This window comes from Streptomyces sp. NPDC001634, assembly GCF_040298185.1.
GTDB lineage: Bacteria > Actinomycetota > Actinomycetes > Streptomycetales > Streptomycetaceae > Streptomyces.
This window is the reverse complement of record NZ_JBEOZU010000085.1, coordinates 1-40,439: the sequence shown is the minus strand read 5'-3', so window position 1 is coordinate 40,439 and position 40,439 is coordinate 1. Positions and strand designations below refer to the sequence as shown.

Genomic DNA, 40,439 nt, shown 5'->3' with positions numbered 1-40,439 from the left:
GACCTCGGCCATCTCCCCAGGTGTCACACCACCACAACGACACCCGAGCCCAACAGACACGCCACTCACGAATGAAGCTGACCAAGCCCTACTAGGAGAGCGCTTGTTCGGCGGGAGGGGGCTGGGGCGGCGATGGGGTGTCACCCGCGGGTGGCGGTTACCAGCCAGGCGGCTGTGCGCAGGTGGATGCCGGTGGGGCGCTCGTACTCGACCAGGGCGGCACAGAGCGCGGCCCGTGCCCGGTCGGCGCCGCCGCCGTCACTCGCGGAGTCGAGCAGGCTCACCAGGTGTTGGCCGGGGCCGGAGCGCAGCAGGTGGTCGGCGTCGTCAGTGTCCCGTCCGAAGTTGCCGACGGCCTCGACGGGTTCGGCGTGCACGTCGTCGAAGCCTGCTGCGCCCAGGCCCTGGCGGATCACCGAGGGGTCGGAGAGGGAGAACATTCCCGGACCGTCGAAAGCGGTGGCCTCCTGCGGCGGAAGGGGCAGGGCGGCGCGGACCGCGCCGTAGACGTGCACCCACTGGCAGCGGGCCGGGTCCGACATGCAGACGAAAGCGAGACGGCCGCCGGGGCGCAGGGCTTTGCCGATGTTGCCGACCGCGGCGGCCGGATCGGCGAAGAACATGATTCCGAAGCGGCTGATCGCGACGTCGAGGGCGGCGGTCGGGAGCGGGTGGACCTGAGCGTGGCCCTGCTGGAACGCGATCCGTTCCAGGCCCTCCTCGGCGGCCAGGCTGCGGGCCCTGGCGAGTATCGGGGCAGACAGGTCCAGCCCCAGGACCGAGCCCCGGGCAGCGGCCCTGGCGGCCAGTCGGGTGGTCTGACCGGCACCACAGCCGATGTCGAGTACGCGGTCCTCGGGACCGATCGCGGCTGCCGCAAGCAGCGGCGGGTTGAAGCCCTCGTTCACCGCGTTCCAGCGGTCGTGGCGGTCGCTCCAATGACGGCCCTCGTCGCCGTTCCATGCCTCGAACTGTGCGGTGTTGACGAGCTCACGCCTTGGATCACTCCTGTCGGAGAGCTGGTATGGGCGATGGCCCATACCGGCAGGCCCCGATCCGGAGGACCCGATGTCACCGCGCGGCGTAGCGATCCCCGACGTCCGGGAGCGGCTCTTCGCCGCGGCTGAGCGGGTACTCGCCCGGGAAGGGGCAGCGGGCCTGACCAACCGCGCCGTCACCGAGGAGGCCGGCTGTGCGAAGGGGTTGCTGTACAACCACTTCACCGACCTGGACGATTTCGTCGCGCAACTCGTCCTGGACCGCTTCGAGCAGATCGCCGCCGAGGTCCGCCCGCTACCCGAGCAGGCGGGCTGGGGTGATGTACGGGAGAACCTGACCGCCGCGGCGCTCGCCCTGCTCGGCGCGAACGGCCCGGCGATCGCCGTGGCGGTGCTGTCCCGGCACGGGGTCACCGAGCAGGTACGGCGCGCATGGGCCGGCGGCGCCCCGGGGCCGGGCGCGGTTGAGGACGCGATGGCCCGCTACCTGGAGGCCGAGCAGCGGCTCGGCCGGGTGGCCGCGGACGCCGACTGCGCGATGCTCGCGCTCGCCCTCGCGGGGACGGTCCACCACCTCCTGATGCACGGCAGTGCCCAACCGGCCGACAACCACCAGCTGATCAGCCGCCTGGTCGCCGCGCTGGTGATGACACCTTCCAGGCCCGGCTCCCCGGCCTGAGCCGGACCAGGGAAGGCCCAGGCCCAAGGAGCGTTTCCGGACGCTTTCAAGCCCCCGGAGGCCGGGTTCATGCCGGCCAACACCTCTCGTCACATGACCGGAGTCAGCCTGAGTGCTCGAGCCCCGCCTTGCCAGGCCAGCCGGAAGTCGTCGCGGTCAGGCTCGCCGTCCTCCCCGAGTCGGAGGCTGTTGAACCTGGCGAAGGTCGGGTTGGTGCGCGACATGTGAGCATACGCCGGGACGACCTCGGACTCCTTGGTGGAGATCCGCACGTCGGCCCAGAGGCGCCTGCCCTTGAGCCGGATGCCGACCGGCTCGCCGCTGCGCAGGTTGCGTGCCCAGCCGGAGGAAGTCCCGATCAAGAGATCGTCGCCTCGGAGCAGGCAGGCGACCGGGATCGCATAGCGCCGGCCCGTCTTTCGGCCCACGACGTACAGGGTGACCAATCGGCTGCCGATGATCCGGCAGAAGCCGGGTGTCCGTAGCAGGGCGCGGACGAGGAGGTTGACCAGGCGCTGCCCCGGAAGCGTTCGGGCCCGGTGCCCGGGGCGTGCGCCGGGGCCGCCCTCGCTTGCCCTACTGCTGGTCATCACTGCTCGTGGTCATTTTGCGGACCTCGGGAAGCCGCTGGTCGGACGCCGAGGTCGGAACCATCCGAAGGACGGCGGCCGGCATCGCGCCGACGGTGAAGACCCGGACCACGTCGTCGACTGTGACAGCGGCGAACGATGCCTCGTAGGGCACATGGCCCGGCAGCGGGATGGCGTGGAACCCGGTCGTCAGGTCTGCGTCGAAGATCTGCACGCCGGTGCTCGTGGGTTCCGGAGGCCGGAAGGACGTGGCCCAGAAGGCCTCGACCATGACGTGGCCCGGCGCGCGGAGGGCCAGCTGCACGGACCGGTCGGCGTCGTCGTAGATGATCTCGGCGCCGTCGGGAACGTCCCCGGAGGCGACGGCCTCGACCTGCGCGGCAATGAGGCCGGCGATGCCGGCGAGTCCTTGGACGAAGGTCACCTGGGGGTTACGCCGGGAGATCTCCGCACGCAGGTACTGCTTGGTGTCGGGCGGGACCATGCCGCCGAAGACGAGTATGCCGAGGTCGGTGACGTCGTAATCGTCGAGAACCTGGTCGAACTGATTGGTGGCATCGGCGCTGTAGCCCTTGGCGCGCAGCATCTCGACGGCCTCGACGAGGACGCTGGGGCTGCGGCCGACGATCAGGACGCGCTCGGGCGGTGCGGTGGTGTTGTGGTTCATGGTGGATGCCCCTTCGTGTGGGCTCAGAAGCCGGCTGCGGCGGGCGGCTGAACCGGCTCGGTGCGAGGGTCGGGATCGGGCTCGTGGACCTCGTTGGGGTCTTCATGGGTGTTGGCGGTCGTGAGTGCGATCACCGCGGCGGCGATCGCGAAGGCTGCGCCGGCGGTCAGGGCGTAGCGAATGCCCGAGGTCGTGGCCTCGTGGGCGGCGGTGTGGACGGCGAGCAGGTGGTGCACGCGGGCGGTGCCGACGGCGGAGAAAATGGCCAGCCCGAGGGCGCCGCCGAGCTGCTGGGAGGAGTTGAGGATGGCCGCGGCAAGTCCGGCGCGGCTGGGTTCGACCCCGGCATTGGCAGCGCTCGTGACACCGACGAACACCGGCCCGACCCCGAAGGCGACCAGCAGCAGGCCGGGCAGGATGTCAGGCAGGTAGCTGCCGTCGACGGGGACCCGGCTGAGGAGTAGCAGACCGCCGGCTGCGATGACCGCGCCCGCGCAGATCACGGCCCGGCTGCCGACTTTGGTGAGCAGCTTCGCCCCGATACCGGCCGAGAAGCCGATCGCGACGGTCAGGGGCAGATAGGCCGCACCGGCGGCGATGGGGGAGTAGCCCCGCACGGTCTGCATGTACAGGGTGAGGAAGTAGAAGATCGAGAGCATGCCGGCGAACCCGATCAGTCCGGTGAGGTTGGCCGCAGCGAGCCCGGGCACTCGGAAGATGCTCAGCGGCAGGATCGGGTCGCGGGCGTAGCGTTCGACGACCACGAAGCAGGCCAGGATGATCGCCGCGCCGGCCAGCTCCAGCCAGGTACGGGTCGCTCCCCAGCCCTGGTCGGGTGCCTTGACCAGTGCGAAGACCAGCAGCAGCATCCCGCCGGTGGCCAGCACGCTGCCGAGTACGTCGAACCGGGAGGTCTGTGCGGCCGGCAGATCACGAGGCAGCAACCGCAGGACCGTGGGGATGATGAGCACGCAGGCGATGGGGTTGACGAACATGACCCACCGCCAGCCCGGACCCTCGGTCAGCACACCGCCCAGGAGGATCCCGACCGCCGAGGAGAGGCCGGCGATGGCGGCCCAGACCCCCAGAGCGGACTGCCGGTCGCGGGGGTCGGTGAAGGTGGTGGTGAGCGTGGACAGGGCGGCGGGCAGCATCAGGGCGGCGCCCAGCCCCTGGGCGAGGCGGGCCGCGATGAAGACGCCCTCGTTGCCTGCGAAACCGCCGGCCAGCGACGACAGACCGACGATCGCCGTGCCGGCGATCATGACGTTGCGTCGGCCCAGCAGGTCGGCGAGGCGACCTCCGAGGAGCATGAACCCGCCGTAGGTCAGCATGTACGCCGAGGGCACCCACTGCAGGCTCTGCGCCGTGAAGCCCAGGGCGGTCAGGATGTGGGGCAGGGCCACATTCGTGATGGACGAGTCGACGAAGTCGAGGAACGCCACCGCGCACAGCAGCAGCAGGATTTGTCGACCGCGCCGGCTTCGCAGTGTGAGCGCGGGAGGAACAGTCGTCATGGCATGAGTCCTATGTTGGCTCGGCCAATGTTGGCTCCTCCAACATAACAAGTGTTGGTGCTACCCACAATTGGTATTCTGGACACATGCCCACTCGTCACGATCAGCCCGATCGCACGCCCGATCGCGTCAAAGACCGGCCGACCTGGCTCGTCAGCCGCGTCTACGCGCGCTCGACGGCTCTGCTCACCGCCGGCTTCGAGGCCGGCGGCAAGGGCTTGCGGGGGTATCACTACCGATTGCTGGCTGCCCTCGAGCAGTGGGGGCCCGCGAGCCAGGCGGACCTCGGCCGCGACACCGGGATCGATCGAAGCGACGTCACCGCGGCACTGACCGAACTCGAAAAGCGCGATCTGGTCGAGCGGAGGGTCGACCCTGATCACAAGCGGCGGAACATCGTGACGATCACGCCGCAGGGACTGGGCGCGCTCGAGGAGCTCGACGACGTGATCGACGGGATCCAGAGCGAGCTGCTCGCACCGCTTACCGCGGCCCAGCGGCGCCAGTTCGTTGCCCTGCTGTCGCGAATCCTGGATCGGTGACGCCCGCCCGGCTCTGGATCTGGGGACGTCAGGCGACGGGATGCTCGAAAACCCTTTCCCATAGCGTCTGATCAGCTAACACTCCAGTGTGGCTTCGCGATCTAGGTGTCCGAGTGCCTGGTGAGCCGTCGTCGGTAGTGGGCGCGTCTGGCCTGTGCCTGGTGGAGCCTGCGCCAGATTGACCAGGCCGGAAGGTGGTGCGGCGGTGTGGTCGGTGGTCGGAAGAGCGTGCAGATGAGGTGGCGGATCTCCGGGATGGTCAGGTCGATCGGGTCGCAGCTGCGGACTGGGCGGTTCGGGTCGGTGCTCCGGTCTGGCTTCGCGCTGGCGGCAACGGCGGTGAGGAAGGCTGGCGCGAGCATGGCAAGGGTGATGTGGCGGTGTCAGGAGGTCCAGTGGCGGACCTGGTAGTGGTCCAGGCCGACCTGGCCTTTTGCGGCTTGGAAGCACTCTTCGATGCACCACCTGGTCCCGGTGACGCGAATTAGCGCGGCCAGGGCCACCTGGCCCGGTGACCAGCACCGGTAAAAGGCAAGTTCGCCGGTTGCGGGGTTGCGGCGGATCAGCAGGAACCGGTTCTTGTCGGCTCCGGTCTGTACCCACGCCCAGTCGTAGTAGCGCGGGCCCTTCGCTCCGGCGCCGGCGCTCTGCCGATGCCAGGTGTCCTGGGGCAGTGAGGCGGCCACGGTGGCGGCCTGGACCACCGTGCGGTTCTCGTTGATCCGCACCTTGGTGGTGCAGGCGACTGCCAGGACGTAGCCGATTCCGCGTGCCTCAAGGGCGGACCGAAGCTGTGGGTCCTGGCCGTAGACCTCGTCGCCGGTCACCCAGTTGGAGGAGCACCCGGCGTCCAGGGCCGCTTCGATCATCTGCCAGGCCAGGCGGGGCTTGGTGGCGAACTCGACCTTCTCGGGAATCCCGGAGCCCGAGCGGCGATCGGGATCCTGGCACCAGGTGTGTTCGGGGAGGTAAAGCCGACGGTCAATCAGGGCCTGGCCTCGCGAGGACGCGTAGGCAAGGAACACCCCGACCTGGGCATTTTCGATCCGACCGGCGGTGCCGGTGTACTGCCGTTGCACGCCAGCCGAACGCAGGCCCTTCTTCAGGAACCCTGTCTCGTCCACGATCAACACGCCGTCCCCGCCGAGGCGGTCCATCACGTAGGAGCGGACCTCGTCGCGCACCCCGTCGGCGTCCCAGCGTGCGCTTCGCAGCAGCCTCTGCATCGCGCCGGGACGGGCATGGCCAGCCTCTTCGGCCGGCTGCCAGCAGTTCTTGCGTTCGACGCCGGACAGCAGTCCGAGGATGAACGCCCGTGCCGTCGCCCGCGGTTCCACTTGGCGAAACCGGCTCGCGATGCGGGCCATGGCCTGGTCGAACATCGCCTGCCGGCGGGCCGCGTCTATGCTGTGGCCCGCGGCCATCGCACGATCTTCAGGAGTCCACACAACCCCTGATGATCACGCGTTGGCCGTTCTCATACTCACCCGGGCCCAGCGCACAATCGCCAGGGCCGACCGGATGGGGATGGCGCGCTCTCGCCCGAGGCGGCTGATTCACCTGTCAATCCCTTTGCGCGACCGAGCAGGTCGCCCCTAGCGTGCAAGCGCATAGAACCGTGCGCCAGGGCAGCGCGCCACACGAATGAGGAGCAACCGCCGTGGGAACCATGGTCTCGGTCAGGGGCTGGCTGCAGTGTGACGACGGACAGCTAGCCCAGATCAAGGAGATCGTGGAAGCAGACGATCCGGAGCGCACCTACAGCGGGGGCTGGGCCTTCCCCGCTCGGCAGTACAACGACGTCAGGTGGGCCTTCTACGGGGGCGACATCCGCGCGGTGTCCCTCGACTGGTTCGAGGAGAGGTTGCGTCAGATCGCCCAGATCCCGGCGTCCTACCAGGATGACGAATACGACGAGAGGCCCCGGGGGCTGTTTCTGGTCAGCCACGACGTCGACGGCATGAGCGAGTGGAGGGTCCACAACGGCGGCCTAGTGATCGGCCTCCCGGATGGGGATTACCACTACCTCGACGCCTAGCTAGAAGATCGAGCCGCATCTGCCGTTGGGCGAACGTGGGCCGATCCCTGACCTGCGCAGCTACCTACTTCAATGCGGTGATGTGGAGGTTCCGTACGGGGAGCCCTGGCGCGACGTTCCGCGCCGGTACGGATGCTGGTCGACGATCTACGACCGGTTCCGGGTTCGAGGGGATTGACCTTCACGGTTCGACATCGAGGCGGGGCGACGTCAGCTGGTTGAGGGGGACCCTGCCGTCCAGTACGTCCAACGGTGTGGTGACCACGGGCAGGCGCCGGACGATGTCGTCGTTCAGCAACTGCGTCTGCGCGAGCACCGCCGTTTGATCCCAGTAGATGCGCTCGCTCCGCACACGCGGGCCTCGGAAGTCCACGACGGCGATGACGGGTATACGGACCTGCTGCCCGGTGGGTGCCAATCCAGGCAGAATCCAGGGCACCTCGATGTCGTGGGTGAACGACACGATCATTTCGTCTACGAGGCTGTCGTCTCCCACCGTGCGGGATATCGAACGCACAGTGAAATCGTCCGGGTTCCGTCCAATGAACCAGCGTGCGTAGAAGTTCTTGACGCCGTCGTACCCACTACCGCCCATGGCGGTCGGCACATGGACGACGATGGGGTCGTCGTCCATCGTGGCCATCGTAGCCTCCACGTCCTGCGCCACGAACTCGCCGGCGGTGTGGGCTTCCCAGATACGCTCCATCGTTGCGCGATCAGCCATGCCCGCTCCTGACAGTAGGCGTCTCGGCTGTGCGGGTGTCTCGGGTCTCGGGATAGCCATACGCCGCTGCCCATTGCGCCGCATCCCCTTCTTCTGGACGCGAGGAAGACACCGCAGATTCAGGGTAGGCAGGTGTGGGTCCGCGCGCACTCTTAGGCGTTTACCGAGTTCGGATCACGAGTCTGGACGTTCTGCTGCCCTGGCTGGATCCGGGGCGGTAGACAGGCGGGATGGCTCGGGGTGATCTCACGGACGACGAGTGGGCGGCGATTGAGCCGTTGCTGCCGCTGGGCGAGCGCGGTCCGACTCCTGACCTGCGGCGACTGGTGAACGGCGTGATGTGGCGGTTCCGTACGGGCAGTCCGTGGCGGGACATGCCCCAGCAATACGGGTCCTGGTCCACCGTCTACGGGCGGTTCCACCTGTGGGCCGGTGCGGGGGTCTTCCAGGCGCTGATGGAAGCGGTGATCGCTGAGGCCGCCGCCCAGGAAGAGGCGGAGCTCGGGCTGGTGAGCATGGACTCCACGTCTGCCCGGGCCCACCACCACGCCGCCGGGATGATGCTGGACCCGGAACTGCTGGAGACACTGGAGAAGGCCGTCGCCGAGGAAAAGGGGCTTCGCTAAAGGGGCAAAACGCCTCGATAGTCGACCGGGACTAGGCGCCGGACGAGGCCCGTGAGGAGCGTCGGCGTCTGCGTCGGCGTCGCAAGGCCCGTCTCCGCGCTGCCAAACTGGGCCGTTCCCGTGGCGGGTTGACCAGCAAGGTGCACCTGTCGGCGGACTGCCGCTGCCGTCCGCTGTCCTTCGTCCTCACGCCCGGCCAGGCCGCCGACAGTCCCCGTTTCACCGCCGTTCTGGAACGCATCAAGGTGCGCGGGCCGGTGGGCCACCCCCGCACCCGCCCCGACGCGGTCGCCGCGGACAAGGCGTACTTCTCCGCCTTCTCCGCCGAACACCTGGCCTGGCTGCGCGAGCGCGGGCTCGTCGCGCGCATCGCGCGGCCCGGCATCGAGTCCGGCGAACGCCTCGGTCGGCACCGCTGGAAGATCGAACGGTTGATCGCCTGGCTCTTCGGCTACCGCCGCCTCACCGTCCGATACGAACGAAAGAGCTCGCACTTCCTAGCCTTCCTCGGCCTGGCCGCCGCCCTGACCTGCTACAAGAAGCTCGCGAAACTTGCCACGTGAGACACCCTCTGAGACGCGCGTCACGGATTACTTCAACTTTCTCGCTCTTGAATCCGGTGGACACTGTCGGCGTCACATGCAGCCGCACGCCGTGGCCCACCTTTTCAAGGCGAATCAGATGAGGAAGCGTCACATCGACGTTTGGTGACCGCTGTAGCTCGAAGAAGTTGTACATCGAAATAGCCAGCGCGACGACAGCGGCAAGCGTGGCAGACCACTTGTGCACGGCCTCGAATCGTCGCCTCCTGCGAGACCCCACTGGCCTCTTCGCAGCGTCTTCCATTCCCCCACTCTGCATGGAGGGCGCAACCTTCCGTCCGCTGCGCTACTCCGTATGGCCACCGAAGATACGCTCTGCCGGGGGGTTTACGCGCCTCCGACGGCACCAGGGCCGGCGGCTCCGTCCCGCCGCCTCCAACGCCCGCCCGTCTGCCCCGGGAAACCCTGGCACCCGGGACGCCGGCGCAGCCGAGCGGGCACCTGGCGCGCCCCGCGCGGCGCCCAGAGGGGATGGGCCGAACGCGCGATCACCACAACCCAAGCGCCCGTCCTCCACACCAGGACGGGCGCTCGAGCTCACCGCTCGCGCCTCCGCCTCGCCTGCCGCGAGGACACACGAAGGCCCTCCAGCGCGTCCGCATCCGGAAGGTCATACGGCGCAACGTGCAGCAACTGCTTCAGCTGGTCCCGCGCGACTGCGCCATCCACCTCACCCTTTGGCGTCCTGTCCAGCGCCCGCAGCGTAGCCCGAGCCTGTTCACCCGTGAGCAGCAGAGAGACGGCACCCTCGTCCTGAGCCAGCTCGTCAAACTCTTCCTTGATCGTCTTCACTGATGCGCCAACGGACGCTGAGCCGCGCAGTCACGGCCCGGCCAGCCTCCCACCCGTCCGGCCCATGATCGCCGCCCCCAGCCATCCCACGTGCAAGGTCCTCATGCGTCACCGGTCGTAGAACACTGACTTCAACAGAAGATCTCCACCTGGGAACTGAGCTTCCTTCCTGCGCATCAGCCGGACCTCCAGGTCACGGGCCCCGGCTGCCCCTGCGCCGATGGCCGCGATGGCACCCACTGCACGGCGTGGGACTACGAGCGCGACCGCGTCATCGCCCAGCCGCCCGCCCCCGACGTGACGATCGTGTCCACGGGGCGCCTGCTCGACGCCGAGGAGTCCGAGTACGCCGACATCCTGTCGCGCGCCACGATCGCGGTGGACCTCCGATTCCACTTCAAGGACCCCCATGTCAGCGCCGATCTGCGCGACTGGCTCGGGTCATCCGGCACGGGAATGCCCCAGCCGCGGGCGCGGCTGTGGGAGCGGGAGACGGAGAAGTCGTGCAGGCCACGTTTGATGAGGGCGAGGACCTCGTTGCGGCGGGCTGCGGGCTCGATGCGCAGGTCGCCGCTCGAGATCAGCTGATGGAGTCGGTCGGCGTAGCGGGACAGTCGGAAGAACCAGTTCTCTTCCGCGACGAGTTGAGGTTCCGTGCCGTGCTCGCTGCACCGTCCTTCGACCAGTTCGTCGGGGGTGTAGAACTGCTCGCAGCCGACGCAGTACAGGCCTTCGTACTCTTTGCGATAGAGGCCGCCTGACGCGGCGCACTGGCGCCACAGTCGTTCGACTCCGACGCGGTGACGTGGGTCGCTGCTGGTGCGGATGAAGTCGTCGAATGAGAGTGCCAGTGGGCCACGCAATGCGGCGAACGTGTCGGCGTTGCGGCTCGGCAAACGACTGCACGTCGAAGCCGGCCGCTTCGGCGGCCAGGACGTTCTGTACAGCCCGAGCCGCCAGGGTGCCGTGCCTGGGTGCTGCGGCGGTGTGGTGGGCGAGCCAGTAGGCAAGCGGCACGCCCTCGTGCCGAGGCCCAAGCCCTTGGGTGATGCCGGGTACCTGAAGGTGCTCGGCGACCTGCTCAAGCCACCCCTGCGGGGCAGCGCCGGGGAGGTGCCGGCGCTGCTCCCAGGTCCACATGGTCTCGGCGAGTGCCATGGTCTCGGGGTAGACGAGTACGGGGGCGGTCTTCCGGCGGCCCTTGGGCATGCCGAGGGTGTCTTCCCTTCGCCGCCAAGTTGCTCCGCCGATCTGGCGGCGGTGGACCCACCACCACAGCGCGACCTGGTGGGCGTCCGCGACGAGCGCGTCGCCTGCCGGGCCGAGCCGGTGCAGGAGAGCCCGGTGCCGCAGCAGTGCGCGGGCCAACTCGGACAGGGGCGTGGGGTCGACGAGGTAGCCGCCCCGGTCGCCGACCAGCCAGCGGCGACCGCACCCGCACGGTGTCCACCGGCGCCCGAAGGAGACCAGTCAGGCGCCTTCTTCCATGCACGGCGGGCAGCCGGGCAGCGGCGTCTGCCCGGACGACCCCGGCCACGATCGGAACCGGGCCCATCCACGACACCACCAAGGGATCGTCTTGACCCGCTCGGTGAGCGCGGCCGCGAGGACCTCCCACTGCATGGCCCGGTTGGTGAATGCCTCGATGGCCTGCCGTGGAACAGGCGTACAGTGCGCTTGTCCTATTCGATCTTCAAGGAGAATCCCAGAAGGGACCGAGGTGAAAAGACGCCTCAGACTGCTGCTGGTGGCTGCGGGGAGCATGGCGCTGGCGACAGTGCCGCTCGCCGCACCTGCACAGGCCGCCACCACGTCGGCGAGCGCTTGCCCGTCCGGATACCTGTGCGGATGGAGCGGGACGAACGAGACCGGCTCCATGATGAAGACACGCAGCAACATGCCCACGATGAGCATGTGGGACAACAAGATCCGCTCCTACTGGAACCGCACGTCCAGCATTTCCTGCCTCTACACCGACCCGAACTACAACGGCACCTACTTCCCCGACCCACCGGACAACGGCACCAGCGACTACGACTCGAGCCTCGACAAGGCGATCAGCTCCATCAAGTTCGTTCCCAACGAGCGGGAGTGCATGGGTACGCCCTACGCCGAGTGGTACGCGGAGCCCGGCCCGAGCCCCGCCGGATTCGGCGACCTGAACGGTGACGGCCGCGCGGACCTGCTGTCCCGGGACCGCAGCGGTCGGCTCTGGTTCGTCTCCGGCACCGGGGACGGCACGCTGATCGGCGGCGGCTGGAACTCCATGACCGCCCTCACCCGGCACGGCGACCTCAACGGCGACGGCACCGAAGACCTGATCGCCCGCGACTCCTCCGGCGAGCTGTGGTTCTACCCCGGCAACGGCCACGGCAGGTTCGGCACGCGCAAGGACCTCGGCGGCGGCTGGAAGTCGATGGCCACCATCACCGCCACCGGTGACCTCAACAGTGACGGACGCGGCGACCTGCTGGCTCGCGACTCCGCCGGCACCCTATGGCTCTACACAGGCACCGGCCATGGAACCTTCGGCGCCCGCAAGTCCCTGGGCAGCGGCTGGAAGTCCATGAACGCCCTGACCGCACCGGGCGACCTCAACGGCGACGGCCAGGGCGACCTCCTCGCCCGCGACACCTCGGGCAACCTGTGGCTGTGCCCCGGCAACGGACACGGCTCCTTCGGTGCCCGGAAGCTCATCGGCGGCGGTTGGGGCCAGATGTCGACCTTCCTCAGCGTCGGCGACGTCAACGGTGACGGTCACAACGACCTGGTCGCCGCTACTCAGGACGGTTACGACAACCCGACCGCCTCGTTCACGGCGAACCAGCTACGGCTCTACGCAGGCAATGGCAAGGGCTCCTTCGCCAAGTACCAACTGCTGAACCAGAGCTGGTACGACCTCAACGGCGGCTTCTGAACGCGGCCCCTCCAAGGAAGGACAGCCCTGGAGGGGTGAGGTGCCCCGAGTGGACTGCCAGACGACCCCGGTCCTGGTCGTGGTCCGGGAGCCGAGCAGGCTGCCCTGGTGGCTAATGACTCCTGCTCGGGAGCTGCCGGAAGGTCAGTACCGCGGAGTGGGCGACGAAGACATATGGCACACGATGCCCGCGGACGTGCTCGCCGTTGGAGAGCAGGTCGATTTCCCCTTGTGACGCTGCGGGCGGACCCGTTTCCGTGGCGCTGTGAAGGAGGCTTGTCCAGCTGGTCAGGGGCCTCGGCGGCGGTCGCGGGCGGCCTTCACCATGTCGAGATAGGGGCCGTACTCGGACCGGATGCGGCGTGCCTCGGAGCCGCCGCGCATCGGGCTTTCGAAGTCCCGTGGCTTCGCGTGCCGCCGACGCCAGGCGATGCGGCCCGCGGTCGCCACGTAAGCAATCCCCGCAGCGAGGAAGACCGCGGCGATGACGGTCACCCAGACCATGACCACGCACACGTACAGGAAGAGCGCGAAGAACGCGGCGATAGGGCCGCCGCTGACACGGAACGGGCCAGGAAGCCGCATGCCGACACGGATCATCGGACGCCTCCCGGTCCGGCCGAGCGTGAGCTTTCCTCTGACGGTACGCCCTCACACAGCGTGAGTCTCCGTCATGTACCGGCAACAACCGGCTGCGCTCCGTACGCGGCTGCCACTGTGTCCGCACGCAACTACCGCACCACCGAGGGGGCGTCGTGCGTCGCTACATCCCGCCCATCGCCGTTGTTTTGTTGACCGCCGCCTGCAGCAGCGGCATGCCCAAGCCAACCCTCACCGCCCGTGACCCGATCGGGAAGCCCACGAAGATCAAGCATTCCGCGACTGCCCACCCGCACCGCATCGCACGTGGCCAAGCCGAAGGCCTCGCATTCGTCGAAGAAATGCGGGCCCGAGCGGGACGCCATCGTCTGGTACAAGGTGCCCGGGGCCCCGGCAGTGCCCAGGTCATCGGGAACTGCAACCTCGTGTCCTGCGAGACCACGTTCGACGAGCTGCAGCACACGTAGCCGATCGGGGCCGGCTACTGCACGGAGGCGGCTTGGGCCAGCGACAACCCGGGCTACAACGCAGACGCCGACCGGGCCACGCGCCTGAAGAAGGTTCAGGTGTCGGTCGGCCCCGCCTGCTGACGTGGGTCGGTTGCGGTTCCGATGTCCCGCCGTTCAGGGTGCTCGGGACTTGCCGGGGCCTCCGATAGGCCCCGGCTCTCGAACAGGTAGGACCAGGGGAGATAGGGGGGCGCGTGAGCCAGTGCACGAAGACGACGACCAAGGGGACCCGCTGCCGGTATCCGCTCATGGTCTGGTACGGCATCGGCCCTCACCCGCAGGTCTGTGAGCGCCACGCCACCCCGGAGCAGAAGGCTGCGTCAACGGCGGTGCTGGACATCCGGGTCAACCTCGCTACAGCTGACCCCGCCGCGGTGTTCCCCGGCGTGTCCATCACGCCGCAGCGCCTCATCTGCGAGGCCATGAGCGGCTGGGCGGCCAAGATCCGCGGCACGAACGAGGAGTATGTGTACGCGCGCACGTTCCTCAACCGCAGCCGTGAGCAGCCTTACGGATGGCCGCTGCCCGGAAACGGCTTGTACGAGTGCCGGGAGATCGGCCCGTATGGGAAGTTCTCGTGTTTCTTCGAGGTCAAGGGAGCGTTCCGGCGCAGGGTGCAGCTGGTGACCCCTGAGCAGGCCGATCGAATGGCCCGCCGGATGGGCCCGAAGCCCTCCGAGTGACCCAGGCTCGGGGCTGCCGGGGCCTCGGATGGGCCCCGGCTCCTTTCACGCCACGCTTGTGCCTCGGCAGGTCTGGGCCCCGAGGTCCTCGCTCGGGGCCTCGACCGGAAGGTCACTACAGCCTGACGTACTTCTCCGCATCCGCGAGGCCGCGTCCGTCCGTGCCGACGGTGCAGGGGTGGCTGGCCGGCTCAGTCGGGCCGTATTCGTCGTGTCGGTTCAGCCACGAGTATCGCGGCACCTGGGGGTAACCTGCCGGGGAGTCCTCCCAGTCCTCCTGGCGTCCGAGCGCGGTGAAGTCGAGGGAGTTCAACGTCCCACCCATCAGTTCGTGTTCGCGATCGTTGATGAAGTAGGTGCGGTAGACGCTGTCGCCGTCGCGGATGAAGGCATTCGTGCCGTACCACTCGGCCACGCCGAAGTCGGCGGCGAAGCCGTCGGTGATCGTGTACCACGGTGTGACCCAGCCCATGCGCGCTCTCACCCGCTCGATATCGGGTTGCGGTGCGGGTGAGGCAAAGGCCAGCGTGGTGTCGCGGGCGTTGAGATGCGCGAGATGGGCGACCTGGTCGGCCATCAGCGAGCAGCCGACGCACGCGTGGTCGGGCCAGCCCGACACCCCCGGCTCGAAGAAGGCGCGGTAGAGCAGCAGCTGACGGCGGCCGTCGAACAGGTCGGGCAGACGGACCGTCCCGTTCGGCCCGTCGAAGACGTATTCCTGGTCGACCTTCAGCCACGGCATCCGCCTGCGGTCAGCGGCCAGGGCGTCCCGGGCGCGAGTCAGGTCCTTCTCCGCCGCCAACAGCCGCAGGCGCGCGGCCTCCCATTCCGCTGGCGTGACGACCCCGGCCTGGTGGGTGTTGTTCATCGTGACGTCCTTGTGTGGCAGGAAATTCGGCTCAACAGACGGTGATGTCGGCCATGTCGATGGCAACCAGGACGATCCGGTCGTCGCCCATGGGGGCGTAGGCCCGTCGGGTGGCTGGCACGATGATGCCGTCGATGTCGCGGTAGTCGGCGGCGTAAAGCTGTGACTCGGTGCCCGGATCGACGATGTCGATGGTGAAGTCGTGGCGGCGCAGCAGCCCGTCCGGGCCGAAGCAGAACACCTGCTTGCGGGTGTGGGTCTTGATGTGGTCGGGCAAGGTCACGTTCAGCCGCCGCCAGGTTTCACCGTCGGCCTCGATGGGCGCGATCTCTTCGCAGACGAACCCGGGCCACGTGAACAGGAACGGCGTGTTCACGTACGTCCACAGTGCTTCCCCGGTGAAGTACGCGAGATGTAGGTCGTCCCACGGCGTCTGGAACTGGTGGCCGTCGAACGACCGTTCCGGCTCGTCGCGCGCGTCGACAACCGTGCCGTCGGCCTGCCGCAGGACGACCCGGTCGGGCTGGAAGACCGACCGGCGGTTCTGACCGACGAAGTCCATGGTCAGCCGTTCCTGTGTGGTGTCCACTTCGAAGCGGACGTCCCTCAGCGCGTCAGCCTTTCCCTTGACCTGCCAGAAGGCCCCGGTGATGGCGGCGTCGACGCGGATCGACCGGATCCGGTTCCACCGGTCCAAACCACCGTGCGCGGCGACCGCGGTCGCGAGTAGATCGTTCATCGCCTTGCTCCTCTGTTGGGGTGCCCCGGCCGCCGATGGGGCGGCCGGGCGTGTTGTGCTCAGTCGACGATGAGTCCGCCGGTCAGGTTGGCGACGGTTCCGGTCATCGCGGCTGCCCGGTCGGAGGCGAGGAATACCGCGACCGAGGTGAGTTCGGCCAGTACGGTGGGGCGCTTGCGGTGGGTCATCGCGGCGGCGGCGGCGATGAGCTGGTCTTTGGGGATGCCCACCGCGTCGGCGTGCAGCCCGTACACGACGTCGATGACCGGTGTCCCGATCAAGCCCGTGGTGCGCAGGCAGATCGAGCGGACGCCGTGCTGGGCTCATTCGGCGGACAGCGCGCGGTTGAGGGCTTCCATCGCCGCCCAGCCGACGCTCATGCCGCCGACCAGGGGCAGGCTCACGCGGGCGGGTTCTGGTGTATTCATCATGATCACTCCCGAGCCCCGGGGGATCATGTGCCGTGCGGCGGATTTCGCGGTCACGAAGTGCGCCCGGGCGTAGGTCGTGATCGGTCGCATGAAATTGTCGACCGGTAGGTCGGTGAACGGGATTCCCTGCAGTCCCCTCGGTGAGATTCCGATCGCGTTGAACGACACGTCGATGCTGCCGACGTCGGCCACGACGGCATCGAGGTGTTCGGTGACGGATTTCTCGTCCAGGGCGTCGACCACAGCGGTCTTGACGGCTCCGCCCGCAGCGGCGATTTCCTTGGCGACGGTGTTGATGGTGTCGAGATTTCGCCCGGTCAGGAAGACCGTGGCACCTTCGTCGGCGAATCCGCGGGCGACCGCACCGCCGACCGCTCCGCCGCCGCCGTAGACGACCACGTTCTTGTTTTCCAGCAACATATCCTTCTCTTTCTTGTGATTCACGCCAGCGCGTGAAGTCCGCGTCCGTTGAGCTCGTATGCCCGCGGCTGGTCCCGGTTGTCGGTGTCCTCGCACAGTCGCGCGATCTCGGCACCGACGATGGCCGGCGTGAGCAGCGGATCGAGTGCTGTGGTGAATGTGGCGGTGTCGATTCCCTGACGCTGGGCGTAGGCGGCGACATCGGCGGCGCCGAGTTCGGTGGCCGGCGTGATCTGCGGCAGCACGGTGGCGAAGCGGATGCCGAGGGCGGCGCGACGGGATTCGTCCGCGGCGTACGCGGCGAGGAATCGGACCATCGCTTTCGCGCCCGCGTATCCGCCGCTCAGTGGTGAGCCGCGCACTGCGGCGCCGCTGGACATCGCCACCACCAGGCTGTCGGGCGCCAGTGGGTGTCGCTGCGCCGCGCGGATCCAGTGGAAAGCGTGTTGGGTGTCAACCTGCCAGTTGCGGCTGAACGATTCCCACGATTGTTCGTGCACGGGGCCGGCGGTGGGCGTCGCGCCCGCGTTGAGCACGAGCAGTGTGGGCTGGTGTTGCTCGATCAGGGGGCGGGCGGTCTCCGCGTCGGTCGCGTCGGCGACCACCGGGACGAACATGGCACCCAGTTCCCGGCGCAGGTCCGCCAGCGCCTCGGCGGTGCGCGCGACGCCGACGACCCGGTGACCCCGGTCGATCAGCGCGGCGGCGATCGCCGCTCCGAAACCGCGGCTGGCTCCGGTGACCACCGCCGTGGTCACCGGCTGCTGCGATGAGCTCATCATCAACTACCTCCTACCTCATACAGAGGCGATCGCAGCGCGAAACTCATCGGCGCCCATCCGGCCGCATGACCGATGAGTTTGGGCCGACACCGCCATCACTGCTGCGCGCGGCCTTCGCCGGACTTGACGTCCGAGTGCGGGAACAGCTGGTCAACGCGCTCCGCGAGCCCGTTATGTGCCCTGGTCTGGGGGACTGTCTGCCGCTGGCGGAAACTCAGGTGGCCTCAACGCATCATCCGGGTAGAGTTGGGCGGTGCCCGAGCTGAAGCGGCTGCATGCTGGCCATGCCCCGGCGGTCCTGGCCTTCGGGCTGGCGAACCGCGCCTACTTCGCTGCCTCGGTCTCCGACCGCGGTGACGAGTTCTTCGACCAGTTCGCCGACCGGTACGGCGCCTTGTTGGCTGAGCAAGAGGCCGGCATTGGCGCCTTCTACGTGCTCGTTGCCGAGGATGGCTCGGTTCTGGGCCGGTTCAACCTGTACCGCTTCGGGGACGGCACTGCTGAGCTCGGTTACCGGGTCGCACAGCACGTCGCCAGCCGCGGCGTGGCGACCGCGGCTGTCCGGGAGCTGTGTCGGCTGGCGGTGGTGCGGCACGGGCTGCGCACACTGCGGGCGGCCACCTCCCATAACAATGCCGCGTTTTAGAGGGTGCTGACCAAGGCAGGGTTCGTCCCGGTTGGCCCGGCCGACCTCGGCGGTAAGCCGGGCACCTGGTATCAGCACGACCTGGTGCTCCAGCCGTAGACCGTGATCTTGTGGGTGGACCGGCTGCGGGAAGGCTGCGGCCACCGCTGATCATCGGTATGGTTCGCGTCGCCGGCTGCAGGGGCCGGCGCCACGAACCCACGGTCAGAGAGCCTCCGAATCCCCCAACAGTACCTACAGTTCAGATTTCGATACCTTCAGAAATCGTGAACTCGCGGGGATTGACGGGAGGGGAATCGATGAGGGAAGTGAGGAAAGAAGCGGCTCGGTCAAAGGGGTCAGCCGCCGCGGCGGCCGCATACGCTCCAGTCATCGGGCTCTCGCTTTTCGAGCGTGGAATCGGTTGGCGCCTTCGACGCTAGGGACGAGAGCCCGACCCCACACCGGCGCGGCGGCGCGAAGCCTCCGTCCGGCCGTGCTCCGGCGCGTCCGCTTGCGCCGTCACCGCGGGCCGCGGCGCGAACAGTCCCGGCTCCGCCTCCGTCAGCCAGCCCCGCTCGACCAGCCGTTTCAGCTTCGACCGGAAGCCTTCCACCTTGCTCTTGTCCGTCGACAGACCCAGCGCGGCACAGATGTGATGCGCCCGCATCGGACGCACCGCGTCCGCGAGCACCTCGACGATGTCCTGATACGAACTCGGTAGCACCCCCGCGGCCAGCTCGGGCGTCCACGGCGGCACCAGCCGCACCCCAACCGGCGAACCCAGCCCGAAGGGGCCCTCTTCTCCCGCCTCCGTTCGCGACGCCTCCACCGGCCCGCTGGCCTCTGGCTCCGCCCCGGGCCCTGCCCCGGAGACCGTCTCGTCGCCGGACAGAATCGCCGTCACCGTCTCCCGGGTGATCTCCAACCGGGACAGCACCATCTCCTGCTCGGCCAGGTGCCCGGTCAACTCCTCGATCCGAGCGCGCAGTTCACCGATCTTCTCCCGCGCGGCAGCCTCTCGCCGCTCGAGCTCCTCCAGCCACGACACCATCGCCGTCACCCCCGGAATCCGGCCACCCGACACCACGACGATCGAGCAGCCAACCCCCGGTCAGCAACCCCGCAGGCCAAAGCTCCCTACAGGAGAGCCACACCCATCCTGGATGTTGTCGGCCGGCTCGTGCAGGGCGTTTCATGCACGGGTAGCCCATGAGTTCCTTGGCCTGCTGGGCACATGTGTGCGTGAGCAGCACGCCAAGCTGGGCGGCTGACGCTGGCGCCTGGCGTAGCGGCCGGGCAACGCGGCGGGGCTTGGGCTGAGAGTAGGGCCTCGCAGCTGTTGTCGGAGACCGCCCCCGTGACCTGCGGCTTCTCCCGCAGCCTCACGGCGTGTCGGACATCGGGGTCTCAGCTTCGTGTCGTTTCCCCGGCGGTCCGTCTTGACCGGAGCAGACCGCCGGGCTTGTGACCTGGGCTGTCGCGCACCTTCCGGTCGGCAGCCGGCAGGTCTCCCACCTGTGCGGTTGCCAGGTGGTTTGGGGACGGGCGCGGTGTCGGGTCGGCGGCACGGGCACGCGTCGACGCCGCCCGCTATGGCCTGTCGACCTGCTCGCGGGCTGCCCGGGCGGAACCCGCGTGGACCAGCCTCCGGGCGTGTGACACGCTCGATCGCGCCGTGCGGCCGATGGGCTTTCCGGGCCCCGGCCGGACGGGCGGATCAGCGCAGTCCGGCGAAGAGATCGTTCTCGGGTACGGCCGCACCGGTGGTGTCCTGGACACGTACGAAGGTCTCCATGCCCATCAACTCGCCGAACCTCTCCTTGCCCATCTTGAGGAAGAAGATGTTCTCGCCCTGACTGGCGTGCGCGGCCAGCGCGTCGAACTTCTGACCGCTGAATGCGGTGGTGTCCACCCAGGTGGTGATCTCATCGTGGGGGAGGCCGATCTCGGCCATCGCGGCGGCCTCGGCAGGATCCGGCTCCGGCATGTCCTCATGAAACTCGCGCATGATCTCACCGAACCGCTGCATCATCGAGCGGGGCATCGTCGTCCAGTACACCTTCGGTGTCAGCGCGGTCATCTCCAGTGCCGCCATCGTGATGCGGTGGGCCTGGATGTGGTCGGGGTGGCCGTAGAAACCATTCTCGTCGTAAGTGACGACCACATCGGGTCGGTAGTGCCGCATGAGTTCCGCGAGTCGGGCGGCGCCTTCCTCCACGGGGGTCTGCCAGAAGGATCCGGGGGTGTCGTTGCTCGGCCAGCCCGCCATCCCGGAGTCGGCATAGTCCAGCGTCTCCAGATCGCTGACCTTCAGGACGTCACAGCTCGCCTTGAGTTCTTGACCGCGCATCAAGGCGACGGCCGCCGGATCGTGCCCGGGATCGCCCGGCTTGACACCCCCCGGTCCGTCACCGCAACGGCCGTCGGTACACGTCACGAGAACCGTGCGGATGCCTTCCGCCGCGTACCGCGCGAGGATCCCTCCCGTACCGGTGGCCTCGTCGTCGGGGTGGGCGTGCACTGCCATGAGCGTCAAGGGCCGGTCAGTCATGAAACAGTCCTCCTGCAGAAATACGTCTTGGTCCGAGTGCGCGGCGGGCGTACCGCGATCCCGGGGCCCGGATCCTGTTCCCCGCCGGTGCGGCGCCGGTCCCTCGGTTGATGCAACAGCGGCGGCCGGACCGGCTGTTCCCGCCGCGGCCGCTTGACCTTCCAGGCGTCAGCGTTTCAATTCCAACGAGGCACAGGCACGACCTGCACGTCTCGGCGCCACGTCGGATCCGAATTCCATCCGGCATCAGCCGTGAGATTCCGGCACCAAATGTGAGCCCCTACGAGCTCGTAACACGATCTTGGTGAAGTGCCCTGGTCCGGCGTGACCGATGTGATGGTTCGGCCGTTTGGGAGGGTGTGAGTACTCGGCCGTGGATCGTGGACGACGACTTGTGGGCGCTGATCGGGCCGCTGCTGCCGCCCTGGCCGGAGAAGTCGCCGGGCCCGCAGCCGGTAGCGGACCGACTGTGTCTGCAGGGCATCCTGTAGTGCTCCACAACGACATAGCCTGGCAACTCCTGCCCCCGGAGCTGGGGTTCGGCTCCGGACAGACCTGCTGGCGGCGCCTGGATCGCTGGCAGCATGCCGGTGTCTTCGACCAGCTGCACCGCATCCTGCTTGCCGAACTCGACGCGGCCGGCGAACTCGACTGGTCCCGCGCGTGCGTGGACGGCTCCCACATTCTCGCGAAAAAAAGAGGGCCCCGACACGGGGCCGTCGCCGGTCGACCGGCGGAAGACAGGCAGCAAACACCACTTGATCTGCGACGGACGCGGCACCCCGCTCAAAGTCATCACCACCGCAGCCAACGTCAACGACGTTACCCAGACCCTCGCCCTCGTCGACGGCATTCCGCCCGTGGCCGGACGGCCCGGCCGCCCGCGGCGCCGCCCCGACTCCCCCCGCGACCAAGACCCGACACACGTTGACCGTCTTGGTGTCCTGGCTCGGCGCCGATGCCCCGCTGCTGGAGACCGACATCCGGGCGCTCGTCGACAACCGTTCCCTGAAGTTCAGCGGACGGCGGGTCACACAGTTCCTTGAAACCCGAGGGCTGCTGGTCCCGGATGTCGAGTTCCGCCGGGACGCGCATCAGAGGCGATTGGAGGCAGAGCTCGCCGCACTACCCGAGACGATCGCACAGGAACTCTCGGTCTGGATCAAGGTCGTGCGCGGAGAGGGCAAGTGGGAGCACACCGGCCGGACCTACCGGAGCATCGTCCGCTACTGGCATGTCCTCGACCCGAGCCTCAAGGGGTGGCTCGCGGACGGCATCGAGAGCCTGCGCGAGATCACCCGCGACGACGTCAAGAGGGCCATCGCTACCTGCAAGGGGACGCCGGCCCGCTCGATCCACATCGTCCTGCGGAATGTCTTCCGGGCCCTTCGGCAAGAGGGCGTGATCTTCCGCGATCCCACCTGTGGTCTCGTCTTCGCCGGGATCAACAAGACCCCGCCTTCCGTGCCCTCGGACCGGCTGGCCGGCGTCCTCGGCCATGCGCAGAACGACTTCCAGCGCTTCGTAATGGTGCTGGTCTGCGTCCATGCGCTCAGCGGCACCGACATCCGCCGGCTGCTCCTCACCGACCTCGACCTGTCCCGTGAACGGCTCATCGTCCGGCGTCCCGGCAAGCGGCACATCATCTACCTGGATGAACTTACCTACCGCTGCGCCTCCGCATGGATTCGTGAACGTCACCGCCGCTGGCCGGTGACGACCAACCCGCATCTGCTGATCAACCGATGGACCGCGGTAGACACCACCCACGCGCCCATCGGCACCACGTTCACCGCCGTCTTCCGGCCCACCGGACTCACGATGCCGACGCTGCGGCAGGACCGGATTCGCGACGAGGCATTCGAGGTCGACGACCCGCTTCACCTGATGCGCCTGTTCGGTATCTCCTCTCACACCGCAATGCGGTACATCACCGCCGCCCACCCCGAACGCACCTCGAAGCTACCTCGGTGAGCGGTAGAGCTGGTTTCCGGAGGAGCAGAATCCCCGGCCGGCCCTCGCGAAAGAACTGGCCGTGGCTCCTTGCGGCTATGCGCTCCTTCCCCAGCGCTTCAGGTTCGCGTACGGCTTCTCGACGACGACCGAACCCTGGTTCTGGATCACTTTCAGTGCCGGAGCCACGGAGGGTCACCACAAGCGCGATCATGAACGGCCCTCACTCCGCGAGGAGAACCCGTTTGCGGAGCAAGTCGAAGTTGGCGCGGCTGGAATGCTAGGGAGTCGTTGTAACGGTGGCGGCTCGTACGCGGAAGGTGCCGTCGAGGGCGGCTTCGGAGTGTGCGTGGATGTGGGCGGCGATCGTGCCAGGCCATTTGGTCGTGCTGGACCAGACCGCCTCCGCGAAGTCGGTTCCGTCGGTTCGTGCTCCGGTCAGGTCGGCCCCTGTCAGGTCCGCGCCGCGGAAGCGGGCTCCGGCCAGCTTGGCCTCTTTGAGGCACGCGCCAATCATCCGGGCTCCGGCAAGGTCCGCGTGGGCGAGGTCGGCTCTGCTGAGGTTCGCGTCGTCCAGGTAGGCCAGGGTGAGCCTGGCCCTGATCAGGCGGGCCTGGGATAGGTCCGCAGCGAACAGCGAGGCGCAGGTCAGGTCGGCCTCCGTCAGGATGGCTTTGGCCAGATCGGCCTCGCTCAGGTAGGCGTCCGTCATCTGGGCCCGGAGGAGCTTCGCGCCGCAGAGGTCGGCCTTGTCCAGTGCGACATGGGTGAGGTCCGCGTCCGTCAGGTCGGCCCGGGCGAGTTTCGTCGCCGAGAGCAGGGCGTGGGTCAGGTTCGTGCGGGTCAGCCGGGCCCCGGACAGGTTCTGGCCCACCAGGTAGGCGTGGTGCAGGTTCGAGCCGGTCAGGCTCGCCCCCACGACAGCGGCGCTTACCATGTTCGATCCGGCCAGGTCCGCGCCCTTCAGGTTGGCCCCCGACAGATCCGCCTGCATCAGACGTGTCCGGGTCAGGTCGGCCCGGGCCAGGTTGGCGCCCTTCAAGGTCGCCTTGATGAAGTCGACCCGGCTGAGGTCCGATCCGGAGAGGTTCACGCCCGTGAGGTCGATGCGGTCCAGAATCGTGCCGGACAGGTCGACCCCCGATAGGGCCGTCTCGGACGACGCCAGCGCGCCCCGGAGGGCGGAGCGTCCGACGAGTCTGGGGCGGCTGGCGGTCTCCGGACCCCTTCCGTTGCCGACGGAACCGGCCCGCAGTGGCCGGAACGCCGGGGCGGCATCACTGAGGGCGATCAACAGCCGCTGGACAAAAGGTGGTTGATTCTCCCGGCTGGGCTTGTAGGGCTCGGGCGACCAGCCGTGCAGGCGGTACACTTCGTCGAAGAGCCGCTCTGAATCGTCCCGCATCCGGTCGGCCTGCCCGGCGGGCCAAACCGTCTCCGACGTCCATTGTGCCCCGGCCAGGTTCGCGCCCGTCAGGTCCGCGCCGCTGAGGTCCGTGCCCGTCAGGTCGGCCCGCTCGAGGTCGGCCCCGGTCAGGTCGGCGCCGGTGAGGTCGGCCCGGACGAGTGTCGCTCCGGCCAGGGCGGCTCCGGAAAGCCGCGCTCCGGCCAGGTCTGCTTCGAGCAGCTTCGCATGTGTCAAGTCGGCCCCGGTCAGGTCGGCGCCCGTCAGCCGTGCCGCGACCAGCTCTGCGCCGCCCAGATCCGCGCCGTCCAGGCGGGCCCGGGTCAGGTCGGCGCCGATCAGGTTCGCCACATGGAAGATCCCCCGGGACAGGTTCGCCTCCCGAAAGCACACCCCCGGCAGGCTGCCCAGATGCGCGTAGACCCGGGGAAGGTCCACGCCGGTCAGGTCCGCCCCGTTGAGGTGGACGTTCTTGAGGCTGACCGGCCGGGCCACCTCCTGCGCGCGTATGCGCCGGGCCAGTTCGACGGCCCAGGGGTACGGGCCGTCGGCGGCGACGGGAGGATGGCCGGGCGGCGCGGTCCGGTACCGGCGGTCGGTCACCCGTATCTCGGTCCCCGCGTCCAGGGCATCGGGTATCAGGAGCCGGAGGGCGAGCCGACCGACGGACTTGAGCACGATCGAGGCGACGGCCCCCAGGACCAGCGCGATCAGGGGGTTGGCTGCACCCGCCAGGGCCGCCACCCACCCGGCTGCCGCACCCAGGGCCGCGTGCGCGCACAGGGCCGCGCGGAGGGCATCGCCACCCGGACCGTCGGGGTATTTCCACCGCCGGTCCCGGAGCGGGAACGGATCACGGTCGCGCAGGACGGCAGCCCGGATGATGAGACATCTGTACAGGGCGGCACCGGCCAGTCCCCACACCGCGTATTGCCACATGCGGTAACGATACGAGCAGATCACCGATCACCAACAGTGCCATTCCACGGACTGGTTGACGCTGCCCCCGGAGCCGGAGTACTGATCTCCCGCATGATCCGGATACTGACTGGGTCCTGGAGATCGGCTCTTCCCTGTGATGGTGGACACGCTTCGTTGATCACGCGGCGAGCGTGAGCTTAGCCGCGCGGTGTCGGCGTTCGTAACCCGGCCGTTGTCCGCGCCGATCGCCCAAAGATGGCCGTCCTCGCTGCCGAAGTACACCGTGCCGTCGGCGACACACGGCGAGGAGTCGACGCGACCACCCGTGGGGACGTGCCATCTCACCGCGCCGGTGGTGGCGTTGAGGGCCCACAGCTTGCCGTCCCGGCAGCCGACGTACAGCGTATTGCCGTCGATCGCGGGCGTGGTGTGCAGGGCTCCGAAGGGCGTGGGAAGCATGGTGCGCCAGAGCTGGGTGCCAGTGGCCGGGTCGAGGGCGAGCACATGTCCGCCCCGCCCGTTGTTGACGTACGGCGTGCCACCGTGCACCAGCGGGGAGTGGTGACGCAGCCGTGGACCCGTTGCCTCCAGTACGGCTTGCCGGTGGCCGGAGTGAGTGCCAGGACGTGCCCGTCCGGGGTGTCCGCGTACTGGATGCCGTGGCGAGTGCGAGTGCTGCGTCGTAGGGGTGGTCGGAGCGGTACTTCGTCGTCCAGCGCCGGCGGCCGGTCGCCGCGTCGAGGGTCCGTACGGACTGGCCGTTGTGGACGGTGTGCACCGGCCCGTTCGCGGCGACGGGCCGGGTGGGTGGGGGAGCCCCGATACCGCTTCTTCCAACGGACGCTGCGGTCAGCCGTGTTGAGGGCGAAGATTCCGAACGAGCTGGCGCAGTACAGGGTTTCGCCGACGACGGCGGGTGGGGCGATGTAGCCGGCTTCGACATTGGTCCAAGAGATGGACCCGCCGGTCAGGTCGACGGTGGTCAGCCCGTGGCTGGGGGCGGCGATGTAGGCGGTCCCGGAGGTGACGGTCGCCGCCGCGCTTATCTGCCCGCCGATGTGTCCGCCAGAGAACGGTTCCGCCGGGAGGGGAGCCGGAGGAGCGTATCCCCTCGTGCACACGCCGCCGTCGTCTGGTCATGTGGGCCCCGTAAGTCGTCTGGTTCGGGTTGGGCCGGAGTGGGTTCGTCAGAGGTCGCCGTGGTCCTGCCAGCCGCACGAACCGCAGATGACGAGGCGCAGGGCACGGTCGTCGTGGTGGTCGACGGTGACGTAGGGGCGCAGCCGGTCACTGCCGACACCGCACCGTGGGCACGTCTCGTACTGGCCCAGGGGGCCGAAGTCGCTGATGATTAGAGGGCGGTCGGGTTCGGACCCCTGGTCGCCGGAGGGCGTGTCGGCCAGGGCGAGGCGCGCGATCGCGGCCGCTGCCGCGTCCGTCACGCCGACGGCCAGGCGTACCTGGGGCAGTCGGTTCAGCGGGGGCGGCAGGGGGCAGTCGTCGAGGCGGACGGGTACGACACGTTCGCCTTCCGCCCGGGCGGCGATCCAGGCGGCCTTGGCGGCGTACGACCACAGCAGGACGACGGCGTCCGTCCCGGCCGCGTCGGCGTCGGCATCGGGCACGACATCGGCACCGGCCCGCGCCAGCGCGGAGGCGAGGGACGCGGCCTGCCGCTCGTCCTTGGGTTGGTACGAAAGGTAAGTACGCACGATCCCATAATGCGACAGGGCGGCACGCCGTGGTGCCTGCGCTGCCAAGCCCGCTGCTGTCGGCGACGGCTGAAATCAGCCGCCGCCGACACGGCTCCTCTGTTCGATGGTGTCGTCGAGCGCATTGTGCGTATGGGGCGCGAGGGCAGCAGGTGGGACAGCACGGAGGCGAACCAGGGTGCCCGCCTTGGTGGCATGGAGCGTCTTGGCGTCGGCTCAGCGGGAAGGCGCGAACAGTGATCCGCCGGTGTCGAAGCGCACGAAGTACCAGTACGTCCATATCCAGTCATAGCCGAGCGGGTACGCGATGAACACCGGAGTGGCCGCCAGTTCCCGGGACCCCGACGCGAGCATGGCCTGCCCGGGCTCCCGTCCCTCGCGGTCCAGACGGTCGCGGTCCAGGCCGCTGACCGCTAACGCCTGCGGATCCCAGATGTCACTGACCGGCCTGAGTTCGGCGTAGAACGTGCGCTCCGCTGGGTCGAGAGGCTCGAACGCCGTACCGTCGTGGACATCGGCCCCCGTGAGGCCGAAGCTCGACATCGAATACGGACCTGGCACCGGGCCGTCCGCTTCGACGAGCCAGTCGTCTTCGTCATAGCGCCACAGCTTCAGCAGTACCCGGCCGCCCTGCTCCTTGGAACGCAGCTCCCGGACACCGAACTCCTGGTCCCAGTCGTCACTGAGGCGGCCGCGGGGCGTGAGTCCCACCCGCTCCCGGAACGCCGACAGCTCCCCACGGGGGAACGCGCCCTTCAACCGGACGCTCAACTGGTCCTTCACTGCGCGTCGCCTCCCGGGCGGTTGATGATCCAATCACGCGGAAGTGAGTCGAGATACCGGTGTGGCTTCTGTCTGGCGGGCCGTCCGAAGTGAACAGTGCCGGGGCGACCTCCCGGCCGAGTTTTTCCTCCCAGTTACGCCTCCACTCCTCCAGCGCGGGAAACGATGCCTGCACAAGCTTCCTCGCCACGAAGTCGTACTTGGGGTGGAGCACCTGCTTGGGCCGCCGCCCCTCAGGCAGGGACGTCCAGGTCTCGGTGGCCCGGTCAACCATCTCGCTGGACGAGATATGGACGTCGTAGTCGCTGGGCGGCTCAGCCACCCCTTCCTCATCCATCACCCTGAGCAGATGCTTGGCGTCGACGGGGATCCGCGAGGGGCGGTCGTGGTCCGCCCGGTCGCCCATCCAGTCCTGGAGTCGGGCGAGCGCTTCCGGCTGGCCTGCCAAGGTCCTCCTCCGTGGGGAAGTCCTTGTGCGATCCCGAGAAGAACTGCGCCGACGAACCCTGCAGGCGGATGTCGACGTTCTCCGGGTCGAGACCGTCCGCGGCTAGCGCTTCCCTGAGGTCTGCCGTGAACTCCTTGAACTGTTTTGGAGTCATCCCCAGCGGTGCCCCGAACCGCTGCCAGGCCTCCACCTGTTCCTCGGTCAGGCCCAGGAACTCCAGATCCTCCGTTCGGATCTCGTAACCGGTGTCGCCGAACGGGCGGCCTCGCACCCGGTCCCCCGATTCCAGCACCTCGACCGGGACGCGCCCGGCGTCGATGAAGCCGGCGTCCCGGGCAGCCTGTGCTCTTGCCGTCACGAGGTCGACCGGCTTCGCCAGCTCCGGGTTCTCCGTCTGTGAGGCGGACAGGTAGAGCCTTCGCAGGTGCAAGGCAGTCGCCACGAGGGCGAGCGCGCTCGCGACGGCGGTGCTGACTTCCGGAAGCGACGACTCGCATCCCGAGGCAGGAGGTTCGAAGCTGGGCGGATCACCGTCCTCGCCGTAGGTGACGCTGCCGCAGCCAGCGGCCGCGCCGCCAGCGGTCAACAGGAGGAAGAGCATGGCGCCCGCGATGGCTGACAGGCACCATGAAAGCAGCCTGAATGTCCTACGACTCACAAGGCCTCCTGCCCCGCAGTTGGCAGTGGTACAGGCGGGGGGCGGTGGCAGGGCGCCGTGGGCTGGCGCGTCCTTGAGTCGCAGGATCCGCGTGCGCAGTGCATCCTCGTCGGGAGCGCCCGGTTCCTGTTCTCCGCGCAAGCCGTGCCACCGCTCGGTGGCCAGGTCAAGCTGGGCAGCATGGAGACAGGCGAGGCGGCGGTAGGCAGAGATGCCTTGACGCCTGGTCTCCTGAGCACGCAAGGCGTCCACTTTGAGCCCGAAGCGCCGCGCGGGAGAGAGCAGCGCCGCAGCCTCGTCGGCAGTGATCGCGTCCCGAGCGGAAGCGGGCAGGGTCCTGAGCGCCATTGCCAGCCCGCACGCCTGGCTACGTAACCCTCGGCGCAGGAGCAGCACGTAGAGGACCACCAGTGGACCTTGCAGCAGCAGGAGTTCGGCGGGGAGCACGACCAGGACGGTGAACGCCTCGCTGTCCGGGAACCACTCGGGGGGCCGCCGGGAGAGGTAGCCCATCACGGCGTTGTTGCAGAAGTGCGCGCTGGCCGCTGTGAGGGGGCCGATGGCGATCACGGCCGTTTGGCGTGCGCGGCTGCTGAGCTGGCGGGCGATGCCGAAACCCGCGCCGGTGACGGCGGTGAAGGCGGTGTGGGCGGCCATGAGCCCGGCGGACTGTCGGGCCCGGTACTGGAATCCCGCGTTCGCCCCGTTCATGGCGTTGGTGTATTCGATGCTCTCGGTGAAGTTGAACCCGATGCCGGTCGCTGCGCCGATGACGATGCCGGAGACGACCGAGTCGAAGTAGCGACGGCGCAAAAGAAAGATGAGCGCGACGCCAGCTCCCTTGCCGATCAACTTGGTCGGAACGCGCCTGAACGTTCACCCGCCAGGGCCCGGGGCGGTAGACACTCCGAGTGGCACGCCAGGGCACCGCTGCCCTGGCCCTGCCCCATGGCACCGAGTGGAATCTAGCCCTGGTAGTCGGTCTCACGTGCCATCGCCCGCGCCTTCCGGCTGCCAGTGGGAGGTGCTCACGGCGTGAAGCACTCTCTGTCCCGCGACAGCGTCAGACCACGTCATGTTTCAGCACGTCAGAAGCCGGGACGTCCCGGGAAGTCACAACCTGCCCGTTCTCCGGTTCTTTCACGCAGAACAATCGTGCACCGTGGTCGGCGCAAGCAGGGCCTTGCGGCTGCGCCAACAGGCCCACCCGCCATGGGGAGGAACGGAAACCGTGAACATCCGCAAACACGTAGCCTGCATCACCGTCGGCATCGGTCTGGCAGGGCTGACGACGCTGGGTATGACGGCGCCGGCCCAGGCGGTAACTGATCTCGCCGCCACGGCGAAGACACAGGTCCACGCTCCGCAGGGCTGGAAGTGCCGTGAGACGAGCGCGTCGGTTGCCGGGGCCACCGTCTACGCGACCATCTGTTGGAAAGGCAAAACGGCCAGGGCCGCCGGACAGGTCTATGACACCAAAGCCGATCGGCACAGCGGCTGTGCCGAGGTGCTCAAGAGCACCTCGTCCTCCCTGAGCTACTGCGCCCGAAAAGGCGCGGGTACCTCAAGGCATTTCGTCACCGGCGATTTCCACTTCAGTCACCCCGTATGGATCAGGGCTTGCACCGAGCACGGTCCTGGACCCGGTGACTGCTCCGACTGGCACTGACCCGAGCGAGCATCGGTAGTGACAACTGACCGCAGTCGGCAAGTTCTCCTCGGACGACTTGGTCCGGGGGGTGCCGTGGGCGGCCGGGGACACCGGGCCAGAGCCTGCCGATTGTGAGGGATAGCCAGCCACTTTCAAGCACAGCGGCGCCGACCGAAGATGCCGCAGTGACACCGCCCGGAGGCCGGGCGCGGACTCGGGACACGGACCGCCCGCCAACCGGAGGCGCTGCACGGCGATCTGACGGCCTCTCGCGCGCCGCCCGCCAAAAAGGAAAAGACCCGGGGCACGAGAAAACGCGGGAGACGGCCGTACAGCCCGTGCTGGCGGGCGCTACCAAGGCCAGGGAGGAGAGGGGTGTTGGGATCGTGGCGCCTCCCTTTGACGACAGCTTCTAGCGCGTCCCGACGCTGCGTCGTCGCGGACCGCCTTCCTTCAGGCCAGAGTCGGCAGTGTCCCATCAATCCCCCATGATGCTGGCATCTGTGGCCGCGGACGTCGACTGGCACGAGGATCGCTGAAAGCAACCGGGACGGTGAATCCACCGCCCGCCCTGCTCACCGACACGGAGGAACAAGATCGTGAAGAAACCATCCCGTCCGTAACCGGCAACGAGATCCTGTTGTCCACTCGGGCCAGCCACACGGTGACGTGACGGCCCACCATCATCCCGAGGAGACTCGATCGTGCTTATGCGAGAGCGTCTGGCTTCATTAACAGCGGCCACGGCACTGGTTGCCGGCGCTATGGTCTTGGCTCCCGCCGCGAATGCGGCGGAGCGGAACTATGAGGTCGTCGTCTGTAATGAGGACGGCAGCTTCAACGGCGGCACCGCGAATGTCGGCGGGTACAACCAGTACAACCAGTTCGTGCACACCCCGAATTTCCCAATCCGCTGGGACTGCGGGTACCAGGTTCATTGGTGGTTCAAACCGAACCAGACTGTGGAGATCAACGCCCGCAAATTCCACGGGACCAAGTGGTATCGGTTCTACAGGAATCTGTCGAGCTGTCGGGCAAACACCGCATCTCACAGGATCTGCCTCATCCCCTGACAGGTACGGACCTCGCCCCATGCCGGAGGGCGACATCGCAAAACAGGGACGGAACCACGCGGCCGCGGGCAGTGGTTGTGCCGACTGTCCGCGGCCGGGCTGCTGGATCAGCGGACCTGCACCGTCACCACGACATGAACCCGCCGCACCGGAGACCGGTTGGTGCACGCGTGACGCGGATGCCGCGGCCTCGTTGAACCGCGCGCCCCCCGAGCCGGCCCCGGGGATGTCTGCTCCGCCGGGGCCCGTGGTGCGTCCGGCCCAGTTCGGCGGGAGTGACGTCGAGGATGTCGCAGAGGGCGGCGAGGACGGGCAGGGACAGCCGCTCGGGGGTCTGGGTGACCAGCCGCCAGACCTGGACCGAGGACAGCTCGATGCCGCGGTCGGCCAGTAGCGGCGACAGGTCGGAGGCGACGAAGATGCCGCGCGTGGCCATCACCTCGCGCAGCCGCCACTGGTAGCTGACCTGGCGCTTCATCAGGCTCTCCTGGCCGGCCGCAGGGCGGCCTCCATCGTCGCGTCCAGCGCTCGGCGCAGGGTGCGGGTGCGGAAGTCGGAGGATACGCAGGTATAGATCGCGGTCGTGGACGCGTAGTCGTGACCGACTTGAACGAGTGGAAGTCCAGTCCCTCGTCCAGGCCGAGCGCGTCCCGGTAGGCAGCGAAGCGGGTGTTCATCTGGGAGAAACCGATGCGGGCCGAGCGTTCCGAGGGCCATTGAGCCCCGGTGCCGGAAGTGGCGAACAGCGGCCGGACCTCCTTGTTCCACTGCTGGAGGATCTCCGCCGACCAGTCCCAGACCGTCAGCACGCTGCGGCGCTTCGGGGGCGAGCCCTTCTTCGCCTTGCCGTGGCGGATGTAGCAGACGCCGTAGTCGCCGAACTTCGGGCCCTCGGGGTTGCGGCCGAAGTCGACCGTGTCCAGCATCCGGGTCTCGTTGCGGCGCAGACCGAAGGCGTACGCGGTCTTGTAGAGCACTGCGTCACGGAACGCGGGCAGCCAGCCCTTGCGGCCCCGGCCGCGAACCTTGGTGACCGGGTCGTCGGCGTAGTCGAAGAACGCCTGCAACTCGTCCTGGGTGGAGGGCCTCTTCGCCGCATCGGCTTCGGTGTCCTCCACGTGCACCGCGGCGTTCCACTCGTGCACGACCTGCATGGGATGGGTGCCGAAACGTTCTTCGCAGGTCGCCGCCCAGCCGTAGGCGGGGTCGACGGCGAACTCGCAGAACGAGCGCACGGCACCTTGATAGTTGCGCGGCGTGGAGTGCTTCAGCCCGCGGACCGCTCGCAGATCGCCCATCCACTCATCGAGCATCTGCGGCAACCAGGTCCACGGGAAGGCGTCGGCGTGCCGCGCGAAGGCCCGCACCGTCTTCTCCCGACCCTCGATCGTGGAGAGCGCCAAGTTCCGCGCCAGCTGCTGGTTACGTCAGCCGTCCAGCATCGCGGTGAAGACCTGCTCGTCGGGCCGCAGCAGCGGGAGATCGCTTGTCAGTGGCCAGTTGGGATTCCCCACTGGCGGCCGCTTGACGGGGAATCAAGTGGCCGCCGATGCGATCACGCAGAGTAGCCGGGGACCCATCCGCGTCGAGCTCCCCGTGCTGGCGTAGCGCAGCGGGGGCAAGTCTCATCCCGAGTGGGGGCTCTCAGCGAGCTGCGATGCCCTGGCCTTGGTAGATCTCGTCGTAGTAGTGGATCACCAGCGGGCGGGTGAGCATGGCCTCGAAGGTAGCGGTGAAGCCGTGCTCCGTGCGCCAGGTGAGGTAGTCGGTGTAGTTGTGTGCCTCGGTCCACTGGGTCAGGCCGGTCACGTGGTCGGGGTCGTTCTGGTCGCGCAGGATGCGGATGTCTTCGCAGCCCTCGTGCTCAAGGCTCTCGCCCAGGATGTCCAACAGCAGCTGCGCGACGCCGTCGCCGCGGCCGGGTTGGGCGAACAGCTCGGCGGTGACCAGTGTGCTCATGGGATGTTCCTTCCATAAATGGCGACGGACTCGGCCCGCCACCGGGGAGCGTTCGGCCCGAGGGGGTGCGGTGGGGCAGCCAGGTCAGCCAACGCCGGGGAGCCGCCCTCAGTAGGGGGAGGGCCGGTTGTGCACGATGACCAGCGAGGTGATCTTGCCGTCCGCGACCGTGAGGTAGTTGGTAAGCACCAGCTCGTCGGGCAGGTTCGTCTTGTCGTACTCGCCGTCGTAGCGCGCCCGCACGACCATCAGGTTGCCGTGACGCGCGAACTCCGTGACCTCCATCGTGACCTTGTCGCCGACGATCTCGCGGTCCAGCCAGGCTCGGATCGAGGCGGGGTCGGCGAACTCGCGGCTCGCGTCGTTGACCACGGCGTCGTCGGCGAAGGTCGCCAGGATTGCGTCCACGTCGAAGGCATTGACCGCCTCGATATAGGCGGCGACAACATCGGGCAGAGCTGCAGCCTGGGCATTGGTGTTCATGGGAAGTCTCCTCGTAAGGCCTCGGCGCTGTGCGGCGCCTACCGCCGACCCTGGGCCCTACCCTCACCGGAGGGTCAACCGGAGGCCGTCCGCTGGACCCTCCAGCTGGGGGAGGGTTGACACTGGTGCCATGCACACGGGCATGACGGTCGGCGAGTTCTCCCGCGCGACCCATCTGAGCGTCAAGACGCTGCGGCACTACCACGACGTCGCGCTGCTCACGCCGGCCGATGTCGACCCGGCAACCGGCTACCGGTACTACTCCCCGGACCAGGTGCCCACCGCTCAGGTGATCGTGCGCCTGCGGAACCTGGACATGCCGGTGGCGGACGTGAAGGCGGTGCTGGCCGCCGAGGACGTGAGCACCCGCAACCAGCTGATCGCCGCGCATCTCGCGCGCCTGGAGAACCGGCTCGCGCAGGCGCAGAGCGCCGTCGAATCGCTGCGCGACCTACTGGCGCGGCCCGTGCACGGGTCGACCATCGAGTACCGCACGGTCCGTGAGTAGGCGGCCATCGGGATCCGCGAGGTCGTCGACCGCCAGGACCTCGCGGGCTGGTGGCAGGGGGCGCTGGGCGAGCTGCACGGCTTCACCACCGCCCGCGGACTGCACACCACCGGCCCGATGGGCGGTCTCTTCGCGAATGAGCTGCTTGAGGACGAGCGCGGGGAGGCGCTGGTGTTCGTCCCGGTCGACGGTGAGGTTCGCCCGGTTGGCCGGATCGACGCCGTGGTCGTGCCCGGCGCGGAACTCGCGGTCGCGGTTCACCGCGGGACTCTGCAGACCATAGATCTCACCTACGGCGACCTGGGCACCCATGCCGCGCGCCACGAGATCAGTGTTGACGGCCCGCTGCGCGAGTTCTATCTGCGCAGCCCCCTCGATGTGACCGGCGAGGACGAGTTGGTCACCGAGGTCGGCTGGCCCATCTTCCGAGCGAGCAGCTAGCCGGGCCGTTCTGACGGTACCGACACAGCGTCCCGGGTCGCCCGCGCGGGCGGTCACCGGCTGAGGCCTGACACGGAGAGGACTGCCGGCTGCTCCTGCTGCCTCCGATGCCGGCTACGCAGAGCATCAGAGCGGCAGCCAGCGGGTCCAACTGGCCGCCAGCGGGGACTCGTAACTGGCCGTCCATGGGGAATTCCGCCCGGCCGCTGTCAATCGCTGACCAGATGCAGCCCCGCTGCCCCCGGGTGCGAGGCTGTTTCTGCTCATCAAAAGCACTCTCCGTCACTTACATCAGACGAAGGGATCTTTCATCAGATGTAAGCCGATCGTAAACGTGCAGGCAGGAAGCCTGTCCGTGGCCGCGTCGAGGGCTAAGGGAGCGCCCCTGCCTGACTGGAGAGACCGCATACACTGAGGCCCTGGCCTGCGCCGATGAGCGACAGAACCTCCGATGTGCCACCCGACCGCAGTGCTGCATCAGATGAAATTGCGGCCGCTTCCCAGATACGCCAGAAACCCGCCACGGGGTGATCTTGGAGGCCGGGCGACTCGCTACGGGGTTGTCGCCCGCGAGGGCATTGACGCGGTTCTCGTACTCGCGGCGGGCCTTGCGCTGGGCCGGGACGGCCGGGCCGCCGTTGAGAGGCTGACAGCGGGCGAGGATCTGGCGGTGCACGGAGGGGGTGGCGCCCACGCGCAGGGTGTAGCCCTGGCCGTGCCGTACGGGCACGCCCTGATCGAGCGCCGCCCGCTCGGCGGTCCCCAGGTCAGCAGCTCGGAGGAAGTCGGCGACCTTGCCCGGCATGTCGAGGGTGACGGGCGTTTCCGGGGCCGGGGCATCCTCGCGGTCGGCGGGGGCATGCTGGGGCATGAGGTCGGCGACGGCCGTGCGGATGGCGCCGCGGCTGACGCCGTGTTCGCGGGCCAGAGCGGCGATGGGGCGGTTCTCCAGGTACGCGGCGCGCACGACGTCGGTCTTGTCGGCCGGGACGGCCGGGCGGCGGCCGTCCTTGCTGCCCTTGGCCTCGGCTGCGCGCAGTCCGTCGTAGGTCAGCTCGCGCTGTAGGTCGCGCTGGAGTTCGCCGGCGGCGGCGAGGGTCTGCACCATGAACTTTACGGTGGACAGCAGCTCGCCGGTGCGCGGGTGGCGGGCGGTGAGTGCTGTTTGCGAAGTGGCAGGTGATCGTCGGCGGGCCGCTGCGTGGAGAGGCCGGGGCGGTTCAGGGTGGTTGTCTGTTGCTTTGAGTTATTTGCCCTTGCTGAATGCTGTATCTATGTATTTGTGTGAAGGGTTCATAACGCCGTGTCCTGCGCCTTTGTCTTGTCGAGGAGGTGTTGATCGTGGCGTATGGAGTCGATGTTGCCTTCCGCCTTGCCTCGTGTCGGTGCGGTCCTGGCTCGCGGCTGCGGGATGTGCTGGGGGTGGGGGGCCGTGATCAGTGATGAGGGTCGTCATGAACTGTGCCCGGGATGCCAGTCGGGGGTGCGCCTGGCTGGCGGGCCGGTCTCGGACCGGATCCGGGTCGGGATGAAGCGGCAGAACTGTGAGACGCTGCGCTGGCACGGGTGGTTCGGTGAGGACGGGGGTCCGCTGTCGGACGGGTGAGTGATCATGCTGCCTGTGCGAGCGGGGGCGGTGTCACCGCTCGCACAGGCTTGCGTGCATTTCGCCGGGTGAGGCGCGGGAAGGCTGCCGACTTGTGTGGTTCATAGTGATCGGAGTTCTCCCGCTCAGCGCCGGTGGGACCGCGTTGCGGGCTGGCCGGGTCAGCGTGATGCCGGCGTGACGCGTGGTGCGGTCTTTGCAGTCCGAGCAGGCGTCACGGTCACCGGCGTGCTGTGGCGCCGGGAAGGCCCGGCTGGCGCGTCTATGCGGCTTGGGTGAGTTCGGCACGGCCGAACAGGAGCGCGTAGCCGGAGGGGAGCTGGCGCAGGATGCGGGTGAGGAGATCGGGGCCGGCCAGGGCTGCGACGACACAGAGGACGGATCCGGTGTCCCAGCGGGTGGTGGCCAGGGAGGCGCCGGTGCGGGCGGCGAGGTCTTTGACGAAGGCCCAGCCGGTCAGCGGCTGGGTGTCGGGGATCTGGGCGGTGAAGATGCGTGCGGCTTCGAGGGGGAGGCGGGCGGCCAGTTCGACGCGTTCGTCGCCGGTCAGCTGGCGTCCCAGTCCGGCGAGGACGAGGCTGACGGCTTCCTCGGCCTTCTCCCGGGTGGGGTAGGCGCCGTCGTAGCGGACCTTTTCCAGCATCTGCTCGTACGCCCTGCCGTAGGGCTGCTGGAGCGGCGCGCTCTGGTCGGACATCACTGTGGTGGTTGCCTTTCTGTCACCAGGGTCGTGGTGGCCGGTGTGCGGTCACCGGGGGTGGGTGGTCAGGTGGGCTGGGGGCGGCCGAAGAGGAGGTCGTAGCCCGCGGGGAGCTGGAGCAGGATCTGTTTGAGGAGGTCGTCGTCGGCGGCGTCGGCGACCGTGGACAGCACGGCGCTGACGTCCCAGGCCGCGGTCTGTTCGGTGGCGCCCTCGATCCAGGCCGCGGTCGCGCGCACGAACCGCTGTGGGGGCAGCGGCTCGGCGCTCTGCAGCGGGTTGAGGAGGATCAGGGCGAAGTCTTCCGGCAGACGCGCCGCCAGCTGGGCGCGTACCTCGCCGACCAGATGTGCGCCCAGCAGGGCGAGCACCACGCGGGCCGCGCGTCCGGCTTCCTGCAGGGTGTCGTACTCGCCGCGTTCCTTCACATGGTCGAGGAACGCTTCGCGTCGTACCGTCATGTCGGCCGCCACCCTTCCTCGGTCCACGGGGGCGCGGAGGACGGGCGGGAGGGGGAGATCAGATTCCCGTCCTCCGCGACTGTCAGCCCTCATCGGGTCCGGCTCAGCCGGAGATCTCCTTGCGGCCGGATCCGACGCCGATGGCGATCTTGCGGGGCTTGGCGCGCTCGGCGATCGGGATGCGCAGGGTGAGCACGCCTGCGTCGTAGTCGGCCTGGATGTGCTCGGTGTCGAGGGTGTCGGCGAGCACGATCTGGCGGGAGAAGACGCCCAGCGGCCGTTCCGACAGTTCCATCTGCACGTCGTCGGCCTTCGTCACGGGCCGGCGCTCGGCCTTGACGGTCAGCATGTTGCGTTCGACGTCGATGTCGATCGCGTCCGCGCTGACGCCGGGGATGTCGAAGGCCACCACGTACTGGTCATCCTCGCGGTAGGCGTCCATCGGCATCGGGGACGGCCTGGACCAGGTGCCCGGGCCCATCAGCTGCTGCGCCAGCCGGTCCAGCTCACGGAAGGGGTCAGTGCGCATCAACATCGTGAAAACACCTCCAGGAAGGTTCGGGCGGTTGCTGCCAATGCGCCTCACTGACACCGTTGTAACATGTCATCCAATGGATGACAAACATGAGTGTCGTCCAAAGGATGACTACTTGAGGGAGGTGCCCATGACCCCGGCCGACCAGCCGGCATCGTCCAGCGCCGACACACCAAGCCCGGCGTCGTTCCTCGCCGCCGCGGCAGCCCTTCACGCCATAAACGACGCCCTGCAGTCCGCCCGGCACGAGATCCCCGGCACTGCCGCGACTCACGACGTCGGACAGGAGCAGGCCCTGGCCTCTCTTCTGCTGCTGCGGCAGGTACGCGAGCAGCTCGCCGGATGGGAAACCGGCCTGATCGAAACCGCCCGCCAGGCGGGTGCCAGCTGGGCGGACCTCGCCCACCCCCTCGGCGTCGCCAGCCGTCAGGCCGCCGAACGCCGCTACCTGAGGGGCCGGCCCGGCCCCGCAGGAACCACCGGCGAACAACGCGTCCAGGCCACCCGCGAACGCCGCGCCGCCGAACGCACCACCGCCACCTGGGCCCGCCGCAACGCAGCCGACCTGCGCCGCATCGCCGGCCAGATCACCGCCCTCACCGACCTGCCCGCCGCGGCCCGCAAACCGCTCTCCCAGCTCCACGCGGCTCTCGCCCACGACGACCCCGCCGTCCTCGTCCACCCCCTCAACGCCACCCGCCCCCACCTCACCCCCGCCCACCCCGGCCTCGCCGCCCAGCTCGATGCCCTGACGAACTCCGCCACGAACCCGTCAGCCCCCGGCTGACTGGATTTCGCAGAGCGACAGGACTCGTACGGCGGCGCCCGAAAGGGGCATGGTCTTGCGGCGCGTGAGCCGCTTGGTCACCAGCCTGATCGCGGCCCACGTGATCGAGAAGAAGTTGTGCGCGGGCCAGGTCGCGTGGGCGGTGTGGACTCCTCCAGGCGGACTCAGCCGGCCGGAGCCGGAACGGGAGACAGGGCTGACGTCGTCGCAGGCTGCCGCCCGGGTGGCGTGGCTCCGGGAGCGACTGCGGCATGGGGGCTTGGAGAGCCGAACGGGTCGGCCGGGTCAGACGGCGGGTCATCAGGCTGATCGCCGCCCACGTGATCAAAGCCTCGCTGTGCTGGGGCAGCCGCTCGTAGTCGCGGACCAGGCGGCGGGCGTGCATGATCCGTCCCAGCGACCGTTCCACCACCCAGCGGCGAGGACGACGAAGCCGGTGGCATCCCTGGGCCGGGACACGGTGCGGACGGTGAGGTGGAGGGAGTTCTTCGCCCAGTCGACGAGTTGGCCGGCGCAGGCGGAGTCCGCCCAGACCACCGTGATCTCGGGTGCATCAGCCGGAGCCGGAAGAGGACCTCGCGGCCGGCGTCCCGGTCCTGTGCGTCCATGCCCGGCCGGGCCGCCCCGGGCCGCGGGGCCCCTGAGTACCCTCCGCTCAGCCGGCGTTGAACGCCTCGGCGACGGTCAGCGTGTCCTCCTACAGGTGCATGCGAACGATCCGGCCGCCCTCGACCACCAGGTGCATGGCCACCGGTGTGGTGAACTCCTTGCCGCCGGCCACGGCGGTGTGCGTGAAGACCGCCAGCAGCACCACGTCACCACCGTCGACGATGACGCGCTCCAGCACGACCTTGCTCCTGCCGTGCGCGAAGTGCGGCCACATCGTGGTGAAGTACGGCGCGACCTCCTCTCGGCGGGTACGGCGCCCGGTCCAGGGCAGCGCGTCACTGCCGGGGACGTGCCAGTCGATCTCCTCGGAGAACAGTTCCTGGATGCCGTCGGGGTCCTGCCTGCCGAGGCGCTCCAGGAACTTCTCGACCACGTTCCGCGAGGTCTGAGCATCTGTTGCCCTTGCCCTTGCCCTTGCCCTTTGTCTCTTGGTCTGCTTGAGGTGCCGGTCGGGCCTCAGCCCTGGAACAGGAAGTGCTTGCCGCTCAGCGGCTCGCCGAGCTGCATGAGCGCCCCGCCTTCACGCAGGGCGCCAAGGTCGACCGGCGCGAACCCGAATTCGGCTCTTCATGACTCACTCCTTGCTGTGTTGTTGTGTCGCAGCCGTTGCCCTGGCGACGGTCGCAAGTACGCGGCTCAGACGCCCCGGAGCGTCGAATGCGTCCCGTGTCGCCGATTTGGCGCCTAATAGGACTCCGTTAGGTCTTCCTGTCGGGCCTGTTCAGGAGCATGTTGGGTGTGTGGATGCACATGAAGTGAACCGGATCCGGGCGACGTTGGCGT

General features: G+C 68.4%; 42 protein-coding genes and 5 pseudogenes. 16 read left to right on the top strand and 31 right to left on the bottom strand.

The features are described from left to right. Window positions 1-140: 140 nt before the first annotated feature. Entirely contained in the window at window positions 141-1,040 is a 900-nt protein-coding gene (locus ABT186_RS38160; protein WP_351929011.1) for a class I SAM-dependent methyltransferase, read from the bottom strand. Window positions 1,041-1,068: 28 nt separating this feature from the next. On the opposite strand from ABT186_RS38160, the gene ABT186_RS38155 reads away from it, so the two are divergent. After that, a complete protein-coding gene (locus tag ABT186_RS38155; RefSeq protein ID WP_351929009.1) occupies window positions 1,069-1,677 on the top strand; it encodes a TetR/AcrR family transcriptional regulator in 609 nt (202 codons plus the stop codon). Window positions 1,678-1,766: 89 nt separating this feature from the next. Here ABT186_RS38155 and ABT186_RS38150 read toward each other — a convergent pair whose 3' ends face one another. Genes ABT186_RS38150 through ABT186_RS38140 form a run of 3 tightly spaced genes read right to left on the bottom strand, consistent with a single transcriptional unit; the run spans window position 1,767 to window position 4,451 of the window. Then, window positions 1,767-2,267 (bottom strand): PNPOx family protein, encoded by a 501-nt coding sequence (locus tag ABT186_RS38150; protein ID WP_351929007.1) that lies wholly within the window; start codon window positions 2,265-2,267, stop codon window positions 1,767-1,769. Beyond that, window positions 2,254-2,934 (bottom strand): hypothetical protein, encoded by a 681-nt coding sequence (locus ABT186_RS38145; protein ID WP_351228409.1) that lies wholly within the window; start codon window positions 2,932-2,934, stop codon window positions 2,254-2,256. The genes ABT186_RS38150 and ABT186_RS38145 overlap by 14 nt, the downstream gene beginning before the upstream one ends. A 23-nt stretch (window positions 2,935-2,957) precedes the next feature. Next, window positions 2,958-4,451 carry an MFS transporter gene (locus ABT186_RS38140; protein ID WP_351929005.1) on the bottom strand — a complete coding sequence of 498 codons (1,494 nt, stop codon included), beginning with the start codon at window positions 4,449-4,451 and terminating at the stop codon, window positions 2,958-2,960. A gap of 86 nt (window positions 4,452-4,537) precedes the next feature. Here ABT186_RS38140 and ABT186_RS38135 point away from each other — a divergent pair, with 86 nt between their 5' ends. Next, a complete protein-coding gene (locus ABT186_RS38135) occupies window positions 4,538-4,993 on the top strand; it encodes a MarR family winged helix-turn-helix transcriptional regulator (RefSeq protein WP_351228405.1) in 456 nt (151 codons plus the stop codon). A gap of 259 nt (window positions 4,994-5,252) precedes the next feature. Here the strand turns inward: ABT186_RS38135 and ABT186_RS38125 are convergent. Continuing rightward, window positions 5,253-6,375 (bottom strand): annotated as a pseudogene (locus tag ABT186_RS38125) (IS701 family transposase). Between the two features lie 287 nt (window positions 6,376-6,662). On the opposite strand from ABT186_RS38125, the gene ABT186_RS38120 reads away from it, so the two are divergent. Further along, window positions 6,663-7,031: a hypothetical protein gene (locus ABT186_RS38120; protein ID WP_351228474.1), complete on the top strand. Its 369-nt coding sequence runs from the start codon at window positions 6,663-6,665 to the stop codon at window positions 7,029-7,031. 181 nt (window positions 7,032-7,212) lie between these two features. Here the strand turns inward: ABT186_RS38120 and ABT186_RS38110 are convergent, their stop codons facing one another. Then, window positions 7,213-7,755, bottom strand: a complete 543-nt coding sequence (locus tag ABT186_RS38110) for a nuclear transport factor 2 family protein (protein WP_351237801.1) — start codon at window positions 7,753-7,755, stop codon at window positions 7,213-7,215. Window positions 7,756-7,985: 230 nt separating this feature from the next. Between ABT186_RS38110 and ABT186_RS48145 the strand changes: the two genes are divergently transcribed. Both ABT186_RS48145 and ABT186_RS48140 read left to right on the top strand, forming a co-directional pair. Beyond that, entirely contained in the window at window positions 7,986-8,381 is a 396-nt protein-coding gene (locus tag ABT186_RS48145; protein WP_502973457.1) for an IS5 family transposase, read from the top strand. 68 nt (window positions 8,382-8,449) lie between these two features. Beyond that, window positions 8,450-8,944: an IS5 family transposase gene (locus ABT186_RS48140; RefSeq protein ID WP_502973458.1), complete on the top strand. Its 495-nt coding sequence runs from the start codon at window positions 8,450-8,452 to the stop codon at window positions 8,942-8,944. Between the two features lie 576 nt (window positions 8,945-9,520). On the opposite strand, the gene ABT186_RS38100 is transcribed toward ABT186_RS48140, so the two are convergent. Both ABT186_RS38100 and ABT186_RS38095 read right to left on the bottom strand, forming a co-directional pair. Beyond that, the gene (locus tag ABT186_RS38100) at window positions 9,521-9,775 is read right to left on the bottom strand and encodes a hypothetical protein (RefSeq protein ID WP_351929003.1); all 255 of its coding nucleotides are present in this window, start codon (window positions 9,773-9,775) and stop codon (window positions 9,521-9,523) included. Window positions 9,776-10,029: 254 nt separating this feature from the next. Beyond that, on the bottom strand, window positions 10,030-10,638 hold the full coding sequence (locus tag ABT186_RS38095; RefSeq protein ID WP_351237797.1) for a class I tRNA ligase family protein: 609 nt from the start codon (window positions 10,636-10,638) through the stop codon (window positions 10,030-10,032). An 857-nt stretch (window positions 10,639-11,495) separates the two neighbouring features. Between ABT186_RS38095 and ABT186_RS38090 the strand changes: the two genes are divergently transcribed. After that, window positions 11,496-12,692, top strand: a complete 1,197-nt coding sequence (locus ABT186_RS38090; RefSeq protein WP_351237870.1) for an FG-GAP-like repeat-containing protein — start codon at window positions 11,496-11,498, stop codon at window positions 12,690-12,692. A gap of 288 nt (window positions 12,693-12,980) precedes the next feature. On the opposite strand, the gene ABT186_RS38085 is transcribed toward ABT186_RS38090, so the two are convergent. After that, window positions 12,981-13,292, bottom strand: coding sequence for a hypothetical protein (locus ABT186_RS38085; RefSeq protein ID WP_351237871.1), 312 nt, complete (start codon window positions 13,290-13,292; stop codon window positions 12,981-12,983). A 155-nt stretch (window positions 13,293-13,447) separates the two neighbouring features. Between ABT186_RS38085 and ABT186_RS38080 the strand changes: the two genes are divergently transcribed. Beyond that, window positions 13,448-13,759 carry a hypothetical protein gene (locus tag ABT186_RS38080; RefSeq protein WP_351237872.1) on the top strand — a complete coding sequence of 104 codons (312 nt, stop codon included), beginning with the start codon at window positions 13,448-13,450 and terminating at the stop codon, window positions 13,757-13,759. Window positions 13,760-13,995: 236 nt separating this feature from the next. Then, on the top strand, window positions 13,996-14,484 hold the full coding sequence (locus tag ABT186_RS38075) for a hypothetical protein (protein WP_351929001.1): 489 nt from the start codon (window positions 13,996-13,998) through the stop codon (window positions 14,482-14,484). Between the two features lie 115 nt (window positions 14,485-14,599). Here ABT186_RS38075 and ABT186_RS38070 read toward each other — a convergent pair whose 3' ends face one another. The 5 genes from ABT186_RS38070 to ABT186_RS38050 are packed head-to-tail and all read right to left on the bottom strand — an operon-like array spanning window position 14,600 to window position 17,724. Further along, the gene (locus ABT186_RS38070) at window positions 14,600-15,352 is read right to left on the bottom strand and encodes a DUF899 domain-containing protein (protein WP_351928999.1); all 753 of its coding nucleotides are present in this window, start codon (window positions 15,350-15,352) and stop codon (window positions 14,600-14,602) included. A 31-nt stretch (window positions 15,353-15,383) separates the two neighbouring features. Beyond that, a complete protein-coding gene (locus ABT186_RS38065) occupies window positions 15,384-16,091 on the bottom strand; it encodes a hypothetical protein (protein WP_351928997.1) in 708 nt (235 codons plus the stop codon). A 59-nt stretch (window positions 16,092-16,150) separates the two neighbouring features. Then, window positions 16,151-16,372: a hypothetical protein gene (locus ABT186_RS38060; RefSeq protein WP_351928995.1), complete on the bottom strand. Its 222-nt coding sequence runs from the start codon at window positions 16,370-16,372 to the stop codon at window positions 16,151-16,153. A gap of 42 nt (window positions 16,373-16,414) precedes the next feature. After that, window positions 16,415-16,966, bottom strand: coding sequence for an SDR family NAD(P)-dependent oxidoreductase (locus ABT186_RS38055; protein WP_351928993.1), 552 nt, complete (start codon window positions 16,964-16,966; stop codon window positions 16,415-16,417). Then, window positions 16,963-17,724: an SDR family oxidoreductase gene (locus ABT186_RS38050; RefSeq protein WP_351928991.1), complete on the bottom strand. Its 762-nt coding sequence runs from the start codon at window positions 17,722-17,724 to the stop codon at window positions 16,963-16,965. The genes ABT186_RS38055 and ABT186_RS38050 overlap by 4 nt, the downstream gene beginning before the upstream one ends. Window positions 17,725-17,977: 253 nt before the next feature. Here ABT186_RS38050 and ABT186_RS38045 point away from each other — a divergent pair. Beyond that, window positions 17,978-18,469 (top strand): annotated as a pseudogene (locus ABT186_RS38045) (GNAT family N-acetyltransferase). Window positions 18,470-18,788: 319 nt separating this feature from the next. Here the strand turns inward: ABT186_RS38045 and ABT186_RS38040 are convergent. Together ABT186_RS38040 and ABT186_RS38035 are read right to left on the bottom strand one after the other, a co-directional pair. Next, entirely contained in the window at window positions 18,789-19,403 is a 615-nt protein-coding gene (locus ABT186_RS38040) for a hypothetical protein (protein ID WP_351928989.1), read from the bottom strand. A gap of 666 nt (window positions 19,404-20,069) precedes the next feature. Beyond that, complete coding sequence (locus ABT186_RS38035) at window positions 20,070-20,903, bottom strand: PIG-L family deacetylase (RefSeq protein ID WP_351928987.1); 834 nt, start codon at window positions 20,901-20,903, stop codon at window positions 20,070-20,072. A 434-nt stretch (window positions 20,904-21,337) separates the two neighbouring features. Here ABT186_RS38035 and ABT186_RS38020 point away from each other — a divergent pair. Further along, a pseudogene (locus tag ABT186_RS38020) lies at window positions 21,338-21,805 on the top strand (transposase); the annotation flags it as partial. A gap of 25 nt (window positions 21,806-21,830) precedes the next feature. Continuing rightward, window positions 21,831-22,877: a site-specific integrase gene (locus tag ABT186_RS38015; RefSeq protein ID WP_351928983.1), complete on the top strand. Its 1,047-nt coding sequence runs from the start codon at window positions 21,831-21,833 to the stop codon at window positions 22,875-22,877. Between the two features lie 259 nt (window positions 22,878-23,136). On the opposite strand, the gene ABT186_RS38010 is transcribed toward ABT186_RS38015, so the two are convergent. The 6 genes and pseudogenes from ABT186_RS38010 to ABT186_RS37985 form a co-directional block, all read right to left on the bottom strand. Then, window positions 23,137-25,200 carry a pentapeptide repeat-containing protein gene (locus tag ABT186_RS38010; protein ID WP_351928981.1) on the bottom strand — a complete coding sequence of 688 codons (2,064 nt, stop codon included), beginning with the start codon at window positions 25,198-25,200 and terminating at the stop codon, window positions 23,137-23,139. Between the two features lie 27 nt (window positions 25,201-25,227). Next, the gene (locus ABT186_RS38005; protein ID WP_351928979.1) at window positions 25,228-25,731 is read right to left on the bottom strand and encodes a PQQ-binding-like beta-propeller repeat protein; all 504 of its coding nucleotides are present in this window, start codon (window positions 25,729-25,731) and stop codon (window positions 25,228-25,230) included. 293 nt (window positions 25,732-26,024) lie between these two features. Continuing rightward, window positions 26,025-26,303: pseudogene (locus ABT186_RS38000) on the bottom strand (hypothetical protein); the annotation flags it as partial. A gap of 66 nt (window positions 26,304-26,369) precedes the next feature. Continuing rightward, window positions 26,370-26,894, bottom strand: coding sequence for a hypothetical protein (locus tag ABT186_RS37995; RefSeq protein ID WP_351928978.1), 525 nt, complete (start codon window positions 26,892-26,894; stop codon window positions 26,370-26,372). A gap of 216 nt (window positions 26,895-27,110) precedes the next feature. Next, the gene (locus ABT186_RS37990; RefSeq protein WP_351928976.1) at window positions 27,111-27,677 is read right to left on the bottom strand and encodes a hypothetical protein; all 567 of its coding nucleotides are present in this window, start codon (window positions 27,675-27,677) and stop codon (window positions 27,111-27,113) included. Window positions 27,678-28,006: 329 nt separating this feature from the next. After that, window positions 28,007-29,635: a PrsW family glutamic-type intramembrane protease gene (locus tag ABT186_RS37985; RefSeq protein ID WP_351928974.1), complete on the bottom strand. Its 1,629-nt coding sequence runs from the start codon at window positions 29,633-29,635 to the stop codon at window positions 28,007-28,009. 379 nt (window positions 29,636-30,014) lie between these two features. Between ABT186_RS37985 and ABT186_RS37980 the strand changes: the two genes are divergently transcribed. Further along, window positions 30,015-30,452, top strand: coding sequence for a hypothetical protein (locus tag ABT186_RS37980; RefSeq protein WP_351928972.1), 438 nt, complete (start codon window positions 30,015-30,017; stop codon window positions 30,450-30,452). Window positions 30,453-31,138: 686 nt separating this feature from the next. Beyond that, a complete protein-coding gene (locus ABT186_RS37975; RefSeq protein WP_351928970.1) occupies window positions 31,139-31,507 on the top strand; it encodes a hypothetical protein in 369 nt (122 codons plus the stop codon). A gap of 124 nt (window positions 31,508-31,631) precedes the next feature. On the opposite strand, the gene ABT186_RS37970 is transcribed toward ABT186_RS37975, so the two are convergent. The 3 genes from ABT186_RS37970 to ABT186_RS37960 form a co-directional block, all read right to left on the bottom strand. Continuing rightward, window positions 31,632-31,985 (bottom strand): helix-turn-helix domain-containing protein, encoded by a 354-nt coding sequence (locus ABT186_RS37970; RefSeq protein ID WP_351928968.1) that lies wholly within the window; start codon window positions 31,983-31,985, stop codon window positions 31,632-31,634. A gap of 1,166 nt (window positions 31,986-33,151) precedes the next feature. Next, window positions 33,152-33,466, bottom strand: coding sequence for a putative quinol monooxygenase (locus tag ABT186_RS37965; protein ID WP_351928966.1), 315 nt, complete (start codon window positions 33,464-33,466; stop codon window positions 33,152-33,154). Between the two features lie 108 nt (window positions 33,467-33,574). Next, window positions 33,575-33,949, bottom strand: a complete 375-nt coding sequence (locus tag ABT186_RS37960; RefSeq protein WP_351928964.1) for a nuclear transport factor 2 family protein — start codon at window positions 33,947-33,949, stop codon at window positions 33,575-33,577. A gap of 130 nt (window positions 33,950-34,079) precedes the next feature. On the opposite strand from ABT186_RS37960, the gene ABT186_RS37955 reads away from it, so the two are divergent. Next, window positions 34,080-34,457, top strand: a complete 378-nt coding sequence (locus ABT186_RS37955) for a MerR family transcriptional regulator (protein ID WP_351928962.1) — start codon at window positions 34,080-34,082, stop codon at window positions 34,455-34,457. A gap of 6 nt (window positions 34,458-34,463) precedes the next feature. Continuing rightward, window positions 34,464-34,898: a GyrI-like domain-containing protein gene (locus tag ABT186_RS37950; RefSeq protein WP_351929013.1), complete on the top strand. Its 435-nt coding sequence runs from the start codon at window positions 34,464-34,466 to the stop codon at window positions 34,896-34,898. Window positions 34,899-35,184: 286 nt separating this feature from the next. Here the strand turns inward: ABT186_RS37950 and ABT186_RS37945 are convergent, their stop codons facing one another. From ABT186_RS37945 to ABT186_RS37930, 4 genes are all read right to left on the bottom strand, one after another. After that, window positions 35,185-36,006, bottom strand: coding sequence for a serine integrase family protein (locus ABT186_RS37945; RefSeq protein WP_351928960.1), 822 nt, complete (start codon window positions 36,004-36,006; stop codon window positions 35,185-35,187). Between the two features lie 760 nt (window positions 36,007-36,766). Continuing rightward, window positions 36,767-37,201: a DUF2267 domain-containing protein gene (locus ABT186_RS37940; RefSeq protein WP_502973456.1), complete on the bottom strand. Its 435-nt coding sequence runs from the start codon at window positions 37,199-37,201 to the stop codon at window positions 36,767-36,769. 68 nt (window positions 37,202-37,269) lie between these two features. Continuing rightward, window positions 37,270-37,665, bottom strand: a complete 396-nt coding sequence (locus ABT186_RS37935) for a DUF2267 domain-containing protein (RefSeq protein WP_351230321.1) — start codon at window positions 37,663-37,665, stop codon at window positions 37,270-37,272. Between the two features lie 103 nt (window positions 37,666-37,768). Next, window positions 37,769-38,200 carry an Hsp20/alpha crystallin family protein gene (locus ABT186_RS37930; protein WP_351230319.1) on the bottom strand — a complete coding sequence of 144 codons (432 nt, stop codon included), beginning with the start codon at window positions 38,198-38,200 and terminating at the stop codon, window positions 37,769-37,771. 130 nt (window positions 38,201-38,330) lie between these two features. Between ABT186_RS37930 and ABT186_RS37925 the strand changes: the two genes are divergently transcribed. Continuing rightward, window positions 38,331-38,987 (top strand): type III effector protein, encoded by a 657-nt coding sequence (locus ABT186_RS37925; RefSeq protein ID WP_351230317.1) that lies wholly within the window; start codon window positions 38,331-38,333, stop codon window positions 38,985-38,987. Between the two features lie 280 nt (window positions 38,988-39,267). On the opposite strand, the pseudogene ABT186_RS37920 reads toward ABT186_RS37925, so the two are convergent. Continuing rightward, window positions 39,268-39,568 (bottom strand): annotated as a pseudogene (locus ABT186_RS37920) (transposase); the annotation flags it as partial. A gap of 116 nt (window positions 39,569-39,684) precedes the next feature. Then, complete coding sequence (locus tag ABT186_RS37915) at window positions 39,685-40,029, bottom strand: nuclear transport factor 2 family protein (RefSeq protein ID WP_351230315.1); 345 nt, start codon at window positions 40,027-40,029, stop codon at window positions 39,685-39,687. Between the last annotated feature and the right edge of the window lie 410 nt (window positions 40,030-40,439).

What these genes read in the sequence shown, in the direction of transcription:
- ABT186_RS38160 (WP_351929011.1), bottom strand. Translation starts at nt 1,040, where the DNA reads ATGGGCCATCGCCCATACCAGCTCTCCGACAGGAGTGATCCAAGGCGT.
- ABT186_RS38155 (WP_351929009.1), top strand. Translation starts at nt 1,069, where the DNA reads ATGTCACCGCGCGGCGTAGCGATCCCCGACGTCCGGGAGCGGCTCTTC.
- ABT186_RS38150 (WP_351929007.1), bottom strand. Translation starts at nt 2,267, where the DNA reads ATGACCAGCAGTAGGGCAAGCGAGGGCGGCCCCGGCGCACGCCCCGGG.
- ABT186_RS38145 (WP_351228409.1), bottom strand. Translation starts at nt 2,934, where the DNA reads ATGAACCACAACACCACCGCACCGCCCGAGCGCGTCCTGATCGTCGGC.
- ABT186_RS38140 (WP_351929005.1), bottom strand. Translation starts at nt 4,451, where the DNA reads ATGACGACTGTTCCTCCCGCGCTCACACTGCGAAGCCGGCGCGGTCGA.
- ABT186_RS38135 (WP_351228405.1), top strand. Translation starts at nt 4,538, where the DNA reads ATGCCCACTCGTCACGATCAGCCCGATCGCACGCCCGATCGCGTCAAA.
- ABT186_RS38120 (WP_351228474.1), top strand. Translation starts at nt 6,663, where the DNA reads ATGGTCTCGGTCAGGGGCTGGCTGCAGTGTGACGACGGACAGCTAGCC.
- ABT186_RS38110 (WP_351237801.1), bottom strand. Translation starts at nt 7,755, where the DNA reads ATGGCTGATCGCGCAACGATGGAGCGTATCTGGGAAGCCCACACCGCC.
- ABT186_RS48145 (WP_502973457.1), top strand. Translation starts at nt 7,986, where the DNA reads ATGGCTCGGGGTGATCTCACGGACGACGAGTGGGCGGCGATTGAGCCG.
- ABT186_RS38085 (WP_351237871.1), bottom strand. Translation starts at nt 13,292, where the DNA reads ATGATCCGTGTCGGCATGCGGCTTCCTGGCCCGTTCCGTGTCAGCGGC.
- ABT186_RS38070 (WP_351928999.1), bottom strand. Translation starts at nt 15,352, where the DNA reads ATGAACAACACCCACCAGGCCGGGGTCGTCACGCCAGCGGAATGGGAG.
- ABT186_RS38065 (WP_351928997.1), bottom strand. Translation starts at nt 16,091, where the DNA reads ATGAACGATCTACTCGCGACCGCGGTCGCCGCGCACGGTGGTTTGGAC.
- ABT186_RS38050 (WP_351928991.1), bottom strand. Translation starts at nt 17,724, where the DNA reads ATGATGAGCTCATCGCAGCAGCCGGTGACCACGGCGGTGGTCACCGGA.
- ABT186_RS38040 (WP_351928989.1), bottom strand. Translation starts at nt 19,403, where the DNA reads ATGGTGTCGTGGCTGGAGGAGCTCGAGCGGCGAGAGGCTGCCGCGCGG.
- ABT186_RS38035 (WP_351928987.1), bottom strand. Translation starts at nt 20,903, where the DNA reads ATGACTGACCGGCCCTTGACGCTCATGGCAGTGCACGCCCACCCCGAC.
- ABT186_RS38010 (WP_351928981.1), bottom strand. Translation starts at nt 25,200, where the DNA reads ATGTGGCAATACGCGGTGTGGGGACTGGCCGGTGCCGCCCTGTACAGA.
- ABT186_RS37970 (WP_351928968.1), bottom strand. Translation starts at nt 31,985, where the DNA reads ATGAAGCGCCAGGTCAGCTACCAGTGGCGGCTGCGCGAGGTGATGGCC.
- ABT186_RS37965 (WP_351928966.1), bottom strand. Translation starts at nt 33,466, where the DNA reads ATGAGCACACTGGTCACCGCCGAGCTGTTCGCCCAACCCGGCCGCGGC.
- ABT186_RS37960 (WP_351928964.1), bottom strand. Translation starts at nt 33,949, where the DNA reads ATGAACACCAATGCCCAGGCTGCAGCTCTGCCCGATGTTGTCGCCGCC.
- ABT186_RS37955 (WP_351928962.1), top strand. Translation starts at nt 34,080, where the DNA reads ATGCACACGGGCATGACGGTCGGCGAGTTCTCCCGCGCGACCCATCTG.
- ABT186_RS37945 (WP_351928960.1), bottom strand. Translation starts at nt 36,006, where the DNA reads ATGGTGCAGACCCTCGCCGCCGCCGGCGAACTCCAGCGCGACCTACAG.
- ABT186_RS37940 (WP_502973456.1), bottom strand. Translation starts at nt 37,201, where the DNA reads ATGTCCGACCAGAGCGCGCCGCTCCAGCAGCCCTACGGCAGGGCGTAC.
- ABT186_RS37935 (WP_351230321.1), bottom strand. Translation starts at nt 37,665, where the DNA reads ATGACGGTACGACGCGAAGCGTTCCTCGACCATGTGAAGGAACGCGGC.
- ABT186_RS37930 (WP_351230319.1), bottom strand. Translation starts at nt 38,200, where the DNA reads ATGTTGATGCGCACTGACCCCTTCCGTGAGCTGGACCGGCTGGCGCAG.
- ABT186_RS37925 (WP_351230317.1), top strand. Translation starts at nt 38,331, where the DNA reads ATGACCCCGGCCGACCAGCCGGCATCGTCCAGCGCCGACACACCAAGC.